Source organism: Photobacterium indicum (assembly GCF_003026215.1).
Taxonomy (GTDB): Bacteria; Pseudomonadota; Gammaproteobacteria; order Enterobacterales; family Vibrionaceae; genus Photobacterium; species Photobacterium indicum.
Genome location: NZ_PYOC01000001.1, coordinates 692057 through 749727 on the forward strand (window position 1 = coordinate 692057; position 57671 = coordinate 749727).

46 protein-coding genes are annotated in these 57671 nt (G+C 40.6%); 25 read left to right on the top strand and 21 right to left on the bottom strand.

Features of this window, described 5'->3' with window-relative positions; translation table 11 throughout:
* Window positions 1–658: 658 nt before the first annotated feature.
* Entirely contained in the window at window positions 659–2572 is a 1914-nt protein-coding gene (locus tag C9J47_RS02970; protein ID WP_107252177.1) for a methyl-accepting chemotaxis protein, read from the top strand.
* Window positions 2573–2671: 99 nt separating this feature from the next.
* On the opposite strand, the gene C9J47_RS02975 is transcribed toward C9J47_RS02970, so the two are convergent.
* Together C9J47_RS02975 and C9J47_RS02980 are read right to left on the bottom strand one after the other, a co-directional pair.
* Complete coding sequence (locus tag C9J47_RS02975) at window positions 2672–4072, bottom strand: tryptophanase (RefSeq protein WP_107252178.1); 1401 nt, start codon at window positions 4070–4072, stop codon at window positions 2672–2674.
* A gap of 496 nt (window positions 4073–4568) precedes the next feature.
* Window positions 4569–4892: a hypothetical protein gene (locus C9J47_RS02980; RefSeq protein ID WP_006230450.1), complete on the bottom strand. Its 324-nt coding sequence runs from the start codon at window positions 4890–4892 to the stop codon at window positions 4569–4571.
* 673 nt (window positions 4893–5565) lie between these two features.
* On the opposite strand from C9J47_RS02980, the gene C9J47_RS02985 reads away from it, so the two are divergent.
* Window positions 5566–5763 carry a S1 domain-containing protein gene (locus tag C9J47_RS02985; protein ID WP_006230449.1) on the top strand — a complete coding sequence of 66 codons (198 nt, stop codon included), beginning with the start codon at window positions 5566–5568 and terminating at the stop codon, window positions 5761–5763.
* A gap of 138 nt (window positions 5764–5901) precedes the next feature.
* On the opposite strand, the gene rsgA is transcribed toward C9J47_RS02985, so the two are convergent.
* A complete protein-coding gene (gene rsgA / locus C9J47_RS02990; protein ID WP_107252179.1) occupies window positions 5902–6942 on the bottom strand; it encodes a ribosome small subunit-dependent GTPase A in 1041 nt (346 codons plus the stop codon).
* Window positions 6943–7479: 537 nt separating this feature from the next.
* On the opposite strand from rsgA, the gene C9J47_RS02995 reads away from it, so the two are divergent.
* Genes C9J47_RS02995 through C9J47_RS03015 form a run of 5 tightly spaced genes read left to right on the top strand, consistent with a single transcriptional unit; the run spans window position 7480 to window position 12128 of the window.
* Window positions 7480–8577, top strand: coding sequence for a cytochrome c oxidase subunit II (locus C9J47_RS02995; RefSeq protein WP_107252180.1), 1098 nt, complete (start codon window positions 7480–7482; stop codon window positions 8575–8577).
* A 37-nt stretch (window positions 8578–8614) separates the two neighbouring features.
* Window positions 8615–10417, top strand: a complete 1803-nt coding sequence (gene ctaD / locus C9J47_RS03000; RefSeq protein ID WP_107252181.1) for a cytochrome c oxidase subunit I — start codon at window positions 8615–8617, stop codon at window positions 10415–10417.
* The gene (locus C9J47_RS03005) at window positions 10410–11036 is read left to right on the top strand and encodes a cytochrome c oxidase subunit 3 (protein ID WP_107252182.1); all 627 of its coding nucleotides are present in this window, start codon (window positions 10410–10412) and stop codon (window positions 11034–11036) included. The genes ctaD and C9J47_RS03005 overlap by 8 nt, the downstream gene beginning before the upstream one ends.
* 14 nt (window positions 11037–11050) lie before the next feature.
* Window positions 11051–11794 carry a heme-copper oxidase subunit III family protein gene (locus tag C9J47_RS03010; protein WP_107252183.1) on the top strand — a complete coding sequence of 248 codons (744 nt, stop codon included), beginning with the start codon at window positions 11051–11053 and terminating at the stop codon, window positions 11792–11794.
* Window positions 11795–11804: 10 nt separating this feature from the next.
* Window positions 11805–12128, top strand: coding sequence for a cytochrome C oxidase subunit IV family protein (locus C9J47_RS03015; RefSeq protein WP_107252184.1), 324 nt, complete (start codon window positions 11805–11807; stop codon window positions 12126–12128).
* A gap of 79 nt (window positions 12129–12207) precedes the next feature.
* Here the strand turns inward: C9J47_RS03015 and C9J47_RS03020 are convergent, their stop codons facing one another.
* The gene (locus C9J47_RS03020) at window positions 12208–12762 is read right to left on the bottom strand and encodes an NAD/FAD-utilizing enzyme (protein ID WP_107252185.1); all 555 of its coding nucleotides are present in this window, start codon (window positions 12760–12762) and stop codon (window positions 12208–12210) included.
* 536 nt (window positions 12763–13298) lie between these two features.
* Here C9J47_RS03020 and C9J47_RS03025 point away from each other — a divergent pair.
* Entirely contained in the window at window positions 13299–13943 is a 645-nt protein-coding gene (locus tag C9J47_RS03025) for an HD-GYP domain-containing protein (protein ID WP_107252186.1), read from the top strand.
* Between the two features lie 10 nt (window positions 13944–13953).
* Here C9J47_RS03025 and C9J47_RS03030 read toward each other — a convergent pair whose 3' ends face one another.
* A complete protein-coding gene (locus tag C9J47_RS03030; protein ID WP_107252187.1) occupies window positions 13954–15057 on the bottom strand; it encodes a DNA alkylation repair protein in 1104 nt (367 codons plus the stop codon).
* Window positions 15058–15150: 93 nt separating this feature from the next.
* Window positions 15151–15891 carry a leucine-rich repeat domain-containing protein gene (locus C9J47_RS03035; RefSeq protein ID WP_245903264.1) on the bottom strand — a complete coding sequence of 247 codons (741 nt, stop codon included), beginning with the start codon at window positions 15889–15891 and terminating at the stop codon, window positions 15151–15153.
* Window positions 15892–16180: 289 nt separating this feature from the next.
* On the opposite strand from C9J47_RS03035, the gene C9J47_RS03040 reads away from it, so the two are divergent.
* From C9J47_RS03040 to trpS, 3 genes are all read left to right on the top strand, one after another.
* Window positions 16181–16606, top strand: coding sequence for a hypothetical protein (locus C9J47_RS03040; RefSeq protein ID WP_107252189.1), 426 nt, complete (start codon window positions 16181–16183; stop codon window positions 16604–16606).
* 252 nt (window positions 16607–16858) lie between these two features.
* The gene (locus C9J47_RS03045; RefSeq protein WP_107252190.1) at window positions 16859–18574 is read left to right on the top strand and encodes an NAD-dependent malic enzyme; all 1716 of its coding nucleotides are present in this window, start codon (window positions 16859–16861) and stop codon (window positions 18572–18574) included.
* A 333-nt stretch (window positions 18575–18907) separates the two neighbouring features.
* Window positions 18908–19927 (top strand): tryptophan--tRNA ligase, encoded by a 1020-nt coding sequence (gene trpS, locus C9J47_RS03050; protein WP_211321679.1) that lies wholly within the window; start codon window positions 18908–18910, stop codon window positions 19925–19927.
* Between the two features lie 95 nt (window positions 19928–20022).
* Here trpS and C9J47_RS03055 read toward each other — a convergent pair whose 3' ends face one another.
* The 7 genes from C9J47_RS03055 to C9J47_RS03085 all read right to left on the bottom strand — a co-directional run bounded on the left by C9J47_RS03055 (window position 20023) and on the right by C9J47_RS03085 (window position 26463).
* On the bottom strand, window positions 20023–20748 hold the full coding sequence (locus tag C9J47_RS03055; RefSeq protein ID WP_107252192.1) for a DUF2076 domain-containing protein: 726 nt from the start codon (window positions 20746–20748) through the stop codon (window positions 20023–20025).
* Between the two features lie 271 nt (window positions 20749–21019).
* Complete coding sequence (locus C9J47_RS03060) at window positions 21020–21589, bottom strand: YceI family protein (RefSeq protein WP_006230431.1); 570 nt, start codon at window positions 21587–21589, stop codon at window positions 21020–21022.
* Window positions 21586–22128, bottom strand: a complete 543-nt coding sequence (locus tag C9J47_RS03065; protein ID WP_107252193.1) for a cytochrome b — start codon at window positions 22126–22128, stop codon at window positions 21586–21588. Before C9J47_RS03065 ends, C9J47_RS03060 begins: the two co-directional genes overlap by 4 nt.
* A gap of 347 nt (window positions 22129–22475) precedes the next feature.
* A complete protein-coding gene (locus C9J47_RS03070; protein WP_107252194.1) occupies window positions 22476–23180 on the bottom strand; it encodes an HAD family hydrolase in 705 nt (234 codons plus the stop codon).
* Window positions 23181–23328: 148 nt separating this feature from the next.
* Window positions 23329–24714 (bottom strand): class II fumarate hydratase, encoded by a 1386-nt coding sequence (locus tag C9J47_RS03075; RefSeq protein ID WP_107252195.1) that lies wholly within the window; start codon window positions 24712–24714, stop codon window positions 23329–23331.
* An 11-nt stretch (window positions 24715–24725) separates the two neighbouring features.
* Complete coding sequence (locus C9J47_RS03080) at window positions 24726–25109, bottom strand: hypothetical protein (RefSeq protein ID WP_107252196.1); 384 nt, start codon at window positions 25107–25109, stop codon at window positions 24726–24728.
* A gap of 214 nt (window positions 25110–25323) precedes the next feature.
* The gene (locus tag C9J47_RS03085; RefSeq protein WP_107252197.1) at window positions 25324–26463 is read right to left on the bottom strand and encodes an amidohydrolase; all 1140 of its coding nucleotides are present in this window, start codon (window positions 26461–26463) and stop codon (window positions 25324–25326) included.
* Between the two features lie 152 nt (window positions 26464–26615).
* On the opposite strand from C9J47_RS03085, the gene C9J47_RS03090 reads away from it, so the two are divergent.
* Window positions 26616–26897: a PepSY domain-containing protein gene (locus C9J47_RS03090; RefSeq protein ID WP_107252198.1), complete on the top strand. Its 282-nt coding sequence runs from the start codon at window positions 26616–26618 to the stop codon at window positions 26895–26897.
* Window positions 26898–26922: 25 nt separating this feature from the next.
* Here the strand turns inward: C9J47_RS03090 and C9J47_RS03095 are convergent, their stop codons facing one another.
* Window positions 26923–28347: an alpha-amylase family protein gene (locus tag C9J47_RS03095; protein ID WP_107252199.1), complete on the bottom strand. Its 1425-nt coding sequence runs from the start codon at window positions 28345–28347 to the stop codon at window positions 26923–26925.
* A gap of 381 nt (window positions 28348–28728) precedes the next feature.
* On the opposite strand from C9J47_RS03095, the gene glgC reads away from it, so the two are divergent.
* The 3 genes from glgC to C9J47_RS03110 all read left to right on the top strand — a co-directional run bounded on the left by glgC (window position 28729) and on the right by C9J47_RS03110 (window position 33641).
* Complete coding sequence (glgC, locus tag C9J47_RS03100; RefSeq protein WP_107252200.1) at window positions 28729–29946, top strand: glucose-1-phosphate adenylyltransferase; 1218 nt, start codon at window positions 28729–28731, stop codon at window positions 29944–29946.
* Window positions 29936–31462, top strand: coding sequence for a glycogen synthase GlgA (glgA, locus tag C9J47_RS03105; protein WP_107252201.1), 1527 nt, complete (start codon window positions 29936–29938; stop codon window positions 31460–31462). Before glgC ends, glgA begins: the two co-directional genes overlap by 11 nt.
* 292 nt (window positions 31463–31754) lie before the next feature.
* Window positions 31755–33641 carry a methyl-accepting chemotaxis protein gene (locus C9J47_RS03110; protein WP_107252202.1) on the top strand — a complete coding sequence of 629 codons (1887 nt, stop codon included), beginning with the start codon at window positions 31755–31757 and terminating at the stop codon, window positions 33639–33641.
* A gap of 98 nt (window positions 33642–33739) precedes the next feature.
* On the opposite strand, the gene C9J47_RS03115 is transcribed toward C9J47_RS03110, so the two are convergent.
* Window positions 33740–34420, bottom strand: a complete 681-nt coding sequence (locus C9J47_RS03115; protein ID WP_107252203.1) for a hypothetical protein — start codon at window positions 34418–34420, stop codon at window positions 33740–33742.
* A gap of 111 nt (window positions 34421–34531) precedes the next feature.
* Window positions 34532–35503, bottom strand: a complete 972-nt coding sequence (locus tag C9J47_RS03120) for a LysR family transcriptional regulator (RefSeq protein ID WP_107252204.1) — start codon at window positions 35501–35503, stop codon at window positions 34532–34534.
* Between the two features lie 212 nt (window positions 35504–35715).
* On the opposite strand from C9J47_RS03120, the gene C9J47_RS03125 reads away from it, so the two are divergent.
* Entirely contained in the window at window positions 35716–37347 is a 1632-nt protein-coding gene (locus C9J47_RS03125) for a glycoside hydrolase family 13 protein (RefSeq protein WP_107252696.1), read from the top strand.
* A 113-nt stretch (window positions 37348–37460) separates the two neighbouring features.
* Window positions 37461–38549 (top strand): tyrosine-protein phosphatase, encoded by a 1089-nt coding sequence (locus C9J47_RS03130; RefSeq protein WP_170107419.1) that lies wholly within the window; start codon window positions 37461–37463, stop codon window positions 38547–38549.
* 107 nt (window positions 38550–38656) lie between these two features.
* On the opposite strand, the gene glgX is transcribed toward C9J47_RS03130, so the two are convergent.
* Window positions 38657–40606, bottom strand: coding sequence for a glycogen debranching protein GlgX (glgX, locus tag C9J47_RS03135; RefSeq protein ID WP_107252205.1), 1950 nt, complete (start codon window positions 40604–40606; stop codon window positions 38657–38659).
* A gap of 526 nt (window positions 40607–41132) precedes the next feature.
* Here glgX and C9J47_RS03140 point away from each other — a divergent pair.
* From C9J47_RS03140 to C9J47_RS03160, 5 genes are all read left to right on the top strand, one after another.
* Window positions 41133–42491, top strand: coding sequence for a carbohydrate porin (locus C9J47_RS03140; RefSeq protein ID WP_011220497.1), 1359 nt, complete (start codon window positions 41133–41135; stop codon window positions 42489–42491).
* A 131-nt stretch (window positions 42492–42622) separates the two neighbouring features.
* Window positions 42623–43501 (top strand): MalM family protein, encoded by an 879-nt coding sequence (locus C9J47_RS03145; protein WP_107252206.1) that lies wholly within the window; start codon window positions 42623–42625, stop codon window positions 43499–43501.
* 142 nt (window positions 43502–43643) lie between these two features.
* Window positions 43644–45443, top strand: coding sequence for an alpha-amylase family protein (locus C9J47_RS03150; RefSeq protein ID WP_107252207.1), 1800 nt, complete (start codon window positions 43644–43646; stop codon window positions 45441–45443).
* Between the two features lie 552 nt (window positions 45444–45995).
* Entirely contained in the window at window positions 45996–47180 is a 1185-nt protein-coding gene (gene malE, locus C9J47_RS03155) for a maltose/maltodextrin ABC transporter substrate-binding protein MalE (RefSeq protein WP_107252208.1), read from the top strand.
* A gap of 138 nt (window positions 47181–47318) precedes the next feature.
* Window positions 47319–50114, top strand: a complete 2796-nt coding sequence (locus tag C9J47_RS03160) for an amylo-alpha-1,6-glucosidase (RefSeq protein WP_107252209.1) — start codon at window positions 47319–47321, stop codon at window positions 50112–50114.
* 118 nt (window positions 50115–50232) lie between these two features.
* On the opposite strand, the gene C9J47_RS03165 is transcribed toward C9J47_RS03160, so the two are convergent.
* From C9J47_RS03165 to malK, 4 genes are all read right to left on the bottom strand, one after another.
* Window positions 50233–50412 (bottom strand): hypothetical protein, encoded by a 180-nt coding sequence (locus tag C9J47_RS03165; protein ID WP_107252210.1) that lies wholly within the window; start codon window positions 50410–50412, stop codon window positions 50233–50235.
* Window positions 50413–50518: 106 nt separating this feature from the next.
* Window positions 50519–51028 carry an alpha/beta hydrolase gene (locus C9J47_RS03170; protein WP_170107420.1) on the bottom strand — a complete coding sequence of 170 codons (510 nt, stop codon included), beginning with the start codon at window positions 51026–51028 and terminating at the stop codon, window positions 50519–50521.
* Window positions 50992–51357, bottom strand: a complete 366-nt coding sequence (locus C9J47_RS03175; protein WP_107252212.1) for an alpha/beta hydrolase-fold protein — start codon at window positions 51355–51357, stop codon at window positions 50992–50994. Before C9J47_RS03175 ends, C9J47_RS03170 begins: the two co-directional genes overlap by 37 nt.
* A gap of 95 nt (window positions 51358–51452) precedes the next feature.
* Window positions 51453–52562 (bottom strand): maltose/maltodextrin ABC transporter ATP-binding protein MalK, encoded by a 1110-nt coding sequence (malK, locus tag C9J47_RS03180; RefSeq protein ID WP_107252213.1) that lies wholly within the window; start codon window positions 52560–52562, stop codon window positions 51453–51455.
* A 624-nt stretch (window positions 52563–53186) separates the two neighbouring features.
* Here malK and malE (C9J47_RS03185) point away from each other — a divergent pair.
* From malE (C9J47_RS03185) to malG, 3 genes are all read left to right on the top strand, one after another.
* Complete coding sequence (gene malE / locus C9J47_RS03185; RefSeq protein WP_107252214.1) at window positions 53187–54368, top strand: maltose/maltodextrin ABC transporter substrate-binding protein MalE; 1182 nt, start codon at window positions 53187–53189, stop codon at window positions 54366–54368.
* 65 nt (window positions 54369–54433) lie between these two features.
* Window positions 54434–56008: a maltose ABC transporter permease MalF gene (gene malF / locus C9J47_RS03190; RefSeq protein WP_107252215.1), complete on the top strand. Its 1575-nt coding sequence runs from the start codon at window positions 54434–54436 to the stop codon at window positions 56006–56008.
* An 11-nt stretch (window positions 56009–56019) separates the two neighbouring features.
* A complete protein-coding gene (malG, locus tag C9J47_RS03195) occupies window positions 56020–56910 on the top strand; it encodes a maltose ABC transporter permease MalG (RefSeq protein ID WP_011220507.1) in 891 nt (296 codons plus the stop codon).
* Window positions 56911–57671: the final 761 nt, after the last annotated feature.

The window sequence follows — 57671 nt, forward strand, 5'->3', positions numbered from 1 at the left end:
AAATGTTATGTTTAATCGGTAATGTTAAAATCTTATTGCTTTAATTTTGTTAAATAAATATTTATATATTTGAAAATTATTTGAGATATTCATCAGCAAGCGAAGAAAATTTTTTTGGTGATTTTTTAATGTGAGCTAATTTCTAATATAGATAACACGCTTTCGCACCCAAAACTCCCCATTGAATCAATACCTATTACTGCAATTTTGTCATAGAAGATATTTTTCTTCTGGCACGATAAATATGTATTTCGGATGTATATAATTTTCGCTTTTCATTGAAAACACTCCCATGCGTGAGAAGCATCACTTTTTTTATAAACTTTAGTTCTTATAATCAATTGTATGGATGGGTTTATATGCTTTGATTCTAACTAATTATGTTGCGCTTTGTGGCTGATACTAGCTTCGCTAGTCAATCACGGCATTTTCCACAACGAAAAAAGTGAGTTCATTTTTAGTATGTCGCTGAGGTTCTCGTCGTTTATTGATATTTACCATATAAATACTTAATAAAAATAATCAAATGAAAAGTCTTGGCTGAGGCTGGATTATTTACAATAACACCGTTAATTATGAATATAAGCTCATAACTGTAGCGCGATGAAAAAAACATTAATAATTATAACAGAACGTATTTGAAGAGTATGAGGATTACGTGAATATATTATCTAGTTTTAAGGGCCGTATTATCGCGGTTGTCGTTTTATTATTAACTGCTTCTTTAGCAATTTCGACCTCTCTTTCCTATCGCCAACTTTCAACCTCAATCCTGAGCAATATTGATGAATACTCAATGCTTAAAATTGACAGCTCGTCCGATAAGATTACTGACTGGTTTCAGACCATAAAAGAAGGTGTTGTTGCAACAGCACCAGACTTCGCGACTGATCGCGGTGATATGCAACTTGCTCTAATGGTAAAGCAAATCGCGAACGCAACCCAATCATCAGATATAGTGGTGGGCTTTGAGGACGGCCGCTCTTATGGCGCTCAAAGTGGTATGCGCAGCGTATTTATCTACGATCCGCGTACACGAGGTTGGTATAAATCGGCCAAGCAGAAGCGCAGCACAGTAATTACCGGAATCTATACAGGGGCGTCATCGGGCAACCTGATGGTCAGCATTGCAGAACCTTTTTTCGATGGAGACAAGTTTCGTGGTGTTTTACTTGCTGATATCGAGTTGAGCCTTCTTACCGATGTTGTTAATCAGTCTCCCTTCCCCGGAGCAATGACTGGTTTATATGACAGCCAGGGTACAACTATCGCTTCAACTGGCGAAGTCGATGTTCCCGGTAAAACGAAACTGTCTGACTTCCCCGAATTAGCAGAACTAGAGCGTAAAGTTCTTACTAGCGCTAGTGGAATTTTTAACTACAGCTTAGGTGGTATTGAAAAAATAGCTTACTTTCAAACTATTGAGCTTGATAAAGAGACCCACTGGCACCTGTTAGTAGGTATTGATAAATCAATGGTTTACGCAGAGGTCGATGAGGCGTTGGAAACATCTTTATTCACTGCTGGGTTATTAATTCTCTTTGCTTCCGCGATTATTTTGTTTGTGCTGAATCGGCTGTATCGACCAATTCTTGCGTTAAAAAGTACAATAGTCGAGTTATCACAAGGCAATGGTGATCTTACCCGACGCCTTGATGTGTATACCAAGGATGATCTGGGCCAAATCGCAGAAGCTGTAAATGCCTTCATCGGCAACTTACAAGCGATGATGCTGGAAGTATCCCAATCTAGCGAACATATTTCAGAAGGTATCGAGCAACTCAAGACCCAGACCGAGCTTAATGATACCGTCTTAGCCTCTCACTCTGTAGAAACTGATCAGGTGGTAACCGCAGTAAATGAAATGAGTTCGACGGCAGACAGTGTATCGCAAAGCGCTTCTCAGTCTGCGGCATTTACGAAAAATACCAGTGATGAAGCTGAGCAATCTAAACGTGTGGTTGACGGTGCCGTAAGCAGTGTAGCCGCCTTGGTTGATGAAGTTGATGCCATGGCACTCAATATTCAAACCATGAGTGATGATGCTCAAAAAATTGGTTCTGTGCTTAGTGTTATTGGTGAGATTGCCGATCAAACTAACTTATTAGCTTTGAATGCAGCTATCGAGGCAGCCCGTGCCGGAGAGCAAGGGCGTGGGTTTGCGGTCGTAGCTGACGAAGTACGAGCTTTAGCTGCAAGAACCCAACAGAGTACATCTGAAATTAACGAAATGTTGAGTAAGTTGCACCAAGGAACAAGCTCAGTCGTTACGGCTATGGACGACACTAAACGTCGCTGTCAGGAAACTGCTGACACAACTTCCAACGTAAACGATAGCCTAGATTCAATGGCGACATCAGTGGTTCAAATTAATGATCTTGGGATCCAGATTGCCGCAGCTGCAGAGCAGCAAAGTGTGGTAAGTGAAGAGATCAATCGCAATATGACGGCAATTCAGGACATGGTTGGCCAGCTTACCGACAATGGTGCACAAACCATGGATAGTACGCGTAACCTTGCAAGCAGCAACGAACAACTGGCGGCGATCGTAAATCAATTTAAGTTAAAGTAACTTGGGTATAAGACGTTTATTCGCTACGGTTATTCTGGTTTAGTAATGAGCTATTTCTATATGAAATAGCTCATTTTACATTTAGTTTATAAGCAGAAATTACTTAACGGGTTTTAATTTAGCGGTAAAGTGGCGTAGTACAGGTGGTTCATACTCAAAGGTGAGACCTCGAATTTCACTTGCTCGTTTTTTGACTGCGATTAATGCATCGGCAACGTAATCCATATGATCATTGGTATATACACGACGCGGAATAGTGAGGCGCATTAATTCTAATTGCGATTCTTTTTGTTTACCTGTTTCAGGATCTCTGCCTAGTAATAACGAACCAATTTCTACGGCTCGCACACCAGATTCTAAATAGAGCTCATTACATAATGCGTGAGCAGGGAATTGTTCATTGGGGATATGAGGCAAAATTTTGGTTGCGTCGACAAAGACAGCATGGCCGCCCGTTGGGTATTGAATGGGTACCCCAGCTTCTCGTAAACGTTCACCTAAGTATTCTACTTGGCTAATACGATAGTGAAGGAAGTCTTCATCTGCACCTTCATATAAACCACGGGCGAGGGCTTCCATGTCACGCCCAGCCATTCCGCCATAAGTGACAAACCCTTCCATTGGTACACAACGAGTTCGTACTGCTTGGAAAAGATCTTCATGATCACGAATACAGCATAAGCCTCCAATATTGACCATTGGATCTTTTTTAGCAGACATCGTTAGCATGTCACCATAGCGATACATTTCGCGAATAATCTCAAGAATGGATGTATCGGCGTATTCAGGTTCGCGTTGCTTTATAAAGTAGGCATTTTCGCAATAGCGTGCTGAATCGATCACAACTGGAATATCATTCTTTTTCGCAATCTCGTATACCGCACGCATGTTAGCCATTGAAACGGGTTGCCCGCCTGAACTATTACATGTCACCGTGGTGATAATGGCGGCAATATTGTGCGAGCCATAGATTTCAATGGTTGATTGCAGTTTATCGAGGTCGAAATTTCCTTTCCAGTCGTCATACGTTTCTGTATCAAACGCTTTTTCAGTCAGTACATTAATGGCTTTGCCGCCATTAAGCTCGATATGGCCTGCGGTTGTATCGAAGTGGTAATTCGATATAAAGACGGGTTTATCACCACCACGTACTGTTTTCATTCGCTCTATTAAGCACGGAAATAATATTTGCTCTGCACCGCGCCCTTGGTGCGCTGGAACCGTCAGTTTGTAATCAAAGAAATGTTTTACAGCATCGCATAAATTAAAGTAGTTGCGGCTTCCGGCATAAGATTCGTCTCCCATCATTAAGCCTGCCCATTGCACATCACTCATTGCGCCTGTGCCTGAATCTGTCAGTAGGTCGATATAAACATCTTCGCTTCTTAACATGAAAGGGTTATAACCCGCTTCAATTAAAGCTTCACGTCGATCTTCTTCGTTTGTCATACGGATAGATTCAACCATTTTAATGCGGAACGGTTCTGGTATACGTTTCATTGATATAGCCTCAATAACAGCCGTTATGCCGATTGTGCTTTTTCTACGTTGTTAATAATAAAAATGGCAATAACGGATTCAATAAATGATCAACAGTAATGCTTATCTAAAGCATAGCGCTGTTGGTACTTTTGAATTGGCTTGTTGGTGTACAAGCGCTAGATAACAAGAAGGCTTATGCGGAAGGGAAGTCGTGGCTCAGGCGAAAATCTTGGTTGTACCAGCAAGACAGCATTAATCTGTTGTCTGGCAGAGTAGGTGGAATTCGGTGCATGTCGTCATCCTTCCTTTGACTGCGGGAAATATCTATTTGGCTTAAACAGAAGTAATAACTGATGTAAAAGGCAAATGGAACATGCTTAATAGTATAGAAGTGATGAATTAATGTTGTGAAGTTATTCATATTTATGGCGTACAACAGTCGCGATTAAAGTCCTTTTGTCGCGACAATTTAGGGTGTTAAGTGCTGTATTTTAGTATGCATATATCCATATTATTATGAGCGGTTAGATGAAATAAAACGCTGAGTTGAAACTGTAGTGCCATCTTCATCAGAAACTTCGAATGTCATTGAACGAGCCGCCTCAAACGAGCTATATACAAATACTCGACCAGATTCAGATGTGGTGTAGTGCTGTTTTTGACCGCCTTTAACAGTAACGTCTAAACCTGCTTGAGGTGCGCCATCTTTTTCTACTGTTACCCAAGCCCCGCCTTTTTGTGGCGTAACAATCAGGTTTAGACCTTGATTGACACTTGCAAGTGCTGAGCCTGAAAAAAGAGTTGTTGCAACGATGAGGCTTGCGATTGTTTTGTTCATGATTTTCCCTTTTATGAGTTGTTTTAATTTGTTTAACGCAGCTTGTCTGCGTGTTGATATTCATAATAGGTGTGATTTAGATCTCTTTCTATGGTGTTTTTTAGTTCAAGTTGTTCGAAATAATTGAGTAATAATTTGAGTGTTAATCCGGTCATGGTGTTGAGAGAAGCGTGCATAAACGAGAAATAGACATTTTATTACAAAGATAGGGAAGGGTGCTTAGGAGAGGGGGTTGTAATTTAAATCTTTAAAATCAATGAATTATCGTTAAATTGATATTTAGTGTGATTTTTATCACGTTTTATTGCAATAAAAATATTTACAGACAGATAAATTACGTTTAATGTTTATCTCGTCTGCAACTCAGACCTAATCAATGATTTTTTCAAAGAACACTTCGCACTTCCTGCTTCTCGCCAAAGCCTGCTGTAAAGAAGAAAATTAAAGAAGATCAAATGAATGATTTCTTTCCACTGCTATCGTTAATGTTGCGAACGATAATGCGGTGATGAGCTATTGAGTAGGGTGAACTCTTAGCTGTAAAGGAATAAAGGTCAATGAGTTAAAAGATATTTTCCGCCACAAAGATGTGAGCGGAACTAACTATCTACTCAATTTGATATGCCTCAAACATAACGCTCTAAAGCATTGTTTGGGTAAAAAGGAAATAATTATGACTTCACAAACTGGTATTATCCGTAGCTTTAACTCTGCTGACAACAATGGCCTAATTACATGTGATCTTGGTGGTGATATCCGCTTTGATGCCTCAAGTGTAAATGGCGGTTTACCTGTATCAGGCAGCCTTGTTGAGTTCATCATGGATGACTCTTCAAACAAGCTTCAGGCGATTAAAATTCGTTTAATCTAAGCGAATAGTTAACTCACTTAAGAGTTTATTCATACGGTATAACCGTATTCAAGTAACCAGTAATGAAAAGTACCATTCACTAAGTATTTACTGGTTTCCTTAATCCTCTTTGCTATTCCTTTCTTTCTATTAAACGAATTATTTTCCCTTGTTCTCTCGTGCACTTGTTTGCACTGATTTGTACATTTTACTTAGGTTTTTATTTTTACTGCGCATTTCTGCAATTGAACTTCCGTTACGCTCTTGCTCTCTTAGCAATTTAAAGTAATTATTTAATCGACGCTCATCTAGCTGTCCAATAGAAATTGCCTTCTGTACGGCGCATTTGGGTTCTGCTTGATGCTGGCAATCAGCAAAGCGGCATTGCTGAGATAACTTAGCAATATCACTAAATGTTTCTTCAACGCCTTGTTCGCAGTCTGAAATTTGCAACTCTCGAATACCAGGAGTATCAAGAAGTAATGCCCCTGTTGGCATAATGTGCATCGACCGACTCGTGGTTGTATGACGGCCTTTACTGTCATCTTCTCTTACGCCGCCTGTTTCTTGATCTTGACTCTGTATTAAGGTGTTAACCAATGTGGATTTCCCCACACCAGATGAACCAACAAATGCGACTGTTTTACCCTGCTTACACCATGGTTTTAGTGTTTCGACACTGTCTGTATCAAGGCTGTTAACAGCCTCGACCATTAAGAATGGATCAAGCGCTTGCACTTGTTGCTTAAACGACTCTGGCGTATCACAACAGTCTGCTTTTGTTAAAATAATCACGGGTTCACATCCGCTGTCGTGTGCAATAGCAAGATAGCGTTCGATACGACTTAAATTAAAATCTTGGTTGAGTGAGTTGACGATAAAAAGTGTGTCGACATTGGCTGCAATTAACTGTTCCGAGACTTTACTGCCCGCGGCTTTACGCGAGAGTAAGGTTAGACGGTCGAGTAATCTTATTAGTTGTTGTTCACTATCAAGTAATATCCAATCCCCAACAGTTAACGTAGGCATACTCGGTCTGATCTCAAGAGAAAAACTCCCCGCTTTAGTTTGAATAACATAGAGACTACGATGGTGCGCAAGCACTCGACCAATCTGGCAATTTTCGAGTTCTTCTAATGACAACTGCTGCTGAAAATAAGCATGCCAACCAAGTTGTGGCAATGACAATGTTGAATTCATGATGATCCGTGCAATTTTTGCTTTTTAAACATAACATAATATTGTAATTGAGTTCAGTTTTGTTTAATTGAATAAAAACGACAGAATGTGAAATATCCTTGTCTCACAATTGCGTAAGCAGATTAGATTGCAGTTTTTTGGGTCGCGAATTTAAATGAACCCCACTAAGATTATACCCAAGTCACCTCAAGATGCAGGATTCAGAGTGATCTCAGCGTATTTAATTCAAGGAAAATGTGTGCAGGAATGGCATTCCCTTTCAAACACATTTGACACAGAAGTAGATACACTGAATCACTCCCGAAGGGCGAGTTTTATTGGGCTCTATGCGGTGTTGCTAATTTTAAATGTAGAACCACTACGTCTATAAATTAGCACCTTGCCCAGAGCCCAACAAATTCTCGCTGAAACGAGCATTTTGAAGTGACTTGGGTATAGTGACAAGATCATTGCCGAAATATGTGATGACTTCTTTTTAAGGGGTATTTTTTATTCATAAAATCAGGGATATGATCAAGAATAATTAGAGTGTTTTCTATGGTTATTGCCATTGCATTAATCGTTATTGTAATTGCATCTGTTGCTTTTCATTTTCTTAGCCCATGGTGGCTAACCTCTGCTGCGTCAAATTGGTCACAAATCGACAATCAGTTAACACTAACCCTTATTATTACGGGGGCTTTTTTTATAGTAATCAACCTATTGATTGCTTTTTGTGTCATAAAATTCCGCTATAAGCCGGGTAGGAAATCTGCCTATCAACCTGAAAATAAAAAACTGGAAGCGTGGCTAATTGGCTTAACCACTGTCGGAATTGTGGGATTACTCGCTCCCGGTTTAGCGGTATATGGTGAGTATGTTAGCGTGCCAGATGACGCAAAACTGGTAGAGGTTGTTGGTGAGCAGTGGAAGTGGAGTTTTCGTTTTCCCGGTGAAGATGAACAGTTAGGGAAAAGTAGCATTCAATGGGTAAGCAGTAAAAACCCTTTGGGTATTGATCCTAATGATCCCGCCTCTCAAGACGACAAAGTTATACTTAGCCCCGAATTACATCTTCCACTTTTTTCGCCTTATAAAGTATTACTGCGTTCTAAAGATGTTTTGCACGATTTTAATGTACCTCAGTTCCGAGCCAAAATGGATTTAGTACCCGGTACGGTTTCATATATTTGGTTCACTCCAACGAAGCGAGGTAGCTATGAGATTCTCTGTGCTGAGCTGTGTGGTGTAGGGCATTTTAATATGCGAGGAAGAGTGATTGTCGAAGATGATGCGCAATTCGGAAGCTGGCTCGCGACTCAACCTACTTTTGCTCAAACTCAAGATCCTACTCGTAAAACACAGGCTGACCCAGTTGAATTAGGCAAAACACTTTCGGAAGTGAATGGCTGTATTGGTTGCCATAGTTTAAATGGTAACCCTGGTGTCGGACCTACGTGGTTAGGTTTATATGGAAAAACGGAAATTATGTCTGATGATGCAAGAGTGGTGGTCGACGAGGCATATCTGCGTACATCGATACTTAACGCTAAAGCTGAAATAGTAAAAGGTTATCCCGCCATCATGCCTGTTTATCAATTTGATGATCAGGAAGTTGACGCCATTATTGCTTATATCAAATCTGTATCTAAGTAATTTATATCACGATTTTTTTGAATGAGACAAGCTTGTTATGACTGAACATCATTCTTCGAATTCAGCAGATTCAGACGCTTATGCTCACAGCTTTTGGCGCAAATATGTGTGGAGCCAAGACCATAAAGTTATTGCCATTCAGTATACGCTAACGGCGATTGCGATGGGGCTGATTGCACTCGTTTTATCATGGATAATGCGTTTACAGCTTGGCTTTCCAGGGCAATTTGATTTCATCGATGTAAATACTTACTACCAGTCTATGACATTGCACGGCATGATTATGGTTGTGTATTTACTGACAGCACTTTTCTTGGGGGGCTTTGGTAATTACTTAATTCCATTAATGGTTGGCGCACGGGATATGGTGTTTCCGCTATTAAATATGTTGAGTTATTGGTTCTATCTTCTGGCTTCTCTGATCTTAATTGCGAGCTTCTTTGTGACAGGTGGACCAACAGGTGCTGGTTGGACGTTATACCCCCCTCAAGCGATTATGCCTGGCACGCCGGGTGTTGAGTGGGGCATTGTACTGATGTTGATCTCACTTGCAGTGTTCATAGTAGCAGCGACGTTAGGTGGGCTAAATTACGTTACCACAGTATTACAAGCTCGCACGGAAGGCATGACATTACTGCGCATGCCCCTAACAGTATGGGGGATCTTTACAGCTTCAATTATGGCGTTATTGGCTTTTCCTGCGTTATTTGTTAGTGCCGTTATGATGTTGTTTGATAAGTTATTGGGGTCCAGTTTCTTCATGCCTGCCATTGTTTCTATGGGGCAATTAACGGAATACGACGGCGGCAGCCCTATTTTATTTCAGCACCTTTTTTGGTTTTTTGGTCATCCCGAAGTGTATATCGTTGCTTTGCCAGCCTTTGGGATAGTGTCTGATCTTATTAGTATTCACGCACGTAAAAATATCTTTGGTTATAAAATGATGGTTTGGGCTATTTTAGCCATCGGTGTTCTTAGCTTTGTGGTATGGGCCCACCATATGTATGTTAGCGGTATGAATCCGTATTTCGGATTCTTTTTTGCCACTACCACCCTCGTTATTGCCGTTCCTACTGCGATAAAAGTGTATAACTGGTTGCTCACATTATGGCGAGGTAATATTCATTTAACCTTGCCGATGCTGTTTTCTATTGCCTTCATGAGTACCTTTTTAATTGGTGGTTTAACGGGGTTATTTCTTGGCAATGTTATTGTTGATATTCCGTTATCAGATACATATTTTGTTGTCGCTCACTTTCACATGGTGATGGGGGTTTCCCCAGTATTAGTCATATTCGGTGGTATTTATCACTGGTACCCGAAAGTGACAGGGCGGATGCTTAATACGGCAATGGGGCATTTTCATTTCTGGATAACCTTCTTGGGCACTTATGCTATTTATTTTCCAATGCATTACTTGGGAATATTGGGTGTTCCCCGTCGTTATTATGCGTACGAAAACTACGATTTCATTCCTGAATCGGCACAAAGTTTAAATGCTTTTATCACTGTAATGGCGTTGATTGTAGGCGCGGCACAGCTAGTGTTTCTGTTCAATTTATTTTGGTGTGTATTTAAAGGGAAAAAAGCTGCAGCGAACCCTTGGTCTGCAACATCTTTAGAATGGCAAACACCAGACACGCCTCCTAAACACGGCAATTGGGGCTTACATTGTCCGATCGTTTATCGCTGGGCGTATGATTACAGTGTCCCCAATGTTAAAGAGGATTTTATTCCACAAAACATACCGCCAGAGCAGGTGCTAATGGAACATGTAGATAGTTCAATACCTGAAGAGGGGGTTAAGATACCCATAGACAAAGGGGATGGTGATGAATAAGCAACATCATTCAAACAAGAAATTGGAGCCTGAATCTAAAAGCACATTAACGCCAGATGCCACCGAGAATTACTTACCTGCCGATACCTCGTCACCTGCCATTATAGGGTTATGGGTTTTTATGGCAGTTATCACTATGCTGTTTTTCTTGTTTACAGTAGCGTACAAAATACGTATGTCGTTAAACGATTGGCAGTCATTAAGTGAACCTTGGCAGCTCAGCTTAAGCACTGCTATGCTTTTGATGAGCTGTGTTGCGATGGCTAATTGCCGTCGTAAAGCCGCATTGTTACCATCGGTAGTGGCTTGTCGTTCTATATTAATCGTGGCGGTGTTGTTCACCTTAGGGTTTGTTTTTACTCAGCTTTGGGCGTGGCAATATTTAATAGACCAAAATATTACAGTCGACAATAATCCAGCCAACAGCTTCTTTTATCTTTTAACTGGCCTGCATGGATTGCACGTACTGGGTGGGCTTGTAGCTCTGTTTTTAGTGTTATATAACGCTAAAAAAGGGCATGCAAATTCACTGTATCAGTCATTACATTTATGTACTCGGTACTGGCATTTTTTATTACTTATTTGGTTGTTTTTATTAGGGCTATTGCGATTTACATAGTGAGGTAAACGCATATGGCACACTTGCCATCAACACCACAAGCATCAAGCGCAAATATACCAGAATCCTCTCTTCAATCTGACTGTAGTTCTAGTGGGTGGCTGTCAGTCGTTGACGATTTTTCAGCAGATCGAGCCGTCTTCAAAATATCGCCAAATAAAACCATGATGTGGTTTTTTTTACTCAGTGATATTTTTATTTTTGGCAGCTTTTTAGTTGCCTACATGTCAGTCAGAATGACCACTACCGAACCTTGGCCACTTACCAGCGACGTTTTTGCTTTAAACCTTGGCGGTCAAGATATTCCATTAGTTTTAATCGCAATCATGACCTTTATTCTGATTACCAGCAGCGGCACTATGGCTATGGCTGTTAATTTTGGATATCAAGGTCGACGTCAATTAACCGCTGCATTAATATTTATTACGGCATTATTTGGTATCGCTTTTGTCGGTATGCAAGCATTCGAATGGACCAAATTGATCGTGGAAGAAGGCATTCGCCCATGGGGGAATGATCTAGGTGCTGCACAGTTTGGTGCCAGTTTCTTTATGATCACAGGATTTCATGGATTGCATGTCAGTATTGGCGTTATCTACCTGCTGACAATAGCGTGGCGAGTGTGGCGTGGGCGATATGAAAAAACGCAATCAAATGAATCAAATAATCGTTATGAAATAGTCGAAATAGCTGGGCTTTATTGGCACTTTGTCGATTTAGTGTGGGTATTCATCTTTGCCTTTTTCTATTTATGGTAAGGAGGTCGTCATGCATGCAACACAAGCTCATCAACAGCACCCTATAAGCCTTTATTTGAAGGTGTGGGGATTATTGTTTTTACTTAGTACCTTGTCATATATGGTTGATTACCTCCATGTACAAGGCATATTGCGCTGGTCGCTGATTATCATTTTCATGTTATTGAAAGCGGGATTAATCGCGAGTATTTTTATGCATATGTTATGGGAGAAATTGGCGTTAGTTTGCTCTATTTTTTTACCGCCTTTGGCCTTGCTTGTATTGCTTACATTAATGGCGACAGAAGCAGAATATATATTTAGCCTTAGAACGCTATTTTTTACATCGACATAGTGCTGGTTCGCCATAAAAATAAAAAGCCAATCATTATAAGTAATTGGCTTTTTACTCAGTGGAATTCTATCAAGCAAGATTACGGCATCTTATGCATCATGGTATGCCACTGGTTGTGGGCACTAATTAGCCATTTAGGGGGTGATTTTCCGATACCTGCGGGTTCTAAGTGATCATGTGCAATAATGATATTTGCTAACATGATTTCTTGTGAAGGCTCTATATCGACCATTAAAACATGCTTACCTGATTTTAATACGCGCTTAAACCGACGGAATTGATAATGCAATTCCTGAAAACCAAACAGACCGCCTTCCCAAGTAATAAAACCGAGTATCACGATGGCAAGCATAATAAAGGGTATCCAGCCTGTTGTTTCGGTTACGCCGGAGATATAAGCAGCCAAGATCACAAGAACAGCTGCGCATACACCAATGACCGCGCCAATTTCAGTTGAATGAATCACATCATTACGCATTACCGATCTTACTGGGTGAAGGTGGTGAGAAGAGACCTCTGCATCATTATCACTAAGTACATGAATTTGTGGTGTGCTAATACCACTTAATTCAAGTTCATATTCTACTAATTCAAGATCATCTAAATCGTCACTAATATAAAAGACCCTTTTCATATGGCCTCCGGTAGGGATTTATATCAATCTAAACAAGTACCTGACCATTAACCTACTTCGAATGGTATTATTACTAACAATAAATCACGTTAGTTCAGTACGTTAAGTCTATTTTTAGCTCATTAAATAGTGAAAATATCTATTATAGAGTATAGCCTTTCTTATCTATACAGCATGTACTTTAAGCCAAGTGAATGGATGCTTATGAAAGAACTACAAGTATTATTATGTGATTAATGCTAAACAAATTGACGTCTTTTTCCATTTAATGCCTATTTTATCGTACTTTTTAGTAGTGAAATCAAAGTTTTTATTAGCGTATATTTTAATATACTTACGCTCTCGTTATCTTAAAATCTAGGATTTTCGCTGAAACGAGTCTCTTGAGATAACGTGCGTATATAACCGCTTACTGTATGGAAGGCAAATTAGATGACTTGGTTATGCTAGGGAAATGTATTTAGAACATCTACTTAATGTAATGTTTGAAGTCTAAATAATCATTAATATAGTAAATATTGGTATTGTAGCTAAACATGAACAACGTAATTAATAGTGTCGGTTATTCAAATGAAATTTTTATCGATGGTGAATATCAATACCATGTTGAACAAACTAAATTGTTCACCCAGTTACTACTTGATGTATTAATGAATGATTATACGGAAATTAATACATCATTTATAGCAAGCATGAATACTGCCGCAATCATGCATGATCTGGGGAAAAGCTTTATTCCTGAATCGATTATTTTTAAAAAAGGCACTTTGACTGTGTCTGAGTATGACGTCGTAAAAACACATACAACACTTGGTTATGAGCATTTTTGCACATTAAGTATGAATGTAGATACACCTCTAAACCAGATTATAAAAGATGTGATTTTATATCATCATGAGCATTGGGATGGTACTGGTTACCCGCATCAAAAAGCAGGGCTAGATATTCCGCTTTCTGCGCGTATTATTGCACTTGCCGATGTGTTCGAAGCCTTGATCAGTGTACGTTCGTATAAAGAACCATTTTCTTTTGAAAAAGCGAAAAAGATCATATATGAAAGTAGTGGATATCACTTTGATCCGGCTATTGTCGCCGCTTTTCTTAAGCAAGAAACCAAGTTTGAACAACTGACAAAAACGCTACAAAGTCAGTCGCTATCTAGGCATCGACAAATTGCTTAAAGAGCAAAAACTAACTGACTAATTCAAAGTCTTTGATTTGGCTTTCTTGACCATTAATAATGATAGAAAGCTGATGAATACCAGTATGAAATTTCCGTGTTGTTATAAGTTTAAAGCTTTGCTTTCTATTAATCTTATATACTTTATTCGGTTCTATTTCACGTTCACTTATTTTAAAAACTTTACGAGAAAGGTCACCATTATTTTTTTTATAATACAGACCATATTCTAGCCTTAGCGTTTTACATGTTTTATTTTCGTTGGTGATCGAGAATGAAAATTCTAAGGCATCGCCGATTTTTACATTTGGCGTCAGGATATCAAAGTTTGATAACATGATATTTTTACTATCAAAACCAAATAATTGAAGTGTTTTCGATTCGCCTTGCTTCAGCAGTGTTCTACTTGCGTGTTTGATCAGTGCATCAGTTTCTTTTGTGTATCCCAGCCATTTTTGTGCCGTCTCTATAACAAAATTAGGGTTATCTTTTGATATATCATTTAAGTTATTCGCAACACTGCGTCTTACTACTTCACAACTGTCATTCTTCAAGGTGTCTAAAATAGGGAAGATAGGCATAGGGTTCTTCTTTAAGCTTGGTAAAGCCATTGCCCAGGGCAGCCGTGGTCTTGATCCCTCACTTGCTAAACGGCGAACCTTATTATTGGGGTGTTTTGACCACAGCACCATTTGAGTTAACATTTTTTCTTCATACTTCAATATGTAAGGTCTTACTGCAAATTCACAGCTGGTGAACTGTGTTATAAATTCAAAGGCCGAAATAGACTCTTCATACTTATCAATACCATACATAGAGATATACTCAGGAAAAAACATAAATTCAATGCTTTTTTCCTTGATGCCAGCAAGACGTAAATTATCAATCAGTTGCTTTATTGTTTCTGCGGCTTCGCCAAAATCATCAGACAGGAAGTGATGAAGCACTTTTGCAGTATGCGTCATTCTCTCCTTTAGTTCGTAATGAATAAAATAGTCATTGAAAATTAATTGAGTAAAGGTTTCTTTATTAAATGAAGGAATGGTTACGAGCATTATTTCCGACAGTTGGTTGTAGAACTCTTGTGAGTATATGTCTTTAAATAAATTGCTCATGATATCTGAAATCCATTTTCAATATTCGCGGTAATTATTGCATAGTATAATGGTATACATGACAGTTTATCCGTGATTTAACGAAAAATACGTTCAATAAAAGTACGGTTCTATGCGAATTTCACTTCGACGAGAAGGCGTTGATGTATCAATTATCGATGGGGTAATCGTAGGTGGAATGCCGATAATTTTAGTTGAAGGATCAACCCGTAAAACGCTCAGATTAGGATTATTACTGATGTTTAGCGTGTCGATTTGATTTTTTTCTGCTTGTAAATATTCCAGCTGAGTATTCTTTGATATGTCTAGTTCAGTGAGCGCATTGGCATACACAAGAAGATCAACCAGTACTGTATTGGCTGTGATATTTAAGTCGTGTAATTGGTTCCCTACAAGAATAAGCTCTTTTATTAGCGGTGAGTGTGTAAGGTCAATTTCACTGAGTTGATTGTTATAGGCATACAGAAACTCTAATAAAGGGTTGGCAGATACATCGAGATTTTTCAGATTGTTGTTAGGTAAATATAAAGTTTTAAGCAAGGTATTGTTGGTAACGTCTAACGTCGTCAGCTGATTATTTGACAAGTCTAATGATTCTATCGCAGGAAAAAAGCGTATTTCATTGGCAGATGTAATGTGGCTGTTCGAACATTCTAATTCATTGAATTTATTGAGTTGCTGTTCATCATATGAAAGCACACATTCCTTAAAGTGATCATCTTTGAAAGGAATATCGTTTACAACATTGTATTGCTTTGTGCTGCAACCAGAAAGTAACAGTGACACCAAAAAGAACAAAGACAGTAACGTACTTTGTATGCTGATTCTAGACAATACAGTGGTGCGTTGAGTTAACAAATTCGTGACTCGCTTGTGAATAGGTAAACTTAATTTTATACCTAAACCTTTTATTTACTAAAAATACTTACAAACAGAGAAGAATAGGCTGTCACAAGTACCTGATACTAATGTTCGTGAAGCAGCTTGATTTTTCATCAAATTCAATAAGTTCCATTCGTAATGTAAAATTCTTGTCAAAACTGCCTAGGTTTAGATGTGCTTGCTACATAGGAAGGTAAAAGCACGTTATGCTCAATATTGTCAGTAAAGGGAAGATGTTGTAATGAAAAAGAAAGCAATCATAGGCTTATTAACACTGTTCAGTACAGTGTGTAGTGCAACAGAGACATATGATGATAGAACGATGCAGATAACTGCGTATGCGACGCTGAATGGTACTGTTCATGATATGGCGTGCGAAGGGAATATTAATGATGCCGCTGTTTATCTTTACGGTACAGAAACGCCGGAATACGGCGATTTAGGATCAGATTATGCGCCTTATACTTTTACTGCAATAGATGTTGATACATCGATCAATGAAGGGACATTTGAAGTCAATTATTTACCGTTAGGTACATATGACCTGGTACTTGTGTGTAATGCGCATGAGGATGATTTCACGCGTGGGGGCGATATATTAATGCTTGATGAAAACGTGGTTAAAACTGTATTATTAACACCAACCTGCCGAACAATTTCTTTCTAATTTTGTTCATTTTTATTCGTTTATCTTTGTAATAAGAAAATTGCTACAGACTCTTTTACTTCACATTTTTAATGGAAAAAAGCGCGTAGAGTATTTTAATATATTCTGTAATGCACATGCTTCGGAATATATTTATACCCAAGCTACTTGAGGTAACTTGGGCATATCAGCCCTCTTATCAAAAAAACATGGCGTTTTGATGGATGACATTTGAGGACTGATATTCATTTGTTCATTAAGTGGAGGGATATCATGACCGTAGGAAAATACCTAAGGTGGAAAGATGAGCGTGGTAATGATTTCAGACCTGTAGCATTAACAGGCACAGAGTTACTAAACGATCGTAATTTAAATAAAAGTACAGCATTTAGCTACGAAGAGCGTGAAGCATTCGACTTGGTTGGCTTATTACCCCCTAAAGTACAAACGTTCGATGATCAGCTTAATCGGGTATATGACGGTTTCCGCAATGCCTCGACGGATATTGAAAAATACCTTTTTTTACGCGCCTTACAAGATCGAAATGAAACGTTATTCTACGCATTGTTATCACGCCATGTAGAAGAAATGACGCCGATTATTTATACCCCGACAGTAGGCAAGGCATGCCAGGAGTTTAGTCACCGCTACCAAAAAGCCCGTGGTTTATATATCACAGAAGACAGTGTTGATCAGATGGGAGACATGGCCCGTCATTTCACAGGAAAAGACATTAAAATAATCGTGGTCACAGATAGCCAAGGTATTCTTGGGTTAGGTGATCAGGGGGTTGGCGGCATGGGTATTCCTATTGGCAAGCTGTCACTATATACCTTGGGTGCGGGCATTCATCCGGCGCACTGTTTACCTATTGCGTTAGATGTCGGTACCGACAATCAAGATTTGCTCGATGATCCTATGTACTTGGGTATGCCCCGTAAACGTATGCGTGGTGAAGAATACAAAACGTTTATTCGTAAATTCGTGAAGCAAATACAGCAGCACTTTCCAAAAGCCGTTCTTCAATGGGAAGATTTTAGTAAATCAAATGCGTTTGATAATCTGAGCGATTATGAAGATGATTTACCTTCATTTAATGATGATATTCAAGGTACGGGTTCTGTTGTTCTTGCCGGTATTCTTGGTGCGGTCAAAATTAAAGAAGAAACACTCGCCGATCAAACTTACGTTGTTTATGGCGCAGGTGCTGGCGGTGTAGGAGTCGCTGACCAGATATATGCAGGCTTATTAAAAGAAGGTTGCTCGCATAGCACAGCAAGAGAAAAAATATTCGTACTTGATTCTCAAGGTTTAGTTTTTGATGATCGTGAAGGGTTAGATGAATATAAAAAGCGTTATGCGAAACCAAGAGAATTAGCCAATAATTGGCAGACGAAAGAGCTCGGTAAAGTTAGCCTTACTGAACTAATCAATAACCACCCTGTAACGGTTTTGCTGGGCACGAGTGGTATTGGTGGGGCATTTAAAGCTGAACATGTTCAAAAAATGATGGAATATACCAAGCGCCCAATGGTGTTCCCACTTTCTAACCCAACTGCAAACTGTGAAGCTTTACCGGAAGATGTTTACCAATGGAGTGATGGGCAAGCGATTGTGGCAACAGGGAGCCCATTTGGTGATGTGAATTATAATGGAAGAGAATACCGAATCGGGCAGGGTAATAATGTGTTTATTTTCCCTGGTGTTGGTTTAGCTTCCATTGTATCGGGCACGCCAAAAATTACATTAGATATGTTTACAATGGCATCTTACGCGCTAGCCGATTGTATATCGGATGATGATCTTGCGGCAGGATGCGTATTCCCTCGTATCAGTAAACTTAAAGAAGTATCGATGGTGGTTGCTACGCGTATTCTTGAAAATATGCAGACAACAGAACCGAATAGCCCACTTCGTGGCAAAAATATTCAACAAGAACTGGCAATACATATGTGGGAACCTACGTACTTACCTTATCGTAGAGTGTAGCTATATCAATCTAGAATGATATTGCACCCATAAAGATGTGCACTTTAGCTGAGCTCAAAATCCACTTTTCACGAATGCTAGAAATAGATAGAAAAGTGGATTTTTATTGGATACGCAGTTATTGCTGTTTTGTTTGAGCCTTCCCTTGTATAAAGGAAAAAGTCTTGATAGCTTATTAAGCATGAAAACAAATTCTCTCCGTACTTTCATTTCAAATTCTTGGTGGCGTTCTTTTTAGAGCGGCGCTGAATTCTTATGTTCAAAAGCCGCCGGAAGGTAGCTTAAGAACACACTCAAGTTATATTTCCGGCGCACTATTTCAGAGATATAACGATGCAAAAAAATACACATTTAAAGAAAGAAAAAATCCTCACTGGTGATAGAGCAACAGGGCCTTTACATTTAGGGCACTTAGTGGGTTCGCTACAGCAGCGTATACTACTGCAAGAGCAGTATGATCAAACTGTGCTGGTGGCAGACCTGCAAGGCCTAACAGATAACGGGCATAACCCGAAGAAAGTGTCTTCCAATATTTTAAATGTGGTTGCCGATTACTTAGCCGTCGGTATTAACCCTTCTAAAACAACCATTTGTTTGCAATCCGCTATTCCTGCGTTATCTGAACTTACTATGTATTATTCAAACCTAGTGTCTATCTCTCGACTAGAGCGAAACCCTACAGTTAAAAATGAAATTAAAAGTAAAGAGTTCGGACGCTCAATTCCAGCAGGTTTTCTTACTTACCCTATAAGCCAAGCGGCTGACATTACCGCTTTCAAAGCAACATTAATTCCGGTTGGTGAAGATCAATTACCGATGCTAGAGCAAACTAATGAAATAGTAAGAAGGCTTAACCACATAGCACAAAGAGAAGTGCTGGTGGAATGCAAAGCCTTACTGAGTAAAGTGTCACGCTTACCAAGTGCTGACGGCAAAAGTAAGATGTCTAAATCAATGGGTAATACCATCATGCTCGGTTCATCGGAAAAGGATATCTCTCGAGCCGTTAAATCCATGTATACCGATCCGAATCATTTATCTGTGAACGATTCTGGTCAGGTTGAAGGTAATGTTGTATTTACCTATCTAGATGCATTTCACCCTGATGCCGAGTATATACAATCACTAAAAGAACATTATCAACGAGGTGGTTTAGGCGATGGAACCACTAAGAAAATTTTGGAGGAGTGCTTACAAGAAATGCTAAGGCCAATACGTGAACGCAGAGATCATTATTTGTCTGATAAAACAGAATTAATTGCTATTTTGAAGCAAGGTACAGATAAAGCCCGCGACGAATCAGAAGCCGTATTAGATGATGTTAAAAGGGCGTTTGGGTTAAACTTTTTCTAAATAAGCGTAAAAAGCCGAAGTACTTACTGATTAGAAGTGCGAACTGACTAATCGTAATCTTCGGCTTTTAAAAATATAGAAGAATGCTTTATTACTTAAACATCGTCGCCAAAGTCACCGAAGTCATCACCACCGCCGAATGAATTATTGGCAAGCGAATCGTCACTAAACCCAGAGTCACCGAAGCCTGAATCGCCAAAACCAGCGTCACCAAATCCACTGGTTGTGTCGCTAAAGCCTGAATCACCGAAACCACCAGATGAATCTGAATAGTCAGAAGCAAAGCTGTTTGATGAATCGTCTAAGAAACCACCTGAACTCTCATCAGTAGATGCCAGTTCTTCTGTGCCTGCATCTGCTGTCGGGTCGGTAGTTGCATCTGTTGCAGTGTCTGCTGCTGTAGTATCTGCGGGCTGTTCATCATTATTGAACAACATATTACTGATCATGTTACCTGCAACCATACCGACAGCAACACTTGCAGCTGTTTGCATGAAGCTACCAAATGCACTTGGTTGATTCATTGGCTGTGGTGGTTGCGGAGCAGGACGGTTGCCTCCCATCATTTTGCTAAACGCACCGCGATTAGACTCTGATTTATGGTGCTCAACGCTTTTCTCTAGATAATCATTTTTTTGCTTCATTTCTTTTAATGCCATTTCTTGAACCAAAACAGCTTGGGTCAATTTGTAAACAGCATCTTGTTGTGAGCCTATTTCATTACCGATCAGTTGGTCTGCATCTGCGTCTTTTGCTTTCGAAGGGCTTTGTTTTAGCTTATTAGCAACGTTCTGAATCAGTTCTTTTTCTTGTGGAGTCATTACATTTACCTTCTTAATTACCTCTGGTATTTCGATGTTGAGCCCGAGGTAATATTATCGATCATTATTATGACTCACATCCTATCTTATGGTTCATATTTCTACTTACTGACTTATGTAACATTATGTTGCTGAGGACTAATTGGTGACCATCAAGGGCAAATAAGGAACAGTGGTTAAGGTCGATAAGATAAGAAGTATAAAAAATCCGACATGGCGTCGGATTTTGTGGGGGTTAAATAATCTTCATATATCTTTTTGTTAATGCGTTTTACTGGCGAACGCCTTCAACATGCAGCTCTAAATCGGCATAGCTTGACTCACCCATAACAGGTACGCCAAAGTCTTCAAGCTCTATGCGGGTTGTGCCTGCAAAGCCAGCACGGTAACCACCCCATGGGTCTTCACCTTCACCAATGAACTGTGCATCGATAGTGATTGGCTTCGTTTCACCGTGTAAGGTTAAATCGCCTGTAATTGCTAGCTCACCATTACCCTTGTCTGTCACTTTTGTGCTAGTAAAAGAGGCTGTCGCGTATTTTTTAACATCTAAAAAGTCACCGCTACGAACGTGCTTGTCGCGTTCTGCATGGTTAGTATCAAAACTGGTTGTATCAACATTGACTGATACTTTTGATGCCGCGATATCTTTAGGATCATAGCTAAAAGTACCGTCAAACGTATTAAAACGACCTTTAATATAGCTATAACCAAGGTGTTTAATCTTTATGTTAATTGATGCGTGTGCACCCTGAGTATCGATCACGTAGTCTGCTGCTGACGCAATACTTGGCATTGTCATTGCGGTAAATAAGCCTAAGGCTAATAGCTGTTTTTTCATTTTTCTTTAACTCCCAACATTTTGGTTAATGTATTGTCTTTATTAATAAAGTGATGCTTTAACGCTGCAATAGCGTGAATGACAACGAGTGCAATTAAGCTGAGGGAGAGGTAGTAATGTACTTCCCCTGCAATATCAGCTTGGTTTTCAAAGAGCTCTCCTAGTGCAGGTACAGAGAACCAATTAAATACGTCAATTGATCGACCGTCGGCGGTCGAAATTAGGTAACCCGATATAAACAAGCTAAACATAAGAAGGTATAGCGCACTGTGTGCAAGCTTGGCTGACGTAATTTCCCATCCCGCCCCTTTTATCTCTGGGTGCCCTTTAAATGAGCGCCATAACAATCTGAAAATAGTGGCAAAAGCGAGCAGTAAACCAACCGATTTATGCCAATGTGGAACGGGCTTGTACCATTGTGAGTAATAGTTCAAGTCAACCATCCATAACCCAGCGGCAAACAAGCCGATAACGGCAATTGCAGTGACCCAATGTAAAGTAATTGATACCCAATCATATTGGTTTGGATGATTTTTCATGTAAACGTGTCTTATTAACCTTCAATAACATTCATTCTAGTTTGTTATTGAAAAGTTATAACCGTTCTCAGCCGAACAAGTTATTCGATTTTTTTGAAGGAACTATCTAATCTATCGTAAGGAGTGCTGCTTATCTCTACCTGTTTGTTTCTAAACGATAAAAGCGATAGTTATTTGTTAAAAGAAATATGAATCAGATTTGAGTTTCGTCGGGAGTAAAGGGGTAAGGTATGGGGATATTGTGGATAGAAGCCCTTTTTGTTCAATAGCCTAGTAACTTTGGGGTAACGTAAAAGGGCTTGTTGCGTTGGTGTATAATCAGAACAGCGTGGTAATACCGATAAAGACTAGCGTAATATATTGTTATCGTGACGCCAATCCATGATGGTCCAATCATTTACTTGAGCATGTAGAGACAATGCTGGATCTGGGTTTACAGCAAATGGACGATCGACGGCATCAAGCATTGGTAGATCATTGATAGAATCGCTGTAACCGTAGCTGCCTTTGAATTCAATGTTTTGATTATCTAACCATGCTTTCATTCGTATCACCTTTCCTTGTTGATAACTTAATGTGCCTTTGGTATTGCCTGTAAAAATACCATTGATTGTTTCTAGTTCAATCGCGATGACATCTTCAACGTTGAGCATTGTGGCTATGGGCTTAACAAGGTGCTCACTTGTTGCCGAGATAATAAGCACATGATCACCGCGCTTTTTGTGCCACTCAATACGGGCTAGCGCATCAGGATAGAGTGCAGGTTTAATTTTCTCTTCCAAAAACTCTTCGACCAGTGCTGAAATTTTTGTAATATCGCACCCTTTGATTGGTTGAAGTGTGGCTTCCATATAGGTATTCATGTCTAACGTGCCTTCTGCATACGCCTGCATCAGGCGTTGCTCTTCTTCAAGAAGCGTTTGCGGTGCGAGACCTTTTTGAACAAGAAAGGCATTCCACAAGCTAGCAGAATCAGCGGCGATCAAGGTCTCGTCTAAATCGAAAATAGCCAAGTATGGTTTAATGGTCTTCTTGTGATTATCAAATAACAAACTGCGTATCCTTCACGAAATTAAATATATTCTGTCTTTTAGTTGCCGCTAGATTAAGTTGTTAATGTGACAGTTTCTTTTCAAATATGTGTAATTTTAGAGTCATGGATACTGGGTTCGAAACTGAGTTCGCATGTGCAGACCAATCTTAATGTGCAACGCCACCTTGTGTCAGTTTTTCTGGGTTCAGCAGTTTTTCTAATTCTTCGCGACTAATATTAGTTTCTTCTTCTGCTACCTCAATAATCGCTCTTTGTTCTTTGTAGGCTTTTTTTGCTATTTCTGCTGCTTTTAAATATCCAATTACAGGGTTAAGAGCGGTAACCAATATAGGGTTTTTAGCGAGTGCGACTTGCAGGTTTTCTTCCCTAACAATGAATGTACTAATGGCTTTGTCTGCAAGCAGGGTAGAGACATTCGCCATTAATTCGATACTTTGAATCAGATTATGTGCAATAACAGGCAACATAACGTTTAGCTGAAAATTACCAGATTGTCCACCGACGGTTATGGTCGCGTCATTACCGATGACTTGTGCTGCAACCATTGCAGCAGCTTCTGGAATAACCGGGTTAACTTTACCGGGCATAATTGAAGATCCGGGTTGAAGGGCTTCAAGTTCAATTTCACCTAATCCAGCTAGTGGGCCTGAATTCATCCAACGTAGATCATTCGATATTTTTAAAATTGCAACCGCTAAGGTTTTAAGTTGTCCAGATAGCGCAACAATTGCATCTTGGCTACTTAGGTTATAAAAGAAGTTATCGCTTGATGTAAAAGGAATTTCAGTTGAGATTGAAATATTATTTGCAAAGATTGCAGCAAAGTCTGGTTCAGCATTAATTCCGGTGCCTACCGCTGTTCCGCCTTGTGCAAGTGCGGAAGTATTATCTAGTGCATGTTGAATACCTAGTTGTGCACGTTCGAGTTGAACTTTCCATCCTTGCAACTCTTGACCAAGGGTTACAGGCATAGCATCCATTAGGTGAGTACGCCCTGTTTTTACAATATGACCAATTTCTGCTGTTTTTTTATCTAATGCCTGAGTTAAGTATTCTAATGCAGGGAATAATTGAAAATGGCAGGTAACTGCAGCGCTTACTTGAATGGCGGTGGGAATAACATCATTACTGCTCTGGCCCATATTTACGTGGTCGTTAGGGCTTACGTTTTGTTCTACTTTTTGTGATGCAAGTGTCGCGATAACTTCATTGGCATTCATATTAGAGCTAGTGCCTGAACCTGTTTGGAATACATCAATGGGAAATTGTTCAAAGTGTTCGCCATTAATAATTTCTTGGCAGCTATCAATGATGGCATGAGCAACCTTGTCATCAAGTAGCTTCAATTCAAGGTTACTTCGGGCTGCTGCCTGCTTTATGTATGCCAGTGCTTTAATAAATTCGTGGGGCATTTGAATCCCGCTGATCGGAAAATTATTAACGGCTCGTTGTGTTTGGGCTTGATAAAGTGCTTTTGCAGGAACGTGCACGTCACCCATGCTGTCTGTTTCAATTCGATAGTGTGAAGACATAATATTATTCCTTACAGACCTGAAGTTAGATGTGTTTGTTGTAAGTGCTGCTGTAGAGATAGAAGCTTCTGACGGCCAGTTTCTGAATTGCCGTAAAACTTTTTCAACGCTAAAAGTGGGCAATGGATATGATCTAAGCAAATGCGACGAAAAATACGGGAGTTATTCGGCTGATTGATTGCTTCTACTAGATGAAAAAAAACGCGTCGTAGAAACAGTTCTCGCAGAATCGGGTTAAAAGTGGGGGTATTAAGGCAGTATAGAGATGCTAAATTAAGGCCGGATTGAACAAAATCGATGATGACATCAGGCTCATAACCGGGCGTAATCCGACGGTTTAAAAACCGATCTTCTGCTTTAAAGTAATGATGATACAGGGTTGAAGTACAGTCCATAGGGATCCTATAAAGCAATCAATAAATCGTAGTGATAATTATTATCATTTAATGCATTGATGTTCAAGGAAGACATCCATTAAAGTTTATACCATAGACCCCAATTCGTTATGTATTTCCGCATACCGTACATACTCAATCTATTAAATAACTAGCGACCTAACTAGCGGTGTAGGTCGCTAGTTAGGATCGAATGATTTATACCCTGCCGCGTTTAGTTGTGTGATTGCGCGATGAGCTGAAGAAATAATCGAGATGATTGCTCGATCAGTGCATCGGGAAAATCATAGTCAGGGTTGTGCAATTCTGGGTGATCAGTACCGCTACCGATGCAAAATAAAGATCCTGGCCATTGTTGCAGAAATTCTCCCATATCTTCAGACCAACGCATTGGTTCTGTAGGTATAACAACATCATAGTTAAGCGACTGTGCCGCAGTAATAACGTTCTTAGTCGTTTCGGGGTTATTCATGGTTGCGTTAAAAGGCTCAATCCATTCAATTTGCATCTCAAGTTGATAAGAATCGGCTTGTTTTTGGGCAAAATCCAGCAAGTTTCGTTTCATGTAATTGAGAATGTAATTATCACTGCTACGAATAGTTGCCATTACTTCGGCGCGCCCTGGGGATGTACCAAATCCTTTATTGCCCACATTCACATGAACAAGCGTGACTAAACTAAATGCTTCTTTGAAGGCTTCTGGCATGTGATGCAGGTAGTCCATTAAACGTGCAACAGCAGGGGCAGGGCTATGACCGTTCTCTGGTTTTGCAGCGTGAGATGTTTTCCCTATCAGTGTGATCATTACACCAGTTGATGCGCAGGCAAACACACCGTCTTTCACCACCACAGTACCTAATGGATAACCCGGCAAATTATGATAAGCATAAACCGCATTGGGTTGAATGCCTTTCAGGCGTGGATCTTGCAGCATTTTTTTTGCACCGACGCCGATCTCTTCAGCGGGCTGGAATAGTAAAAAAACGGTGCCAGATTGAGGAGGCGTTTGACTCAGCTGATTAGCAACAGCTAAAAGGCTAGCAACGTGTCCATCGTGACCGCACGCATGCATACAACCGTGATTGCGTGAAACATGATCATGCTGTGATTTTTCAGTGATTGGTAATGCGTCAAAATCAGCGCGGAGCAGAGTTATTGGGCCTGGATTCCCACTTTTGATTTCAACAAGAATACCATAACCACCTATATTAGTTTTAGGCTCAAAACCAAATGTTAGTAGCTGGTCGGTAATTTCTGATGCTGTTTTATGCTCATGGAGCGAGAGCTCTGGGTAGCGATGAAGATGATGCCTAAAGCGTACAGGGTTGAAGTTGATATCATTATTAACGGTCATATCATTCTTTAATTGTCACAAGATGCCTCACTGTACTTGGCGATTAGAGATTATTATGTGATCGGTTTCACGGTGATACTTAATCTAAGCTGCCAGAACAATATATTGCTCTGGTATGATGTTAGATAATCTTGATAGGGTTAGGAAGTACTATGAAAATGTTAATAGCGAGTAAATCACTGTTGTTGACGATGGGTTTGATAGTTGCCATGCCTGTGTTGGCGGATCCTAATGGCTCTAGTGAATCACCAGCCCTTAGCGTGCCCAAAGTGATGAGATTATTGCAGGCTCAGGGTTATCATGATTTCCGTAAAATTAAGATTGAACATGATGAGAGTGAGATCGAAGTAGAAGCGCGAAATCAAGGTGGCCAACAGGTTGAACTTGAAGTCGATCTGTATACAGGAAGGATTCTTGATGTAGAGCGCGATTGATTATCGCGCTCTTCTCATTGAAAGGTTATGACACCAGCATTGCACATGACTGAGCCGGAAGTTGTAATATAGCCCCAGTTTCACTGCCGAGTGAAGGTGGTAATAATTGCACTCCCTCCATATTTATAATCTCGTTAATCTCAGCATGGTTTTGTTGACTGTATTTTATTGGTAGTTCATAACTGACGGCTTTTTTACCTTTGTTAATGGCGACTATCCCGTGCTCTCCACGAGAAAAAACCAATAAATCTTGAGTCTGTTCAATAATCGCCATTGGTTGGCAATGCATAGTGTTGTGAAAATGAATCATATTAGCCAGAATTGGATCATTCCAAGCGTCATACCAACGAGGTTTGCTACGACTATTTTTAATGCCACTAGTATCTAAATCGGTATAAACGAGTGGAACACCCCCATCTCTGCCTAAAATATAACAATAGGCTAATCGTTCATTTTCTTCTGACATTACCTGATTTAAAAAAACGTCGTTATTGGGAATATCATGAGTAATCGCAAATGTGATTGCACGTTGGTTTTCTAATGCCGAACCAAGAGAGTAAGGGTTGATTAGACTCGCCATAGAAGCATTTTCATTAAAAACATCAAGTACCGTGTGAAAAAGTGGAAAGTCGTAAGCGCCTAAAGTCGTTTTTTCAAGGTAAGGCTGAAGGAATAGTTCGTATTCTTCTTTGGTCGCACCACCATCAGTAATTATTTCGCCAAAAATATGCATGTCTTCAGTGATATCTTCATCACACAACTCTTGAATATGATTAAGTGTCATATGTTTGGCTGCATCTATTCGAAACCCCTTCACACCGATTTTTTTTAGTGCTTTTAGGTAAAGTTTTTGTTTTTTTACTACATTTTTGTTGTTTTTTAAGGTCGGTAAGCCCGGATCAGAGCCACCACTACTAATTCTACCGTGCTGAACTTGCCAAGGATCTTTCCAATCTTTTATTGGAAATGCCGATAAAAAATCATCTTTGGTAAATAACGGTTGAGATAAATCACCAAATAATTTGATTGAATCGAAATATTCTCTCTTGTCCTTATATTGGCTAATGATATTGCTATTAGGGTAATTTAAGTCATTCCTTTCATGTGACTCATTAGCCATATGATTGAACACAATATCTGCATAAATATCTATATCATGAAGATTTAATGTTTCTACCATCTTTCTGAAATCATTCGTGTTACCGAGTTGGTTGTCGATGACTCGATAATCTTGAGGTTGATAACGTTGCCACCATTGAGTGCCATCTTTTGAATGAAAAGATTTCAGTGGTGGAGAAACAAGAATAGCTTTATATCCATTGTCAGCAATGGCTTTGGCGTTTTCAGTCACTTTACTGTATGGCCAGTCGAAGGCGTGCAATATTACATTAGTTGCAACAGATGGTGCTGACAAAGTTGATGCATATTCAGTATTAAATAGAGAAGTCATAATTTAATAGCCACGTTTTTAGACAAATTTTTAAACTGAATAAATACTATGAGTAATTATTCTCTTTGTAATCATCATCTACGCACTTTTAGTGGTATGAGAATAGGGGGAGTAGCTTTGCTTAGCTGATTATTTCTCACCATATTGGGAATATGAACCATTTATAAAGTTTTGATAAATGGAATTTATACGCCACTGGTGGAATATGCCTCATAGGTCACGCTGTAGTGAAATATGAAATGAAATTACATTTACCTACAGTTTGTAATAAATTTTTTTTTTTGTAATTATACATCACGTTTCAGTGCGTACTAATTCTCATGTAGCATATCGTGTGGTATATATACATTAGATTGCTTAATTTCAACAAGGAGGTACACCATGGGTGGCGTTTTAGGTATGATTTTAGCAGGCGGAGAAGGCTCTCGTTTGCGTCCATTAACAGATTCACGTACAAAGCCCGCAGTTCCATTTGGTGGTAGCTACCGCTTAATTGATTTTGCATTAAATAATTTTGTAAATGCTGATTTTTTAAAGATTTATGTTCTAACCCAATTCAAATCTCAGTCTTTATATGTGCATATGAAAAAGGGTTGGAATATTACGGGCATTACGGATCGTTTTATTGATCCAATTCCAGCACAAATGCGAATGGGCAAGCGTTGGTACGATGGTACTGCTGATGCGATTTACCAAAATTTAAGCTTTATTGAACTTGCTGAACCTGAGCATGTTTGTATTTTTGGTAGTGATCATATTTACAAGATGGACATTAAGCAGATGCTTAATTTTCATAAAGAAAAAGAAGCTGAACTAACGGTTTCTGCATTGCGTATGCCTTTGTCAGAAGCGAGTGCTTTTGGTGTTATCGAGGTTGATGAAAACGGCTGCATGATTGGTTTTGAAGAAAAGCCAACTAACCCTAAGTCTATTCCTGGCGACCCAGAAAATGCGCTTGTTTCTATGGGTAACTATATCTTCAATAAAGAGACGTTATGCACTGAACTTGAAGAAGATGCAGTAAAGGAAGATTCAAGCCACGATTTTGGTAAAGACATCATTCCTAAGCTATTTCCACTAGGCCAAGTGTATGTTTATGATTTTACGACCAATATTATTCCAGGTGAGAAGAATACTGGTTACTGGCGCGATGTAGGTACGATTGAAGCGTACTGGCAAGCACACATGGATTTACTTTCTGAAGATGCGCCGTTCTCTTTGTATAACCGTCAATGGCAGCTACACACTCATTACCCACCGCTTCCTCCTGCAACAATTTTAGACAGCGAAAACAGTAAAGTTGATATTAACAACTGTATGATTTCAGCTGGTAGCTATATTCGCGGCGCACAAATACATAAATCAATTTTAGGCTTCCGTACCAATGTTGACCATGACACAATGATTTCAGAATCTGTGATTTTGGGCGATGTGAAAATCGGTGCGAATTGCTCAATACGCAAAGCGATCATTGATAAAAATGTACACATTGCACCAGGAACGGTAATCGGTGAAAATCCTGAAGAGGATAAGAAAAACTACCACGTTTCTGATGAAGGCATTGTCGTAATCCCGAAAGGAGCGAAAATTGGCTACTAAGAAAACGTCGTTAACAAAGCATCCATTGAAAATTCTATTTGTTTCATCTGAAGTAGAAGGGTTTGCAAAAACAGGAGGATTAGCCGATGTTGCTAAGTCTCTGCCTGCCGCCTTGAAGAAGATGGGGCACGATGTTCGAATTGTAATGCCTTTCTATCAGACAATTAACGGTAAAGATAACGCTGTTGCTATTTTGTCTACCGAGCTGTTTGTTGAGCCACAACCATTTGCTGTGAGCTATCAAGTGATGCAACTCGATGAAAGTAATGTGCCTGTCTATGCGTTAGATGCACCACAATATTATGATCGACCAGAATTGTATGCGGAAAACAACCAAGCATATGCTGATAATGGGGAGCGTTTTTCATTTTTAAGCGCCGCATCGTTAGATTTGTGTGAAAAACTGGGTTTTCAACCTGATGTGATTCACTGTAACGATTGGCATACTGGGTTAATTCCATTCTTATTAAAAACGCGTTATGCACAGAGTGATTTCTTTGCTAAATCGAAAAGTGTTATAACGATTCATAATGCTGTTTTTAAGGGGGTATTTAACTACGATCAATACAGCCTAATTCCTGAATTGATTCAACGTCGTTATATTAATGCTGAAATGGATCCATCGCATATCAGCATGCTTAAAGCGGGTGTTGCGTATGCAGATAAAGTGAACGCGGTTAGCCCTAATTATGCATCAGAGCTTTTAACACATTTAGGTTCGCATGGTATGGAAGCTGATTTCCAAAATCGTGCTAAAGATTTGTATGGCATCATTAATGGGTGCGATTACGATGATTGGAATCCTGAAACTGATGCGTACATAAAGCAAAAGTTTAAAGCCAATAAAGTGAGCTTAGCTCGCGGGAAAAAAGCGTGTCGACGTGATTTGCAAAAACAAGTTAACTTACCTGAATTAGATGTACCTGTTTATGGAATGGTTTGTCGCTTGACCGAGCAAAAAGGACTTCACTATTTAATTCCTGTGCTTGAAGATTTTTTATTGAATGACGTACAAGTGGTGATTGTCGGAACGGGTGATCCAACGTTAGCCAGTGCTCTGCGTGACATTAGCGAACAGCATAGTGATAAATTTGCTTTTGTTGAAACATACAGCAACCCACTAGCACACTGTGTAGAAGCGGGTGTTGATTTCTTTATGATGCCTTCTGAATTTGAACCATGTGGTCTGAATCAGATGTACAGTTTAGCGTATGGCACATTACCAATCGTTCGCGGCGTCGGTGGTCTAAAAGATACTGTTATCGATTACGATCAAACACCGCTGGTCGCCACAGGCTTTATTTATGATGCGCCAACACCTGAGGCGTTATTAATAAAATTACAACGAAGCTTGTTACTTTATTGCCAACGCCCTCAAGAATTTAAACGCCTACAGCAAAATGCGATGGCGTGTAAATTTAATTGGGCTGAATCGGCTGAACAATATCTAGATATGTATCTAGGTGGTGAGCAAAGTTTGGTAAATGAAATCTGCAATGACAAGGTAGACGCTTAGTTTACTTAGAATGTTTTCATTCTACAAAATCGTTAAGCCCTCATTGATGAGGGCTTTTTTGTGAGCGTTATTTTACATTTACACCATTTTCACAATACTCCACTTAGGATTATTCCTTTTTAAGCGGTGGAACATTGATTCTATTCCTATATAGCGCTTTTATTTCACTCAAAAATTAACTAATTGTTCATAATAAACGCGTGAAATGTGATAATACGCACGTTTTAAATTTTGTTTGCTATCGCAAATTTTTAGGCAATTGACTGCCTTTTTATAAATCATTAGGTTATACATGTTCAATATGACACTCAGGCAAAAGCTGGCACTTTCTGCAAGTATTGCAATTATTATCGGCGGTTTACTGGTAACTGCTTTTTCTTTTTTATCATCACTAGGTCGCTTAGATAGAGATATCAACAAGCAACTTAATGGTACTGCCTCTTCGTACAATAATTATGTGTCTAATTGGTTAGACTCGAAAGGAACAGTACTTTCGGCTATGCCAGTGAATATTTCACAAAACAATCTTGAGCAACATCTTCAGCAGGTTCGCGATTCAGCAGGCTTTGATAATGTCTTTTTAGCATTTTCTGATGGTACACAAGCGAATGCTAATAACGTTATTTTACCACCAGGTAACAATGATCCTCGCCAGTGGCATTGGTATCAAAATGCGATTAGCCTTAATGGTAAAGTGACGGTAGAAAATCCGACAGTTGCAGCTGCCACAGGGGCAAGCGTTGTTTCTATGGGTAAAGCCGTCTCTATTTTTGGGCAGCAGGCGGTGTTAGGTGCTGATGTCGAAATGTCAGATATTATCAAGCAGCTTGATGATGTGGTATTGCCTGGTGAAGGCTACATGTTCATTGCGAATGATAAAGGTAATATTTTTGCGCACGCAGATACGTCTTTATTGAATAAATCTGTTAATGCAAAAGACCGTGATTTAACCGATTCAATGCTAAAACGTCTAGCGAGAGAAGGGAATGTTGAAAAAGAAAACATCACTGGCAATGAGAGCTATGTGTTCGTTAAGCCAATTCAAGGCACGAATCTAAGTACGGTTATCGTTATTGATTACAATTCTGTTGCAGCACCACTTTACAGCTCTTTATATGAACAGATTTTCATGACGCTATTGGTTGTGGTTATTTGTGCGTTCCTGTTTAACCTATTCTGTGTGTATTTATTTAAACCGTTACAGCAAGTATCTAAGGCGCTGGCTGTAATTGCACAAGGCGGTGGTGATTTAACTCAACGTATTAATATCGATTCTAACGATGAGGTGGGTGACTTAGCCCGTAACTTTAACCAGTTTACAGCAAGCTTACAGGTACTTATTGGTCATATTCGTAGCCAGGGCGTTGAGCTGAGCCAAGCTTCGGCAGAAAGTGAATTCCGAGCGAACAAGTCGGCTGATGAGTTAAATCGTCAGCAAGATGAAATTAGCATGGTTGCCACAGCAGTAACGGAAATGGCTTCTGCTACGCAAGAAATCGCGTCTCATGCTGAGCAAACAGCGCGTGCAGCGCAAGATTCGACAGAGCATACCAATAGTGGTCGCGAGTTAGTTGTGCAAAGCCGAGTGTCTATTAACAATCTTGCTGAAGAAGTGAATCAGGCAACTTCAGTGATCAGTGAGTTGAATGAACATGCGCAGAACATCAACAGTATCTTATCTACTATTCAAGGTATTGCTGAGCAGACAAATTTATTGGCATTGAATGCTGCGATTGAAGCTGCACGAGCGGGTGAACAAGGGCGAGGTTTTGCCGTTGTGGCTGATGAAGTACGTGTGTTATCTCAACGTACTCATACATCGACTGAAGAAATTCAGAGTATGATTGCAACATTACAACAGACAACATCTAAAGCGGTTGGCTTGATGGAAACAAGCTCTCAGCTTGCACAGTGTTCGGTAGACGATGCTGACCAAGCGACAGTAGCATTAGAGCAGATTAACGATTCAGTGGCTCTAATTAGTGATATGGCAACACAAATAGCCACTGCAGCCGAAGAACAAACGCATGTAACAAGTGAAATAACATTAAACACAACAACAATTAAAGACGTAACCGATCAGCTTGTAGAAGATGCCGTTGCTGCACGTCATCAAGCAGAAGCGCTAAGTAATCAAGCAACAAAGTTAAATGACAAGGTGTCTACTTTTGTTGTTTAAATAAAGTAGTGATTGTCTTTACTATATAAGAAAGCCCTCTATGAGGGCTTTTTCGTTCATGGTTGATGCTATTTTCTACATGAGGTGTCATGTAAACTCTATTGTTTTCCTGGCTTCATAAACGGATATTCAAATAATATAGTGATGGTGTCATCAACAACCGTGAACGTAGCAAGCTTATTTTCCTCACTTTCTGGATTTCCCTTCTCACCGATGTTGCGCCATTGTTTTATATTACGGTAACCCTTTTGATAAGCACGCGAGAAGGTAGTCTTATCCATCATTAAATACTTACGCTGTGCATTATAGCTGGCGCTATTGGCAAGCATAAACATCTGATCATCTAGAGTTTGGCGATCTAAGGTTTGCAATCCAGCCAAGACATCTAAATGTTGTCCATTTACCTCCAGATAGCTAAAAACATAACCATCACGACGCAAACTAGCAAGAAGTGAATTGTAGTTAATTAAGGTGAGTGGAGCTTTCAATTCAACATTTTTTATTGTGGATAATGGCTTGGTTCTCCCGATTTCGATAGCAGTAGAAGTCAATTGGCTATAAACCACTAATGTAAGATCGTCTATTCCATAATAAGACGGTTTATCTAAGCAATACGCTTCGGCATTGTATAAATCGGAGCACTCATACGCATTCGGACGTGATGCAATTTGCTCTATATCGTCGGTAAAACCAATGTCATTAAACAGCGGTAAATACGATGCTGCATTTACAGTTGTGCTGAATATGCCAACGGCTATGAATACGAATTGTTTCAGCACAGTTCAACCTTATTGATAAACAAAAACAAATACCTGCTTATTTTACATCATTCTATAACAACTATATCTCTGGTTATAAAATAAAAAACAAAGACTTATACCCAAGTTACCTCAAGATGCTCGTTTGAGTTCATGCTGATAGTGGCCATTCAAAATCAGCTGCTGCTTGATATCCGCAACATGGTCGACCAATAACTCATTTAAATGGTAGATCCCAACCGTACCTTTTTGTCCTTCTTTTTTTAATGGAAGCGGGACAATATTTACCTGCGCGAAGTAGTCAGTCATACTCATTGGATACGGCATGATTGCGGTTGTCGAGGCTAGCATATCGATACTGGCAGTCAGTGAGTTGATCTCGTAAACGATGCGTTCTGATACCTTTTGTCTATCTCTTTCTAGCTGTTTGGGCTGTGGGTTTTCTATTAGATGCAGGTAAGCTTCTGAATCTGGTGTTACCTGCAATAGAGGATAAAGTGCCATATCTTCTTCTCGATGGTTCACCAGTAGTGGATGGTTTTGGTGTACGAACATTGCTTCTTTATCTTGTAGAAGGGGGATGAATGTGACGTTACACCGATGAGACAAACCAACAATTTCATGACCAACAAAAAGGTCGATTTGACCATGGATGAGCATATCCATCAGCTTAAGGTGGTTACCAAATTCCAGCTGAATAGAGATTGAAGGGTTGCTGGCACTATATTGCTGCAATGCTTGTTTTACAAAAATTTCCCACCATGCATCACCAGTACCCATTTTGATTTTTTCAGTTTTTCTCTCAATAAGATCAGCCATCTTATGCAGTAATGAGTCATGTCGTCGCTGTAGTTCAAGCGCTTGTTCTTGAAGGAGCACACCATATTCAGTGAGTTCAACCCCTTTCGATTTTCGGATAAAAAGAGGTACGCCAAAGCTTGCCTCCAGCTTCTTCATGTTATTCGTTAGGGTTGGTTGGCTAAGGCCGAGATGATTAGCTGCAAGGCTAATATTACCTAGCTCAGCGACGACCAGAAATTGTTTGTAGTTTTTATCCATAAGGCGAGGAATACGGTCAATAAAGAGTTTGACGACAAGTCTCACATTTATTGAATTTACTTGGCATCCTTATTGGTTTGAAATTGCGATCTCGATCTCCTTAATTATTGGTGATATAGGAAAAACCTATATCACGAGCTGGGTAGGGTATTTTAAAACAGTCAAACAAACGATTATGATATCAATATTAAAGATACCAGTATTCAAGGTATCACTGTTTAACTGAAGCTTGTTTAAGGGAGCCTTTGTCCATGAAAATGACCCCAAAATGGTGGCATGATGCTGTTGTTTATCAGGTTTATCCACGCAGTTTTTGCGATTCAAATAACGATGGTATGGGTGATCTGCAAGGCATCATCAGCAAGCTTGATTACATCAAAAAATTAGGTGTTAATGTTGTTTGGTTGTCACCTGTTTATCGTTCACCAATGGATGATAATGGTTACGATATTTCTGACTATCAAGATATCGCCGCAGAGTTCGGTTCGATGGAAGATATGCAGCAACTACTTGCAGAGGCCAAACAGCGCGATATTCGCATCATTATGGATTTAGTTGTTAACCATACATCTGATGAGCATCCATGGTTTATCGAATCACGTAAATCGAAAGATAACCCATATCGTGATTACTATATTTGGCGTCAGCCTAATGAAGATGGTTCAGTGCCTGATGATCAAGGATCTGTCTTTGGCGGTGGTGCTTGGGAATTTGATGACACCACGGGTGAATATTATTACCATATCTTCTCTAAGAGACAACCAGACTTGAACTGGGAGAACCCCAAAGTTCAAGAAGAAGTACATAAGATGATGAACTGGTGGATCGATCAGGGGATTGGTGGTTTCCGTCTTGACGTTATTGATCTTATTGGTAAAGAAATTGATAAGAAAATCACGGGTAATGGGCCTCGTCTTCACCCGTTGCTGCAGGAAATGAACAAAGCAACGTTTGGTGATAAAGATCTGCTTACCGTAGGGGAAACGTGGGACGCGACCCCTGAAACGGCCAAGTTGTACAGTAATCCTGCTCGTAATGAGTTTTCAATGGTTTTCCAGTTTGAACATATTTCTCTGACTTGGAAGTATGGTGACAAATGGAATCCGATTGCGCTGGATCTACCTAAATTCAAGCATGCGTTAACTAAGTGGCAGATTGAGCTGGCTGATGAGGGGTGGAACTCACTGTTTTGGAACAATCATGACCTTCCTCGTGCAGTGTCAAAGTTTGGCGATGACGGCCAGTATCGTGTCGAATCCGCTAAAATGCTCGCTACAACATTGCATATGATGAAAGGTACGCCGTATGTCTATCAAGGTGAAGAGATCGGTATGACGAATGTTGCGTTTGACAGCATTGATGACTACCGTGATATCGAAACCTTGAATTTCTACAAAGAACGTACAGAAAATGGTGTCGCGCCTGAAACCATGTTGGCAGCGGTACATGAAAACAGCCGTGATAATGGCCGTACACCAATGCAGTGGAACAATAATAAAAATGCGGGTTTCTCAGAGCAGCAACCGTGGTTGCAGGTTAATCCTAACTATCCTGAAATTAACGTAGATGCTGCGCTAGAAGATCAGAACTCGATCTTCTACCACTATCAAAAATTGATTCAACTGCGTAAGTCATTACCAGTGATTGTACATGGTGCTTTTGAACCAGTATTTGAAGATCATGAACAGGTATTCGGTTACCTTCGTTCTGACTCCCAACATCGTTTGTTTGTGCTTAATAACTTTACAGGCGAAGAAGTTACTGTTGAGATGCCAGAGTCGCTTCAAACTGAATATGCCGAATGCATTATTTGCAACTATGAATCACATCAGCAGTTAAGCTCAACCTTAACCTTGAAGCCTTTCGAATCTTTTGCTGTATTGATTTAATCGTAATTAGTGAGTTGCTTTACTTGATTATGGGTAACAGTTAACTGTCTTCATTGCCTTGGTTCTGTTCAATTACTTTTGAACAGAACCTTTTTTATTTGGGGTAAGTCAATATGATGCATTATATGTATGAAGGTGCTGATGTGGTTTTTGATATTCCTCAGAAGGGAAAACACATCTACTTGGTTGGTAGTTTTACGAACTGGCAAAAAAAAGAGGGATACAAATTCCTTGAAATAGATAATAAACTATCACTGAAAATAAGTCGTCAGGCAGTGAATAAAATCGGAAATTCTGGATATATCGAATATTATTTCTGGGATGACGAAAAAAAACAACCTTTGCCATATAATAATAATCACCCGGCCGGATACTGTTTTAATAACCAATTCAATGGTAGCTATAATTATTTATTACTGCCTGAAAATATCACGACTGATGATTTGAAGACAATTATCAATGATTGTGAGCAGTCATTTCGAATTAAAACGATGGCATGTGAATTTAAGTCTGATTGGGTGTTAGCCAATTTTAGAGAAGTAAACGGCGGGTATTTGGCTAAACAGACACTCTTTCGTTCTTACCATCCAGTCATTCCTTCAAGAGTTGGGCATCCAAAACTAAGAGAGATCGAAGCCCAACGTCAACAAGTAGCCATGCGTTTACTTGAAACGAACAATATACGCACTGTTATCAATCTGTCAGAAACATCGCAAGAACTTGATGAATACCTTCAGGTAGCCGAACCGAGTTACTACAAAACACTGTGGCTCGGTAAGAGTGTGATAAGTGTGCCTGTTGCTTATGAAACGGTATATTTTATGTCTGATCGGGATGAGAGTTTTAATCCAGATGAATTGGGATTCCAGACTGGAATCCAAGCAGTGATTCAGCAGATTGCTGATCACCAGCCTCCTTATCATGTTCACTGCCGATTAGGCTCTGACCGAACAGGCGTTGTTATTGCTTTTTTACAGTTATTCATGGGTGCAGACAAGGCAAAGGTAGCGGATAGTTATTTGAAAACCAATCAGATGGCAATCGGGGAATATCGTAGTATTCGTTTATTGGAACATGCGCTAGAGCAAGCCTTGGGGCACGAGTGTTTTGATGATGGTCACTCGATAACGCGTGATTATCTATTGTCTTTAGGGTTAGCGAGTAATGTTATTGAGTTAGCGTATAAAAACTTGGCAGGATAAAGAATGTCCGTTAGATAAAAGATAAACCCAGTACCGCAAGTGATGCTTTCTTAGAAAGCGTTTTATTGCTCTACTGGGTTTATTCAATGAAATGTACCAATACGTTGCTACTCTCGAGAGAGTATTGTGATCGATTGGGTACTTTGCATGTAGGTGGTTTGCGTTTGACGGTTACCAAGAACAGACTCTGAGGTATCACATATAATACGCCATTTACCGCCCGCTGGTAAACGGTATCGTGTTGGAATAGTTGAGCTATTTATTAGGAATAACAACTCTTTACCATTTTTATATAGGCCAAGATAGAGAGCAAAGGCTTCAAGGTTTTGCCAATCATCAGTGTTCATTAGTTTACCATTCGAATGGTTCCAGCGAATGCGGTGGTGTCCACGTTCACGACCACTGAATGCCCGAATAAACGGACTCATCACTTCTTTTCTGGCTTTTACCATTCCTGCTAGCCAGTTTTTGAAGCTGATATTATCAGGTGATAATATCCAGTTGGCCCAGCTTATCTCATTATCTTGGCAGTAAGCATTGTTATTGCCACCTTGAGTATGAGATAGATTATCTACTGCAAGTAAATGAGGAATCCCAAAGCTAAATAGTAGCGTTGTCATAAGGTTGCGTTTTTGACGTTCGCGCTTATACAGAACCGACAGGTTATCTGTTTTCCCTTCAACCCCGTGGTTAAATGAACGATTATCGCCATGTCCATCAAGGTTTCTTTCACCATTTGCTTCATTGTGCTTGTGGTTGTAAGACACAAGATCTTGCAGCGTAAAACCATCATGATAGGAGATGAAATTGACGGGTAATTTGTCTGGCCAACCTCCCGCACTGAAGAAATCGCGAGATCCCATTAGTCGAGTTGCGAATTCTTTGACATTGTTCTTATCGCCTAGCCAATGACTCTTGACGGTATCGCGAAATTTATCATTGCACTCGTTCCAGCCTCGCGGAAAATTACCAAGCTGATAGCCGTCAGGACCTACATCCCAAGGTTCAGCAATCAATTTTACCTTTTGTAAAATTGGATCTTGTTCAATGGCTTTAAAGAAGGCACTTTGGGAGTCAAAACGATGTCCGTTACGTCCTAGTGTTGCAGCCAAATCAAATCGGAAACCATCTATTTGGTAATGGGTTACCCAGTGTCGAAGAGTATCGATTACAAGAGTTAGGCTCGGCTGATAAGTAAGATCAACGGTATTACCACAGCCTGTGTAGTTGTGATGATTTTTATGACTATCAAGAAGGTAATAATGTTTATCCAAGCTCTTTAAATGGAATGTTGGCCCACCTTCACCGCCTTCGGCTGTGTGGTTGAACACGATATCCATGATGACTTCAATACCTTCTTTGTGTAACTCCCTTACCATGGTCTTCATTTCTGTGACGGCATCACTCATCGCATAGCGCGGCTCTGGTGCCATAAAGCATAGGCTGTTATAGCCCCAGAAATTCACTTTATCCATCTTAAGCAAATGGGGCTCAGACATGCATGAAGTGACAGGGAGCAATTGTAGGCTGGTAATGCCTTGTTCTTTATAGAACTCGATTGCAGCAGGCTGGCAGAGGCCAAGGTAAGTGCCTCTGTATTGCTCTTCAATATGCTCTTGAAGCTGAGTAAACCCTTTAACGTGCGTTTCACACAGGATGGTTTCTTCGTACGGTACCTGTGGAAAGGCGGTGTTTTGCCAATCAAATTGATGGTCGATAACAACAGATTTAGTGAATTTCCAGCTTTCTTCTGCCGTGAATGGTTCTACATAAAAAGGTGTTTGATTTAGGGCCTGCGCATATGGGTCGAGAATTAATCTTTCATCGTGCTTGTCTTTAATTTGAAAGCCATAAACTTGTCCTGCTTTAATATTAGGAACGAAGGTATAGTGGATATCTAAGTGTGTATGGTCAAAGTCAATAATTGTTTTTTTATTTTCAATGTCGAATAGAACTAATTTAATTTCTTGGTTATCAGCACTGTGAATTGAAAAATTACAACCTTGGTCACATAATGTAGCCCCTAAAGGATAAGCTTGAGCTAATTTCGCAAACATTGAGTCGTTCTCTTTTCTTATTTACATATTTATACATGCTATTAAATAGTGAAAATCATCTCAGTCAAGAAATGTTTTTGAGAAAAATTAATTAAGTTACTGGTTATTCCATCCTTATTAAATACAAGCTACGAATGATTTATTTTTATTTGATGTTTTTCTTACAAACACTAAGCTGATCTCTTTACTTATTTTTTTAGTGCTATTGAGTAATTTTTGCTCAATAAGTTGATCGGTTTTTTTGAATTAAATTGAAAATTAATTAAGTAACTTAACATTCGTTTTTTATTATAAATAAGTGACTGATGTCTTACTTTTCTTTTGCATTCCGTATTTTTATTACGGGTATACGCCTAACCTTCGTGAGGCACGTCACGAAACACACTAACCTCCTAATTACTACGCCCCTCTACTCCTCCCTCTCATCCTGTTATTAGGATGATGTGTATAGCTGAACGAAAGCTGAATATTAGTCCCGAAAGGTTGCTAGATAGCAACCGACATAAAAATTAAAAGGGACATTCCTATGAAACACAAGTTAGTACCCGTAGCAGCGGCGATCTTTGCAGCATTAACTTCTTATAACGTAGCAGCTGAATCTGGAACTGATGTTCTGACTGACGGTTGGGAAGTACACGGTTACGGTTCTATGAACTTCCGTATGACTGAAGGCGAATCTATTGATACTGAATACGGCAAGCCTGACTACAAAACTGCTGGTACACATGGTAAAAGTACTAACCAAGTTGAGTTCGTAATTAAGAAACACACTGAACATCAAAATGGCGTATGGTCTGACTTCGTTGTTCGTTCAGAATACGGTAACGGTAACTCATATGCTTACTCTTCTTCAGGTAGCCAAAAAGATAACACGACTGCTCAGTTTGAAGTTAAAGAGTCATTTGTCGAGATTGGTGGTATTTCATTCCTTGGTGAAGATACATCGATCTGGGGTGGTCAACGCTTCCTGAACCGTTCTGCGGGTATTCTTTCTGGTGAGTTCTGGAAACAGTCTTCAGGCGTTGGTGCTGGTATTCAAACAAAATTAGCTGGTAACACCGCTGGTTTTGCTGTTGTAACTGCGGATCCAGATGCAGGTGCTGCTGATTCTTACAGCATTACAGAATGTAAGAAAGAAGACGGTTCGGCTTCTACTGATCCAACTGATTGCAAAATCAAGAAAGATGATGCAGGTGATCGCTCTACTCTGACATCTGTTGATTTCTACTACTATGGTGTTCAAGCACTAGGTGGTAGCTTTGATTTCGATTTGAAACTAATGTCTCAGGCGAACAAAGATTCAGGCTCTGACAGTGGCTTCGGTGCTTCTATCACTTATAACCGCGATTACTACGGTCTAGACGGTTGGACGCAAACTGCGATTGCATACGGTGAAGGTGTTGCACAAAACCGTGGTGTAAACTTTGGTGGCTGGTCTGGCGGTAATGACGATGCACAATCTATTTTCTTGACATCTTATGGTGTACTAAACATTACTGATAAATTACAGATGGGTTCTGAGCTGACTTACCTTGGTGCATTGGATGAACTATTTGGTGCGGAAGACCTGAAGCGTTACCTGATTGCTGTTCGTCCTTCATATAAAGTGAATGATAACCTACGTCTTGAAATGACTGCGTCTTACGGTCATGAAGAAGGTGCTGACGGTTACTGGGGGCGTTCAGGTGATGCAGTTGAAAGTGATATCTACAACGTAGAACTAGCATCTGCATTCACTGTTAATGCTGACTACTTTGGTCGTCCACAAATTAAACCTTACGTGAGCTACATCAAAGCTGATGATCGCGAAAGTGCAAAACAGATTGGTATAAAGAACGGCGATGACGAAGTTGTTGTTGGTGTTCACACTGAAATCTGGTTCTAAACCGATTAGTGTCAAAGGCAGCCTTCGGGCTGCTTTTTTGAGTATATATCTATTAGATTCTGCTGTAGATTTAATGAGATACGAATAGCTATATACCCATAATAATCTAATAAGGGTACGGGAGTTCAAAGATGAAAGTGATTAAAACAACATTAGCTGCACTGCTTGCAGCAAGCCTGATGGGCTGCGCGGCTTCCCCGACAACAGAGATGGTCAAAGACGTTTCAATAACTGCGGCGACTTGTTGTAATTCATACAGTGAATTTTCCTGGATTCCGATGACGGACGATAGTGTCGACTTTGCTATTGATGAATATTCTCAGGTAGGTGATTTTCCTGAAGGTAAAAGTTACTTTGTAGGCTTCGTCATCCCCCAGAATGTGGAACGTATGAGTGTTGACCTGAAGAGTTGGATGAAGACAGCTGGAGTGTTTGCACCAAAAGTTCTTCTGTTGGATCCGCAGTTTCAGCCAGTGAAGATGATTACATTGGATGAATTTGAGGTTAAGCCATCAAATATATTTAGCCTATCCAGTTATCAGCATCGTTTTGTAATGGAGCAGAGTAAGACGCCGTACATGGTGGTTTATTCACCGAAGGAATACCGTGAAGGGAGCATTCAGATCCCACACCCTGAACGTCTTCGAGCTGAAGAGCTCGGCCTTGCAAGACCAATGGTTACCGATCCTGTTATTCAGCATCAGAAGTTTGGCTCGTTAGAGATTGATCTAAAGCCAATTAACTTGCGTTCATATCGTGCGAGTGAAGTGACGGCTGCTACGGCTATTGTTGCGTCTGCACCCGTTGCTGCTGCGGTATCAACAGCGACTCCTGCTGTCAAAACCAGCAACATAACCATGTTGCCAGAAACAGAGGCATTCTATAATGGCCAAATTAAAGCGGCTGTTGAGAAAAATGAGATGCACAAAGCCCTTCAATTAGTTGAAGAGGCCAAACGAGCGGGATCAAGCTCAGCTGAAACTACGTTTGTTGAACTAATCAAAAAGTAAACCTAAACCTAAACATCCACACTCATCAAGGTGCAGAAATGCCGAATCCTGCACCTTGATGTAGTTTGGAATACGAGCTGGTATTCATCAGCCCGTTCCATCTGCCTTCTCTTTCCGTTTTAATCCTTTTGAGTTCTAATTCATGACAGATAAAATTAAACCGAATGTACCTGCAAAGCATGTTGTTTATCAGGTTTTTACTCGCTTGTTTGGTAATACGAATACAACGAATAAGCCGTGGGGCACTCTTGAAGAAAATGGCATCGGAAAATTTAATGATTTTACTGATAAAGCATTAAGCGAAATAAAGCAGCTAGGTGTTAGCCATATTTGGTATACCGGTGTGCCGCATCATGCCGTTGTACGAGACTACAGTGAATACGGGATTAATTCAGATCACCCCAGTGTTGTGAAGGGGCGAGCAGGATCCCCTTATGCTGTTAAAGATTACTATAACGTCAACCCTGATTTGGCCGTTGATCCGGCTAACCGCCTCGAAGAATTCAAAGCGTTGATTGAGCGCAGCCATCGTCATGGTTTGAAGGTGATCATCGATATTGTACCTAACCATGTTGCGCGCCGTTATCAAGGGATAACGAATCCTGCTGGGGTGGAAAATTTTGGTGCATCAGATGATACGACGTTGGTCTATCACCGAGATAATAATTTCTACTATATTCCTGATGAAGCGTTCACTGTCCCTGACGCTGAAAATGGTTATCTGCCATTGGGTGGTGAAGCGCATCCTGATTTCGATACGCCGTATGAAGAATTTCCGGCCAAATGGACGGGGAACGGTTCTCGCCTAGCAAAGCCACAATTTGATGATTGGTATGAAACTGTCAAAGTGAACTATGGCGTTAAGCCCGATGGTAGTAAAGACTTTGATGAACTGCCACAAGGCTTTAATAAGAAAGATCACACTGAGCACTTTGAGTTTTGGCAAGGTAAATCGGTGCCTGATTCTTGGGTGAAGTTCCGTGATATTGCCTTGTACTGGTTGGCATTGGGTGTTGATGGGTTCCGCTATGATATGGCAGAAATGGTGCCGGTTGAGTTTTGGAGCTATATGAACTCCTCAATTAAACAGGTGAATCCAGAGACGTTTTTGATGGCTGAGGTATACCAGCCAGACTTGTATCGTGATTATATTCATTTAGGTAAAATGGATTACCTCTACGATAAAGTTGATTTGTATGATGCACTGAAGCTTGTCATGCAAGGCCGTGGGTCAACCGATGCTATTGTTGAGGTGCAACAGCAGTTGATGGATATTGAGCATCATATGCTGCACTTCCTTGATAACCATGATGAACAGCGGGTAGCGAGTCCAGAGTTTGCTGGTGATGCCAATAAGGGTAAGCCTGCAATGTTAGTATCAACAACGCTCAGTACTTCACCGACCATGATTTACAGTGGTCAGGAAGTTGGTGAAGAGGGCGTTGAAGATGCTGGATTTGGCTTGCATTCACGAACAACTATCTTTGATTATTTTGGTGTGCCGAGCCATCAGCGTTGGATGAACAATGGCGCGTTTGATGGTGGTCTACTGACGGATGAAGAACATGAACTGCGTGATTTCTATCAACGTTTATTGAACTTCTCACTTACCAGTACCGCTATGCTAGGCGAATATCAGGAAATTCACCGACATAACAGAGAGTACAGTGATACTTACAATGAACAGCTATTCTGTTTTAGCCGTTATGATCAACAACAGAAGCTGTTAGTGGTCGCGAACTTTGCTGAACATGATCAGGGAATGGTTATGATAAAGTTACCGTCATCACTGATCGATGCTTGGCAACTTGATAATGGAGAATACACGCTCACCGAACAACTAGATGGTAATCACACTGTAGTGTTGTCTGTTGCTAATGGGATTGGTGAACTGCAGCTCTCTATCTCTTCGCTGTCTTCAATGATTTTGCAATTGAATTAATTTAGCTTGCGTTGCACCCCCGTGACGAAGATATGTAGAGCCGCTGAATATCAGCGGCTTTTCTATTTTCATAAGGCTATTTTTTTGTAGGAGTGGCATCGCTAGTTGGAAAATAGGGTGTGCACCAGCCACGGTCTTCTATATACCAAGTGCAGTGTCCAGACGCCATCGCTACGTTAGCAAAGAATAAGCTAATGGCAATGAGTAAAGCTTTTAACTTCATAATTACTTTCCTTATGGAAGTGGTCATTGCATACATATAGAACAGATTCTTTTGTGATTTATTGCACAAAAGTTTTTTCATAGGATTTAATTCTAGTCATAAAAATATTTTCTGACGCTGATTTGGATAATTTATTTATTTGAAAAGTGAGTGTCACGACTGATATTGAAAGGATTTCACTGCGTAATAATGAGTCTCTATCCAACATAATGTGTTCAGTTTCACAGAGTTGGGCAAAACTAACGGGGGCGTAGGGAGGGGGATGATGCTCATTATACTGAGGGGAGGCAGAATGCATCTATCAATAAGAATAACAACGGAAATCAATTATGAAACGTGTTCTTAAAACTCTGACTCTTTGTTCTATAACAGCTGCACTGGCTTTTCCTATGGCCGCTTCGGCGATGCAGGAAGGTGAAATTCTTATTTGGATTAATGGCGATAAAGGCTATGACGGTCTAGCTGAGGTTGGTCGCCAGTTTGAAGAAGATACCGGTATTAAAGTAAACGTTCAGTACCCTGAGTCGCTAGAATCAAAATTCCAGCAGGTTGCTGCGACGGGTGGCGGTCCGGATATTATTTTCTGGGCACATGACCGCTTTGGTGGTTATGCAAAATCAGGTCTACTTGCAGAAGTTAAACCGTCTGCAGAATTTAAGGACAAGTTAGTTGATTTCAGCTGGGATGCTGTGACTTATGACGGCAAGTTAGTGGGTTACCCTGTTGCTGTTGAATCGCCATCGCTTATCTATAACAAAGATCTATTGGCTGAGGCTCCTGCGACTTGGGAAGAGTTGATTGCCATCGAAAAAGAAATGAAGGCGAAAGGCAAGAAAGCCATCATGTGGGATGTGAAGAATGCTTATTTCACATGGCCAATGATTTCGGCAAATGGCGGTTACGCTTTCAAGAAAACTGAAAATGGTTTTGATGGCAAACAAGTAGGTGTTAACAGCGAAGCAGGTATTGCTGGTTTAAGCTTCTTGGTTGACTTAGCGAAGAAAGGTGTCGTCTCTCCTGATATGGATTACGCCGTTGCAGAATCTGAATTTAACAAAGGCAACGTGGCGATGACCATCAATGGTCCATGGTCGTGGGGTAACCTTGAAAAATCTAAAATCAACTACGGTGTCGCTGTTCTACCAACGTTGAATGGTGGTAAATCAAACCCATTCGTTGGTGTATTAAGTGCAGGTATTAATGCTGCTAGCCCGAACCAAGATTTGTCGGTTGAATTCCTTGAGAATTATCTACTGACTGATGAAGGCCTTAAGACTGTCAATGACGACAAGCCATTAGGTGCTGTTACGTTGAAGTCATACCAACACATTTTGTCTAAAGACAGCCGAATTGCCGCTACGATGACCAATGCTGAAAACGGTGAAATCATGCCTAATATTCCTGAAATGACGGCATATTGGTTTGCTGAAGGCGCCGCGATTGAAAACGCACTGCTAGGTCGTCAAACAGTAAAAGAAGCGCTTGATACAGCGGCTTCTCAAATCAAAAAATAAGTCGATTCTTAGCCTATAGCAGGTTGTAATCATCAATTCAATGCGCAGGCCTAGTCTGCGCATTTTGCTTTCTGAATAGCCTATTTCGACAATGAATATAAAGAAGATCGCGGTATCTATTACTGATAAGGAATACAAGTGAACAGGTTAGCACAAGCACCATATAACGAGCAGCTGTACGTTAAAGGCACATTTAATGGTTGGGGTGATGACACTCCGATGTCTTACCTTGGTGAAGGCTGCTATCAGGCTGTAATTTGCCTTTCGGCGGATCAGCATAGTTTCAAAATTACCGATCAGCAGGGCAGTGAGTTGCTGACTTTTTCTGCTGATAAATACAAAGCAGTGGCATGTTCTGTCGATCAGGTTCAGCCTTTAATGGCTGCGAAGGGGATTGGCAATGACCTGACGTTTCTAGCACCTAGTACTGGATTGTATACGGTTACTTTGACAGTGATAGGTACGCAGCCATCCTTACTGATTTCATTCGGTGGTGAGAATAACGATGCGGAACCTGATCGCGAACTTATTCAAGCTGAGTTTGTTATCCAATCAAAAACTGGCACGTTACTCGCTAAAGCAAAGCCAGTTCTAAAGCCCCAAGAATTATTTGAGCAGCTGGCTATTGAGGTGAGTGAAAGTGCGCCGTTTGTGTTTGGCGACAATATCGATGGTTATTATGAAGGTGCAACCCATGGTTTTGTTGCAGCCGGTAAATACCGTCATAAGCAGGGTTGGTATCTAGGTACGTTTGCATCGTTTGTTGATGGTGTTGTTAATAATAAAAATGATGCCCAGAACGCAGAAATTCTACCTTACGGCGTGACACATTATTATCAAAACCAAGCGTTAGATACGATGATGCTATTTTCGCAGCAACGCGCATCAGCACTAACCGTTTCTTCGGAAAATGCAGCGACCTTGGCTATTGCTCCACAGCTTAATCTTGCGATTAATACTTCGTCGGTAAAAGTTTTCGGTAACGGAATGGTGTATGAACTTGATTCATCTTTGCGTCAGGAAAATACACCATCCTTTATAGCTATTTGTGCAAATAAGTCTTTCCGATTTAGGGAAGCAACGTTCACCGAGATGCCTGCGTTGAAAGAGGTGATGCACCTAAGTGGCAGTCATGTTAAACCTGTGATTGAAACCAGCCAAAAAGAAACCAGCTTTACCGTTTATCTGGCTTTTGCTGAGACAGAAGAGCAGGCCATTAAGCAGGCTAATGCGCTGCTGGAGCAAGATGGCTACACATTGCATCAGCAACAAACCTATGACATGTTGACACAGTCTTACCTATGGACCTCAGATCTTGAATACAACCGCGCATTAATGTGGGCAAAGGCATCGGGTAAAGTTTTTGTCTCTAATGAATTTGGTAAAGGGATTTGGGCGGGCTTACCTTGGTTCAAAGATTGCTGGGGACGTGACTCTTTCATCGCTTTGCCGGGTATTACATTGGTTAATGGTGACTTCGATGATGCTAAGACCATCATTGATAACTTCGCCTCTATGCAGTTAACCGATGATCAAAGCTTAAATTATGGTCGGATCCCGAACCGTGTTACCAGCTTGACCAACATTATCTATAACACGACGGATGGTACACCGTGGATGGTACGGGAAGTATGGGATTACTTGCGCTATAGCGGTGATCTTGATTATGCGAAAACGATCTACCCGATCGTGCAGACATACATTGATGGAATCGAGAAAAATTATCTGGATCAACACGGCTTGATGACTCACCGTGATCCTGATACTTGGATGGATGCCAAGTTAGAAGGCAAAGTACCTTGGTCGGCAAGGGGCAACCGCGCCAATGATATTCAGGCGTTGTGGTATACCAGCCTGAAGGTGGCGATTGAACTGGCTCGGTTGAATCAGGATCAGGCATCTGCTTTGCGCTATCGTGCAATGGCAGATAAGGTGCAATTCAGTTTCCAAAAGATGTTCTGGGATGAGCAGACTGAAATGCTGGCCGATCGCCTGAAGGAAGATGACGGCCGTGATTTGCAGGTACGCCCGAACCAGCTAATGACCTTAACGGTACCTTTTGACGGTGGCTTGGTTGATCAGTTGATTGGTGCGAAGGTGGTGAAAAATGCAGTAAGTGAATTATTGTACCCTTGGGGAATCACGTCGCTATCGCAGTATGATCCTGATTTCCACCCGTTCCATGCCAATCGAGATGAATACCATAAAGATGCTGCTTACCATAACGGAACGATTTGGGGCTGGAACGCAGGCTTTACTGTTTCAAGCTTGGTGAAGTATGGCTATGCTGATTTTGCTTATGAACTAACAAAAAACCTATCTCAGCAGATTCTATCTATTGGTCATCGTGGGGCAATGAGCGAAAACCTAGATGCTTTCCTGAGCACCGAAGGAGGATTGACGACGACGGGAACCTATGCACAAGCATGGTCTGTGTCAGAATTTACTCGTAATGGCTATCAGGATTATATGGGCTTTTCGCCGAACCTCTTGACCGATAAGGTAACATTGGCTCCTTGTCTACCTTCATCGTGGCAGTCTGCACAGGCGGTATTGCGCTTTGGTAACGATAATGCCTTGAATGTCAGTTTTGAACGCTCTGAAAACGGCGCAGAAAACTATCAGCTGAGTTACCGACATGTATCTGGGGAGCAGCTTGAGTTAGTATTGTTTGCGGATGATAAAGCTAAATATCAACTCAATCTTGAACTTGGAGAGCAGGTCGTGACGGTTAGCTTCGATCCAATGAAAGCAGTTGCTGAAGTGAACGGTAAACGTGTGGGTCTTATTTGTGTTCAACCGGGTTATCAGGCTCAAATTGGTGAGTTGCAATTTGCACAACCGGATTTGGAGCTTGATTTCAGAGTGCTAAAAAACCAACATGTTTTACAGCAACAGGTCGAATCGAGCGGTTTTGCTAAGGCAACAGATTAAGTGAATTAACGCGATGCTTTTATAAAGATAGAATTTTATAAATATAGAAACGCTGCCCAATGGGCAGCGTTTCTGTATTTATGACCATATCACCCTGTTGTTACTCATGGATAAAGTGTTACTCATCGATAAAGATTTTCCCTTCTATCGAGTAGGGTTCATTTTCATCATAAAGGTTGTCTTTGCCTCTAAGCTGCTTCATTTGGGTTTCAAGCGATTTTGCTTCCTGATAGTTACCTTCTTGATAAGCCATATAGATTAGCTGTTCGATATCTTCGATTGTGTTGTGGCTGCTCATGTCATGATCCTCTATCAAAGAGACTGCTGATTATCTCTATCTGTTTAGTTACACCATTGGTGGTGTCACTAATCCCTTACCAGTATAAGTTTAGGTGTGTGGCCGTTTAACGGCAATAAAGTTGTTCAATCATGGCCGGGAAGCGTCTTGCCCATGAACTTTCACTATGAACAGCATCTTCTTCAATAAGCAGTTTGCAGCTTATTTTCTTATCTTTTTCTTGCAGCTGGTGGTGAAAGCGTTTTGCACCATTAAGGTAAAGATTTGGGAAACCGCGCAATGTGTGATCGCTGGTCTCGTTCGTTCCTATATCCATATAGACATTGATAGGTGCTGTAATTGGGGTTGCTTGGATACAGTCGCTCATGTCCGCTTCAGCAAACCAAAATGCAGGTGAAAATACTCCAGCGCAACCGAATACGGATTGGTATCGCAATGCGATGTATAAACTGATCAGCCCCCCCATTGAACTACCTGCTATCGTATTGTATTCGCGTTGATGGAGAGTACGATAGTGCTGGTCGATATAGGGTTTTAGTGTTTCGACGATAAAAGCACTATAAGCTTCACCTTCGCCACCTAGAGTCTGTCTGGTATTACCCCACCAAAAGGCCAAGGAGAGTATTCATCCGAACGCCCCAAGCCATTTTTCAGTGGGCTGTTATCAATAGCAACGAGAATAATGCCATCAGTTTTACCTTGCTGTTGCATGTGATCGAGGTGTTCGCCAGCTTGCCAACTCATACCAGCAATACAGAGATTTGGTTCAAAGACATTTTGCCCATCATGCATATAGATAACCGGATAGCGCTTTGTACTGCTGTAATAATCCGCTGGAAGATAAACTCGAATACAGCGCTGACGTTTTAGCTGGGGCATATCAAAGGTTGGTAATAGAACCATTCTATCTGGATCATAGGTTTTAACTCGAGCGTCAAAGATCATGTAAAGCTCCGTGTTAGTGCTGTAAAATTCAGACACAAAAAAGCGCTGTCGTATGAATGAGCAGCGCTTTTTGTTATAGAGAAAAACAGAAGGGCTTATATGCCGGTTTCTTGGTATAGACGACGGCAGGCACGACCATCGCTATGGAATAAATGACAACGGTGTGCAGGTATGCCTACTTTAAAGCTATCGCCAGCTTCTACTTGTAGTGTATCCGGACGACGATAGATGAAATCTGCATCCACGTGATCTAGGTGGATATAGGCTTGAGTTTCGTAGCCTAGCTTCTCGACAACTTGTACTGTACCTTCGATGCTTGTATCACCTTCTTCAGCTGATACAAGGTGTTCAGGGCGAATACCCAGTGACATACGGTCGCCTTTCGTGACTGTTGTGCCATCAACAGGGATCCAGAATGCTTTTCCATCAGCCGTTTGTACCATAACGCGCTCATCTTCAACTTGTTCGATAAACACACTCATGAAGTTCATCTTTGGTGAGCCGATGAAGCCAGCAACAAAGCGATTCTGTGGATAATGGTATAACTCTAGTGGTTTACCGACCTGAGAAACATAACCACCATCAAGAACCACGATTTTTTCAGCCATGGTCATTGCTTCAATTTGATCATGCGTTACGTAGATCATGGTACAGCCGAGCTGTTTGTGCAGCTTAGCAATTTCGATGCGCATTTGAACACGAAGCGCGGCATCTAGATTCGATAGTGGTTCATCAAGTAGGAATACATTGGGCTGAGACACAATGGTACGACCAATCGCAACACGTTGACGTTGACCACCAGAAAGTGCTTTAGGTTGGCGTTCAAGTAAGTGTCCAAGCTGAAGAATATCAGCTGCGTTATTAACGCGTTTTTTGATCTCGCCTTTATCTGCTTTGGCTAATTTCATACCGAAAGACATGTTGTCGAAGAGATTTAAGTGCGGATAAAGAGCATATGATTGGAATACCATCCCAACCCCACGATCAGAAGGCGGAACGTCATTCATGCGTTCTTTGCCGAAGTATAAATCGCCCGACGTGATATCTTCCAAACCAGCGATGCAACGAAGAAGAGTTGATTTACCACAGCCTGATGGACCAACAAATACTACAAATTCCCCTTCAGCGATCTCGAGATCAACATTTTTGGAAATCAGGTTATCTCCATATGCTTTACATACATTTCGTAAAGTGACACTCGTCATCGAGCCTTTTCCTCTAAGTTGTGTTGCCTGCAAGACCTTATTAATAAGACATAGTATTCATGCCGAGTCTTGCGGGTAAAGAATTTTTTGGTGTAGTGAAGAAAAAAATGGGTAGCGTAAGTATCATCCAGGCAGTGGAAGAATGGCTACCCTGACCAAATTCCTACTACTTACTTCCCCAAGAAGTAATAGGATGCTGTCGTTTTCAATAAAGTGTTATTAAAAAATAAAATCTGCATAAAGTAGAGCAGTTAAAGCTTCTTCATCTACCCCATAGGGTATGTTTCTCATCTTACGCAACTATCACGATGAAACATCATCCTTGAAAAGAATTTAAAAGGGGGATAAAGGGGGGAGGAGTGTTTGGATCACACTTTGATATACCGGTTACTGATGTGCCCTTTTAATCCAAGTACTATGTGCGTTGTATCACAATCAGGCCACGTTTTTAGATCTGCGTCACTAATTGAAATGACGGAGATCACGCTTTTAAATCTTAGGGATGGGGGCGTAGGGCTCAGGATGATGCCGAGGGTTCATTACTGGTGGATGATACAGACTGCAAATTGTGCTGCAGAGGATTTTCTGGAGTACAACATATAACAATCATGAAGGATGTTAGCAATGAAGAAAGTCCTCAGTACTGTCGCATTTTGTACCCTTGCAGCTTTAGGTTCTGTCTCTGCACATGCAGCGATTGAAGAAGGCCAATTGACCATTTGGATTAATGGTGACAAAGGTTACAACGGCTTGGCAGAAGTAGGTAAACAGTTTGAAGAAGACACAGGCATAAAAGTGACAGTTGCTTTTCCTGATGGTCTATCTGAGAAATTTCCTCAGGTAGCGGCTGCTGGTGATGGTCCAGATATCGTATTTTGGGCGCACGATCGCTTTGGTGGTTACGCCAAATCTGGTTTGTTAGCTGAAGTTAAACCATCTAAAGAACTAAAAGATAAAATCATCGATTTTACTTGGGATGCTGTGCAGTACGAAGGTAAGTACATCGGCTACCCAGTTGCAGTTGAAGCACTTTCTTTAATTTATAACAAGGATCTTGTTCCAAACCCACCTAAGAACTGGGAAGACGTTGAAGCACTAGACAAGAAACTTCAGAAAGATGGTAAGAAAGCCATCATGTGGAACCTAAAAGAACCGTACTTCACATGGCCACTACTGTCTGCTGACGGTGGCTACGCGTTCAAGTTTACTGCTGAAGGCTACGATGTAAAAGATGTAGGTGTTAACAATGCTGGCGCGAAGCGTGGCATGACGTTTATTAAGAGCCTTATTGACAAAAAAGTGATCTCTGCCGATATGGACTACAGCATCTCAGATGCTGAGTTTAACAAAGGTAATGTAGCAATGACTATTAACGGCCCATGGGCATGGGGTAACGCTGATAAGTCAGGCATTAACTACGGTGTTGCTGTGCTTCCTAAGCTAAATGGTAGCCCATCTAAGCCATTCGTAGGTATTTTGACTGCGGGGATTAGCTCTGCGTCACCAAACCAAGATTTAGCTGTTGAGTTCATCGAAAACTACCTACTGACTGATGAAGGTCTAGGTAAGGTTAACGATGACAAGCCACTAGGTGCTGTTGCGCTGAAATCATTCCAGAAGAAGCTAAACAAGGATACCCGTATTGCTGCCACTATGGATAACGCAATGAACGGTGAAATCATGCCTAACGTTCCGCAGATGGCTGCATTCTGGTATGCCCAGGGTAATGCAATCAAAAACATTGTTGATGGTCGTCAGGACATTAATGGTGCGCTAGATGAAGCCGCAGGTCACATGCTTAAGTAATTCTTTTTACGGGGAGGGGTAACCTTCCCCATTTTATTGTCATTTTTTGCTAGCAAGGAGCTGAGATGCAGTCGGTTCAAGGTGCAGGGCTTTTGGATTCAAAACAAGAACGCCCTAAATTAAATTATCGTAAGTGGCTTAAATGGTCGCTTCTAGGCATGATCGGTGTTGTTAATGGTTATGCTACCGTATTGATGTATGCTCAAGGTGAAATACCTTTTGCTCTTCTTACCGTTGTTCTAACCGCACTTGCTCTTTATATTTTTGGAAGCAACAAAACATACGCTCATCGCTACATTTTCCCTGGTGTTGCAGGGATGCTTGTTTTTATTATTTTCCCATTGGTTTATACCATAGGGCTGGCGTTTACCAACTACAGTGCATCAAACCAGTTAACATTGGAAAGAACGCAGTCGGTCTTGGAACAGCGTAGTTTCCAGTCGGGTGAAAGTTACGGTTTTGATCTCTACAAAGTAGAGAATGGTCATCAGCTGATTATTAAAGCAGATGGTGAGCTATTGGCTTCTGATGTCTTCGAACTCGCCAATACAACCTCTGAAGCGATGACTCTTCGTCAAGTTGATAGTGTTCAGGGTGAAAAAGAGAAGATCAAATCAATCGTTAAAAACCGCGCTAACTTAACAAAACTTGAGTTAGTGATGCCTGATGGTCATGAGATTCGCATGAGTGGCCTACGTAAGTTTGCTGCCGATACAGATCTCTTTACGCTTCAGGAAGATGGTCTTAGCATGCTGAATAACCAAACTCAGCAAATGTATCAGCCAAATATGGAAATTGGTTTTTATCAGCCTATTGACGCAGACGGTAAATTTGTAGATAAGCCGATCTCTCCTGGATTTGTTGTAACAGTGGGTGGTGCTAATTTCGAACGAGTGATGACGGATGATGGCATTAAAGAACCTTTTATTGATATCTTTATCTGGACAGTAGTTTTTGCTTTTTTAGCGGTCGCATTAACACTGGCTTTAGGTATGGTACTAGCGTGTCTCGTTCAGTGGGAGCCATTAAAAGGTAGCAGTATTTATCGCGTACTTCTTATTCTCCCTTATGCGGTACCAGCGTTTATTTCTATCTTGATATTCAAGGGTTTATTTAACCAGAGTTTTGGTGAGATAAATTTATTTCTTGAAGCCATATTAGGGATTAAACCATCTTGGTTCTCTGATCCAATTATGGCTCGAGTGATGGTTGTGTTAGTGAACACTTGGCTTGGCTTCCCGTATATGATGATTTTATGTATGGGTCTGTTGAAGTCGATTCCTGATGACCTATATGAAGCGTCTGCTATTGATGGTGCGGGTCCTATTCAGAACTTTTTCACAATCACACTTCCGATGATGATTAAGCCTTTGACACCACTGCTTATTGCTAGCTTTGCATTTAACTTCAATAACTTTGTAATGATTCAGCTATTGACTGCTGGTGGCCCTAATATGGTGGGTACTTCAGAACCGGCTGGTTACACTGATTTGCTAGTAAGTTATACCTACCGTATTGCCTTTGAAGGTGGTGGTGGTCAAGACTTTGGTCTTGCTGGTGCAATCGCAACAATTATTTTCTTATTGGTGGGTGGTATGGCGCTACTTAATCTTCGATTCACTAAGCTTTCACAAGACTAAGGAGAGACGTTATGGCTATGGTTCCATCGAGGTCATTGAAATATAGAGTTTGGGCAACACATATAGGCTTGTGTATTTTCTTATCAATGATTATCTTTCCGTTGTTGATGATAATTGCAATTTCATTCCGTGAGGGTAACTTTGCAGGTGGTGAGATAATCCCGACTAACCCAACATTGGATCACTGGCGCTTAGCTCTCGGATTTGCTGTAACTAACAATGATGGCAGTATAACGCCACCACCATTCCCTGTTTTACTATGGTTATGGAATACAGTAAAAGTTGCAGGTATTACATCAGTTATCATTGTTGCACTATCGACAACAAGTGCTTATGCATTTGCTCGTATGCGTTTTAAAGGGAAGAACACAATCCTTAAAGGGATGATGATTTTCCAAATGTTCCCTGCAGTACTTGCATTGGTTGCTCTATATGCATTGTTTGACCGTTTAGGCCAGTATATTCCATTCATGGGATTGAATACGCATGGTGGTTTGATCTTTGCCTACTTAGGAGGAATAGCACTTCACGTATGGACTATTAAAGGTTACTTTGAAACGATTGATGTTTCACTGGAAGAAGCTGCAGCACTTGATGGTGCTACGCCGTGGCAAGCATTCCGCTATGTTCTGCTCCCATTATCAGTGCCAATTCTAGCGGTTGTTTTCATCCTGTCGTTCATCGGCTTGGTTGGAGAAGTACCTGTGGCATCATTGCTATTAACTGATGTGAATAATTACACGTTAGCAGTTGGTATGCAGCAATATCTATACCCTCAGAACTACCTATGGGGTGATTTCGCAGCGGCTGCTGTACTATCGGCAATACCTATTACTATTGTGTTTTTGCTTGCTCAAAAATTCCTAGTCGGCGGTTTAACTGCAGGTGGTGTAAAGGGTTAATAATAACCAGCAAAAAATAGAAAGCTTGCCTAAATGGCAGGCTTTTTTTGCTTATATTTGGCGCTGAAAATGGTCCAGAAATACACGTGATTGAATGATCTTTAAACGGTATCGTACTATGCCCAAGTTACCTCAAGATGCTCGTTTCAGCGAGAATTTGTTGGGCACTAGGCAAGGCACTTATTTATAGACCTAGTCGTTCTACGTTGAAAATAAGTAACACGGCATAGAGCCCAACAAAACTCGCCCTTCGGGAGTGATTCAGCGTATTTACTTCTGTGTCAAATGTGTTTGAAAGGGAATGCCATTCCTACACACATTTTCCTTGAATTAAATACGCTGAAAACACTCTGAATCCTGCATCTTGAGGTAGCTTGGGTATAGGTATTAAAGGAAATGAAATATTCATCTTAAGGATGAACGTTAGGGTTTTAAAGCGACGCTATGACTGCTAATATCATACTCGTAGGGAATTATCTCTTGAGTGAAGACTTAATGGTCAAATTTGTTTTTCTTCAGTCAGATATAACAAGAAGCCTACATTAAAAGAGCTTCTTGGTTAAAGGATAACAATAACAATAAGGCTCATTCCTTTTCACTTAGGAATGAGTCACTCCTAAGTGTAGAGCTTAACTAATGGTTTGGTCGCCGATCTGTTAAGAATTCTATGCTTAACTTAATATTGGCGTTGCTGCATAGCTGGACTTAGCTTTTGTTAGATAAGTTTTATTAGTAACCAGAACCCGGTGCTTTCACCGGGT

What these genes read in the sequence shown, in the direction of transcription:
- C9J47_RS02975 (WP_107252178.1), bottom strand. Translation starts at nt 4,072, where the DNA reads ATGAAACGTATACCAGAACCGTTCCGCATTAAAATGGTTGAATCTATC.
- C9J47_RS02980 (WP_006230450.1), bottom strand. Translation starts at nt 4,892, where the DNA reads ATGAACAAAACAATCGCAAGCCTCATCGTTGCAACAACTCTTTTTTCA.
- C9J47_RS02985 (WP_006230449.1), top strand. Translation starts at nt 5,566, where the DNA reads ATGACTTCACAAACTGGTATTATCCGTAGCTTTAACTCTGCTGACAAC.
- rsgA (WP_107252179.1), bottom strand. Translation starts at nt 6,942, where the DNA reads ATGAATTCAACATTGTCATTGCCACAACTTGGTTGGCATGCTTATTTT.
- C9J47_RS02995 (WP_107252180.1), top strand. Translation starts at nt 7,480, where the DNA reads ATGGTTATTGCCATTGCATTAATCGTTATTGTAATTGCATCTGTTGCT.
- ctaD (WP_107252181.1), top strand. Translation starts at nt 8,615, where the DNA reads ATGACTGAACATCATTCTTCGAATTCAGCAGATTCAGACGCTTATGCT.
- C9J47_RS03005 (WP_107252182.1), top strand. Translation starts at nt 10,410, where the DNA reads ATGAATAAGCAACATCATTCAAACAAGAAATTGGAGCCTGAATCTAAA.
- C9J47_RS03010 (WP_107252183.1), top strand. Translation starts at nt 11,051, where the DNA reads ATGGCACACTTGCCATCAACACCACAAGCATCAAGCGCAAATATACCA.
- C9J47_RS03015 (WP_107252184.1), top strand. Translation starts at nt 11,805, where the DNA reads ATGCATGCAACACAAGCTCATCAACAGCACCCTATAAGCCTTTATTTG.
- C9J47_RS03020 (WP_107252185.1), bottom strand. Translation starts at nt 12,762, where the DNA reads ATGAAAAGGGTCTTTTATATTAGTGACGATTTAGATGATCTTGAATTA.
- C9J47_RS03025 (WP_107252186.1), top strand. Translation starts at nt 13,299, where the DNA reads ATGAACAACGTAATTAATAGTGTCGGTTATTCAAATGAAATTTTTATC.
- C9J47_RS03030 (WP_107252187.1), bottom strand. Translation starts at nt 15,057, where the DNA reads ATGAGCAATTTATTTAAAGACATATACTCACAAGAGTTCTACAACCAA.
- C9J47_RS03040 (WP_107252189.1), top strand. Translation starts at nt 16,181, where the DNA reads ATGAAAAAGAAAGCAATCATAGGCTTATTAACACTGTTCAGTACAGTG.
- C9J47_RS03045 (WP_107252190.1), top strand. Translation starts at nt 16,859, where the DNA reads ATGACCGTAGGAAAATACCTAAGGTGGAAAGATGAGCGTGGTAATGAT.
- trpS (WP_211321679.1), top strand. Translation starts at nt 18,908, where the DNA reads ATGCAAAAAAATACACATTTAAAGAAAGAAAAAATCCTCACTGGTGAT.
- C9J47_RS03055 (WP_107252192.1), bottom strand. Translation starts at nt 20,748, where the DNA reads ATGACTCCACAAGAAAAAGAACTGATTCAGAACGTTGCTAATAAGCTA.
- C9J47_RS03060 (WP_006230431.1), bottom strand. Translation starts at nt 21,589, where the DNA reads ATGAAAAAACAGCTATTAGCCTTAGGCTTATTTACCGCAATGACAATG.
- C9J47_RS03065 (WP_107252193.1), bottom strand. Translation starts at nt 22,128, where the DNA reads ATGAAAAATCATCCAAACCAATATGATTGGGTATCAATTACTTTACAT.
- C9J47_RS03075 (WP_107252195.1), bottom strand. Translation starts at nt 24,714, where the DNA reads ATGTCTTCACACTATCGAATTGAAACAGACAGCATGGGTGACGTGCAC.
- C9J47_RS03080 (WP_107252196.1), bottom strand. Translation starts at nt 25,109, where the DNA reads ATGGACTGTACTTCAACCCTGTATCATCATTACTTTAAAGCAGAAGAT.
- C9J47_RS03085 (WP_107252197.1), bottom strand. Translation starts at nt 26,463, where the DNA reads ATGACCGTTAATAATGATATCAACTTCAACCCTGTACGCTTTAGGCAT.
- C9J47_RS03090 (WP_107252198.1), top strand. Translation starts at nt 26,616, where the DNA reads ATGAAAATGTTAATAGCGAGTAAATCACTGTTGTTGACGATGGGTTTG.
- C9J47_RS03095 (WP_107252199.1), bottom strand. Translation starts at nt 28,347, where the DNA reads ATGACTTCTCTATTTAATACTGAATATGCATCAACTTTGTCAGCACCA.
- glgC (WP_107252200.1), top strand. Translation starts at nt 28,729, where the DNA reads ATGGGTGGCGTTTTAGGTATGATTTTAGCAGGCGGAGAAGGCTCTCGT.
- C9J47_RS03110 (WP_107252202.1), top strand. Translation starts at nt 31,755, where the DNA reads ATGTTCAATATGACACTCAGGCAAAAGCTGGCACTTTCTGCAAGTATT.
- C9J47_RS03125 (WP_107252696.1), top strand. Translation starts at nt 35,716, where the DNA reads ATGACCCCAAAATGGTGGCATGATGCTGTTGTTTATCAGGTTTATCCA.
- C9J47_RS03130 (WP_170107419.1), top strand. Translation starts at nt 37,461, where the DNA reads ATGATGCATTATATGTATGAAGGTGCTGATGTGGTTTTTGATATTCCT.
- glgX (WP_107252205.1), bottom strand. Translation starts at nt 40,606, where the DNA reads ATGTTTGCGAAATTAGCTCAAGCTTATCCTTTAGGGGCTACATTATGT.
- C9J47_RS03140 (WP_011220497.1), top strand. Translation starts at nt 41,133, where the DNA reads ATGAAACACAAGTTAGTACCCGTAGCAGCGGCGATCTTTGCAGCATTA.
- C9J47_RS03145 (WP_107252206.1), top strand. Translation starts at nt 42,623, where the DNA reads ATGAAAGTGATTAAAACAACATTAGCTGCACTGCTTGCAGCAAGCCTG.
- C9J47_RS03150 (WP_107252207.1), top strand. Translation starts at nt 43,644, where the DNA reads ATGACAGATAAAATTAAACCGAATGTACCTGCAAAGCATGTTGTTTAT.
- malE (WP_107252208.1), top strand. Translation starts at nt 45,996, where the DNA reads ATGAAACGTGTTCTTAAAACTCTGACTCTTTGTTCTATAACAGCTGCA.
- C9J47_RS03165 (WP_107252210.1), bottom strand. Translation starts at nt 50,412, where the DNA reads ATGAGCAGCCACAACACAATCGAAGATATCGAACAGCTAATCTATATG.
- C9J47_RS03175 (WP_107252212.1), bottom strand. Translation starts at nt 51,357, where the DNA reads ATGATCTTTGACGCTCGAGTTAAAACCTATGATCCAGATAGAATGGTT.
- malK (WP_107252213.1), bottom strand. Translation starts at nt 52,562, where the DNA reads ATGACGAGTGTCACTTTACGAAATGTATGTAAAGCATATGGAGATAAC.
- malE (WP_107252214.1), top strand. Translation starts at nt 53,187, where the DNA reads ATGAAGAAAGTCCTCAGTACTGTCGCATTTTGTACCCTTGCAGCTTTA.
- malF (WP_107252215.1), top strand. Translation starts at nt 54,434, where the DNA reads ATGCAGTCGGTTCAAGGTGCAGGGCTTTTGGATTCAAAACAAGAACGC.
- malG (WP_011220507.1), top strand. Translation starts at nt 56,020, where the DNA reads ATGGCTATGGTTCCATCGAGGTCATTGAAATATAGAGTTTGGGCAACA.